The organism is Phocaeicola sp. GP0067 (assembly GCF_031119655.1).
GTDB classification, from domain to species: domain Bacteria; phylum Bacteroidota; class Bacteroidia; order Bacteroidales; family Bacteroidaceae; genus Phocaeicola; species Phocaeicola vulgatus.
This window is the reverse complement of the sequence record NZ_JAVHZY010000010.1, coordinates 1-57,671: the sequence shown is the minus strand read 5'-3', so window position 1 is coordinate 57,671 and position 57,671 is coordinate 1. Positions and strand designations below refer to the sequence as shown.

General features: G+C 42.0%; 45 protein-coding genes and 1 pseudogene (1 of these 46 running past the window's edge). 23 read left to right on the top strand and 23 right to left on the bottom strand.

What is annotated here, in order from left to right; translation table 11 throughout:
* The 3 genes from RE317_RS09910 to RE317_RS09900 all read right to left on the bottom strand — a co-directional run.
* Window positions 1-615, bottom strand: the start of a protein-coding gene (locus tag RE317_RS09910; protein WP_008667796.1) for a tetratricopeptide repeat protein. 1,242 nt of this gene lie to the left of the window's left edge; only the first 615 of its 1,857 coding nucleotides appear in the window; its start codon is at window positions 613-615; the stop codon falls past the left edge of the window.
* 229 nt (window positions 616-844) lie between these two features.
* The gene (locus RE317_RS09905) at window positions 845-1,474 is read right to left on the bottom strand and encodes an AAA family ATPase (protein ID WP_005845633.1); all 630 of its coding nucleotides are present in this window, start codon (window positions 1,472-1,474) and stop codon (window positions 845-847) included.
* A gap of 53 nt (window positions 1,475-1,527) precedes the next feature.
* Window positions 1,528-2,898 (bottom strand): MATE family efflux transporter, encoded by a 1,371-nt coding sequence (locus tag RE317_RS09900; protein WP_005845631.1) that lies wholly within the window; start codon window positions 2,896-2,898, stop codon window positions 1,528-1,530.
* A gap of 121 nt (window positions 2,899-3,019) precedes the next feature.
* Here RE317_RS09900 and RE317_RS09895 point away from each other — a divergent pair, with 121 nt between their 5' ends.
* From RE317_RS09895 to RE317_RS09865, 7 genes are all read left to right on the top strand, one after another.
* Window positions 3,020-4,393, top strand: a complete 1,374-nt coding sequence (locus RE317_RS09895; protein ID WP_005853060.1) for a S8 family serine peptidase — start codon at window positions 3,020-3,022, stop codon at window positions 4,391-4,393.
* Window positions 4,393-5,700, top strand: coding sequence for an exodeoxyribonuclease VII large subunit (gene xseA, locus RE317_RS09890; protein ID WP_005845625.1), 1,308 nt, complete (start codon window positions 4,393-4,395; stop codon window positions 5,698-5,700). The genes RE317_RS09895 and xseA overlap by 1 nt, the downstream gene beginning before the upstream one ends.
* Window positions 5,701-5,708: 8 nt before the next feature.
* Window positions 5,709-5,912 (top strand): exodeoxyribonuclease VII small subunit, encoded by a 204-nt coding sequence (gene xseB, locus RE317_RS09885; protein ID WP_005845622.1) that lies wholly within the window; start codon window positions 5,709-5,711, stop codon window positions 5,910-5,912.
* Window positions 5,913-6,092: 180 nt separating this feature from the next.
* Window positions 6,093-7,112: a branched-chain amino acid aminotransferase gene (locus RE317_RS09880; RefSeq protein WP_005845621.1), complete on the top strand. Its 1,020-nt coding sequence runs from the start codon at window positions 6,093-6,095 to the stop codon at window positions 7,110-7,112.
* Window positions 7,113-7,129: 17 nt separating this feature from the next.
* Window positions 7,130-7,756, top strand: coding sequence for a DUF975 family protein (locus tag RE317_RS09875; protein WP_005845619.1), 627 nt, complete (start codon window positions 7,130-7,132; stop codon window positions 7,754-7,756).
* 122 nt (window positions 7,757-7,878) lie between these two features.
* On the top strand, window positions 7,879-8,637 hold the full coding sequence (gene trmB / locus RE317_RS09870) for a tRNA (guanosine(46)-N7)-methyltransferase TrmB (protein WP_005845616.1): 759 nt from the start codon (window positions 7,879-7,881) through the stop codon (window positions 8,635-8,637).
* 10 nt (window positions 8,638-8,647) lie between these two features.
* Window positions 8,648-9,748: an Mrp/NBP35 family ATP-binding protein gene (locus RE317_RS09865; protein WP_005845614.1), complete on the top strand. Its 1,101-nt coding sequence runs from the start codon at window positions 8,648-8,650 to the stop codon at window positions 9,746-9,748.
* Between the two features lie 67 nt (window positions 9,749-9,815).
* Here RE317_RS09865 and RE317_RS09860 read toward each other — a convergent pair whose 3' ends face one another.
* The 8 genes from RE317_RS09860 to RE317_RS09825 all read right to left on the bottom strand — a co-directional run bounded on the left by RE317_RS09860 (window position 9,816) and on the right by RE317_RS09825 (window position 18,714).
* Window positions 9,816-11,666, bottom strand: a complete 1,851-nt coding sequence (locus RE317_RS09860; protein WP_008667799.1) for a M56 family metallopeptidase — start codon at window positions 11,664-11,666, stop codon at window positions 9,816-9,818.
* 22 nt (window positions 11,667-11,688) lie between these two features.
* Entirely contained in the window at window positions 11,689-12,054 is a 366-nt protein-coding gene (locus RE317_RS09855; RefSeq protein WP_005845609.1) for a BlaI/MecI/CopY family transcriptional regulator, read from the bottom strand.
* A 185-nt stretch (window positions 12,055-12,239) separates the two neighbouring features.
* Window positions 12,240-12,665 carry a copper resistance protein NlpE gene (locus tag RE317_RS09850; RefSeq protein ID WP_181987483.1) on the bottom strand — a complete coding sequence of 142 codons (426 nt, stop codon included), beginning with the start codon at window positions 12,663-12,665 and terminating at the stop codon, window positions 12,240-12,242.
* Window positions 12,666-12,703: 38 nt separating this feature from the next.
* Window positions 12,704-13,954, bottom strand: a complete 1,251-nt coding sequence (locus RE317_RS09845; protein WP_005853065.1) for an ABC transporter permease — start codon at window positions 13,952-13,954, stop codon at window positions 12,704-12,706.
* A gap of 14 nt (window positions 13,955-13,968) precedes the next feature.
* Entirely contained in the window at window positions 13,969-15,144 is a 1,176-nt protein-coding gene (locus tag RE317_RS09840) for an ABC transporter permease (protein ID WP_008667803.1), read from the bottom strand.
* A gap of 6 nt (window positions 15,145-15,150) precedes the next feature.
* Complete coding sequence (locus tag RE317_RS09835) at window positions 15,151-16,137, bottom strand: HlyD family secretion protein (RefSeq protein ID WP_005845601.1); 987 nt, start codon at window positions 16,135-16,137, stop codon at window positions 15,151-15,153.
* Between the two features lie 26 nt (window positions 16,138-16,163).
* The gene (locus RE317_RS09830; protein WP_008667805.1) at window positions 16,164-17,627 is read right to left on the bottom strand and encodes a TolC family protein; all 1,464 of its coding nucleotides are present in this window, start codon (window positions 17,625-17,627) and stop codon (window positions 16,164-16,166) included.
* A 214-nt stretch (window positions 17,628-17,841) separates the two neighbouring features.
* Window positions 17,842-18,714, bottom strand: coding sequence for a hypothetical protein (locus RE317_RS09825; RefSeq protein WP_005845594.1), 873 nt, complete (start codon window positions 18,712-18,714; stop codon window positions 17,842-17,844).
* Window positions 18,715-18,870: 156 nt separating this feature from the next.
* On the opposite strand from RE317_RS09825, the gene mdh reads away from it, so the two are divergent.
* Window positions 18,871-19,812: a malate dehydrogenase gene (gene mdh, locus RE317_RS09820; protein WP_005845592.1), complete on the top strand. Its 942-nt coding sequence runs from the start codon at window positions 18,871-18,873 to the stop codon at window positions 19,810-19,812.
* A gap of 97 nt (window positions 19,813-19,909) precedes the next feature.
* Here the strand turns inward: mdh and RE317_RS09815 are convergent, their stop codons facing one another.
* The 5 genes from RE317_RS09815 to gdhA all read right to left on the bottom strand — a co-directional run bounded on the left by RE317_RS09815 (window position 19,910) and on the right by gdhA (window position 25,416).
* Window positions 19,910-21,694 carry a GLUG motif-containing protein gene (locus RE317_RS09815; RefSeq protein ID WP_117833927.1) on the bottom strand — a complete coding sequence of 595 codons (1,785 nt, stop codon included), beginning with the start codon at window positions 21,692-21,694 and terminating at the stop codon, window positions 19,910-19,912.
* A gap of 27 nt (window positions 21,695-21,721) precedes the next feature.
* A complete protein-coding gene (locus tag RE317_RS09810) occupies window positions 21,722-22,234 on the bottom strand; it encodes a ParB/RepB/Spo0J family partition protein (protein ID WP_005845588.1) in 513 nt (170 codons plus the stop codon).
* A complete protein-coding gene (locus tag RE317_RS09805; RefSeq protein ID WP_005845587.1) occupies window positions 22,231-23,532 on the bottom strand; it encodes a DUF3440 domain-containing protein in 1,302 nt (433 codons plus the stop codon). Before RE317_RS09805 ends, RE317_RS09810 begins: the two co-directional genes overlap by 4 nt.
* A complete protein-coding gene (locus RE317_RS09800; RefSeq protein ID WP_005853072.1) occupies window positions 23,525-23,917 on the bottom strand; it encodes a hypothetical protein in 393 nt (130 codons plus the stop codon). The genes RE317_RS09805 and RE317_RS09800 overlap by 8 nt, the downstream gene beginning before the upstream one ends.
* Window positions 23,918-24,078: 161 nt before the next feature.
* A complete protein-coding gene (gene gdhA / locus RE317_RS09795) occupies window positions 24,079-25,416 on the bottom strand; it encodes an NADP-specific glutamate dehydrogenase (protein WP_117873604.1) in 1,338 nt (445 codons plus the stop codon).
* A 234-nt stretch (window positions 25,417-25,650) separates the two neighbouring features.
* Here gdhA and RE317_RS09790 point away from each other — a divergent pair, with 234 nt between their 5' ends.
* The 3 genes from RE317_RS09790 to RE317_RS09780 all read left to right on the top strand — a co-directional run bounded on the left by RE317_RS09790 (window position 25,651) and on the right by RE317_RS09780 (window position 30,414).
* Window positions 25,651-28,608 (top strand): PEP/pyruvate-binding domain-containing protein, encoded by a 2,958-nt coding sequence (locus RE317_RS09790; RefSeq protein WP_005853075.1) that lies wholly within the window; start codon window positions 25,651-25,653, stop codon window positions 28,606-28,608.
* A gap of 109 nt (window positions 28,609-28,717) precedes the next feature.
* Window positions 28,718-29,179, top strand: a complete 462-nt coding sequence (locus RE317_RS09785) for a calycin-like domain-containing protein (RefSeq protein ID WP_303266238.1) — start codon at window positions 28,718-28,720, stop codon at window positions 29,177-29,179.
* 83 nt (window positions 29,180-29,262) lie between these two features.
* Window positions 29,263-30,414, top strand: a complete 1,152-nt coding sequence (locus tag RE317_RS09780; RefSeq protein ID WP_115649094.1) for a DUF4925 domain-containing protein — start codon at window positions 29,263-29,265, stop codon at window positions 30,412-30,414.
* Window positions 30,415-31,286: 872 nt separating this feature from the next.
* On the opposite strand, the gene RE317_RS09775 is transcribed toward RE317_RS09780, so the two are convergent.
* From RE317_RS09775 to RE317_RS09755, 5 genes are all read right to left on the bottom strand, one after another.
* Window positions 31,287-32,069, bottom strand: coding sequence for a porin family protein (locus RE317_RS09775; protein ID WP_165854378.1), 783 nt, complete (start codon window positions 32,067-32,069; stop codon window positions 31,287-31,289).
* 25 nt (window positions 32,070-32,094) lie between these two features.
* Complete coding sequence (locus tag RE317_RS09770; protein WP_115649079.1) at window positions 32,095-33,240, bottom strand: PCMD domain-containing protein; 1,146 nt, start codon at window positions 33,238-33,240, stop codon at window positions 32,095-32,097.
* A gap of 225 nt (window positions 33,241-33,465) precedes the next feature.
* Complete coding sequence (locus tag RE317_RS09765) at window positions 33,466-34,800, bottom strand: NADP-specific glutamate dehydrogenase (RefSeq protein WP_005845574.1); 1,335 nt, start codon at window positions 34,798-34,800, stop codon at window positions 33,466-33,468.
* 155 nt (window positions 34,801-34,955) lie between these two features.
* Window positions 34,956-35,138, bottom strand: coding sequence for a hypothetical protein (locus RE317_RS09760; RefSeq protein WP_005845572.1), 183 nt, complete (start codon window positions 35,136-35,138; stop codon window positions 34,956-34,958).
* Window positions 35,139-35,266: 128 nt separating this feature from the next.
* A complete protein-coding gene (locus tag RE317_RS09755) occupies window positions 35,267-37,552 on the bottom strand; it encodes an NADP-dependent malic enzyme (protein ID WP_005845569.1) in 2,286 nt (761 codons plus the stop codon).
* 451 nt (window positions 37,553-38,003) lie between these two features.
* On the opposite strand from RE317_RS09755, the gene RE317_RS09750 reads away from it, so the two are divergent.
* From RE317_RS09750 to RE317_RS09695, 12 genes are all read left to right on the top strand, one after another.
* Window positions 38,004-39,215 carry an efflux RND transporter periplasmic adaptor subunit gene (locus tag RE317_RS09750; RefSeq protein WP_117873606.1) on the top strand — a complete coding sequence of 404 codons (1,212 nt, stop codon included), beginning with the start codon at window positions 38,004-38,006 and terminating at the stop codon, window positions 39,213-39,215.
* Between the two features lie 53 nt (window positions 39,216-39,268).
* On the top strand, window positions 39,269-42,487 hold the full coding sequence (locus tag RE317_RS09745) for an efflux RND transporter permease subunit (protein WP_005853091.1): 3,219 nt from the start codon (window positions 39,269-39,271) through the stop codon (window positions 42,485-42,487).
* Window positions 42,488-42,498: 11 nt separating this feature from the next.
* Window positions 42,499-43,884 carry an efflux transporter outer membrane subunit gene (locus RE317_RS09740; protein ID WP_008667826.1) on the top strand — a complete coding sequence of 462 codons (1,386 nt, stop codon included), beginning with the start codon at window positions 42,499-42,501 and terminating at the stop codon, window positions 43,882-43,884.
* A 23-nt stretch (window positions 43,885-43,907) separates the two neighbouring features.
* On the top strand, window positions 43,908-44,675 hold the full coding sequence (lpxA, locus tag RE317_RS09735; RefSeq protein WP_005853095.1) for an acyl-ACP--UDP-N-acetylglucosamine O-acyltransferase: 768 nt from the start codon (window positions 43,908-43,910) through the stop codon (window positions 44,673-44,675).
* A 29-nt stretch (window positions 44,676-44,704) separates the two neighbouring features.
* Window positions 44,705-45,358: a TetR/AcrR family transcriptional regulator gene (locus RE317_RS09730; protein ID WP_032947617.1), complete on the top strand. Its 654-nt coding sequence runs from the start codon at window positions 44,705-44,707 to the stop codon at window positions 45,356-45,358.
* Between the two features lie 36 nt (window positions 45,359-45,394).
* Complete coding sequence (locus RE317_RS09725; RefSeq protein ID WP_005845557.1) at window positions 45,395-46,720, top strand: TolC family protein; 1,326 nt, start codon at window positions 45,395-45,397, stop codon at window positions 46,718-46,720.
* 23 nt (window positions 46,721-46,743) lie between these two features.
* Entirely contained in the window at window positions 46,744-47,766 is a 1,023-nt protein-coding gene (locus RE317_RS09720; protein ID WP_117873608.1) for an efflux RND transporter periplasmic adaptor subunit, read from the top strand.
* Window positions 47,767-47,847: 81 nt separating this feature from the next.
* Window positions 47,848-51,018 carry an efflux RND transporter permease subunit gene (locus RE317_RS09715; RefSeq protein WP_005845553.1) on the top strand — a complete coding sequence of 1,057 codons (3,171 nt, stop codon included), beginning with the start codon at window positions 47,848-47,850 and terminating at the stop codon, window positions 51,016-51,018.
* Window positions 51,019-51,090: 72 nt separating this feature from the next.
* The gene (locus RE317_RS09710) at window positions 51,091-51,384 is read left to right on the top strand and encodes a PG0541 family transporter-associated protein (RefSeq protein WP_005845549.1); all 294 of its coding nucleotides are present in this window, start codon (window positions 51,091-51,093) and stop codon (window positions 51,382-51,384) included.
* Window positions 51,385-51,520: 136 nt separating this feature from the next.
* Window positions 51,521-52,888: an SGNH/GDSL hydrolase family protein gene (locus RE317_RS09705; RefSeq protein ID WP_011964672.1), complete on the top strand. Its 1,368-nt coding sequence runs from the start codon at window positions 51,521-51,523 to the stop codon at window positions 52,886-52,888.
* A complete protein-coding gene (locus RE317_RS09700) occupies window positions 52,875-53,837 on the top strand; it encodes an SGNH/GDSL hydrolase family protein (protein WP_032939080.1) in 963 nt (320 codons plus the stop codon). The genes RE317_RS09705 and RE317_RS09700 overlap by 14 nt, the downstream gene beginning before the upstream one ends.
* Window positions 53,815-55,296 carry an MBOAT family protein gene (locus RE317_RS09695; protein ID WP_005853110.1) on the top strand — a complete coding sequence of 494 codons (1,482 nt, stop codon included), beginning with the start codon at window positions 53,815-53,817 and terminating at the stop codon, window positions 55,294-55,296. The genes RE317_RS09700 and RE317_RS09695 overlap by 23 nt, the downstream gene beginning before the upstream one ends.
* 56 nt (window positions 55,297-55,352) lie before the next feature.
* Here the strand turns inward: RE317_RS09695 and RE317_RS09690 are convergent.
* Window positions 55,353-56,090: pseudogene (locus RE317_RS09690) on the bottom strand (acyltransferase).
* 32 nt (window positions 56,091-56,122) lie between these two features.
* Window positions 56,123-56,311: a hypothetical protein gene (locus RE317_RS09685; RefSeq protein WP_224205187.1), complete on the bottom strand. Its 189-nt coding sequence runs from the start codon at window positions 56,309-56,311 to the stop codon at window positions 56,123-56,125.
* Window positions 56,312-57,671 lie beyond the last annotated feature (1,360 nt).

Here is a 57,671-nt window from a genome sequence, read left to right as displayed (position 1 = left end):
ATATTGTTTTTTCTGTGAAAATGCTCTGGCGATATAGATGAAAGAGAAAGCTATGTATGTTTGGTTGTCGGATAGTTCGGCATTATGATGTGCTTTTTCAAAATATTCCATAGCATAATCATTTAGTTTTCGATACAGATACATTAGTCCTACCTCTGAATTGATAAGAAAGCCTAATTGATAATCATTTGTTTTCTCTATTTCAGTCGCTGCTTCTAGATAAAATGACAATGCATCTTCGGCATGATGACTTTCATGGCGCAAGATACCTTTATAATATAGCGCCAATGCCTTTCTTTGTGCATTATCATGTTTGGTGAAATAAGAGTAAGCGATATTTATTAAAGAATCGGATTGTTCAATTTGGTTTTTATATTGAGCTTGTGTCATCAATAATGCCCATGTGGCATATTGTTCATTTTCAGAAGGAATGTCAGGTTGTATGCCCTGTAATATATGCAGTGCGCTGTCGGGATATCTGTACATCATTGCTTCTGCCTTTGCCAATTCGGGTTGGAAGGCTGTGGGGTAGTTCTTGTTGTGTGTACAGGATATCAGACTGATAATTATGCTAATTATTAGCCCTGCATATTTGAAACTGCTCATAGTAATCATTTCTATATTATTGGCGATAGGAATCTTATGGGATATGTTGCGTAAGTGAATGAATTGGTTGATTTTATAGGAAAAGTTTGAAGATTGATATTTTCTGATTTATCCTGCCATGGTATAATATAAAGGGATGTGCCTGAATTATTTTAAATACGGAATAAAAAATCAGGCATGTCCCTTCATTATAGCTGGGGTAACCCTTTGAATTGTCTGTATACCATTTTTAAAGTAGTTAAAATCCTAACTTTAATTTTACAAACTGTTTGATGAATTGTACTGTTCCATCAATCCCCAATACGGACGAATCAATGCATAAGTGATAAGTTTCGGCAGCTCCCCACGTTTTGTAACTATAATAATTATAGTAAGCCGACCGTTTTTTATCTGCTTTTTCCATCAATTCTTCAGCGGCTTCTGTAGAAATATGATGGATATGCATCAATCTTTCGATGCGTGCTTCTTTGGAAGCAGAAACGAATATATTAACGCAACGGGGATGGTCACGCAAAATGTAGTCGGCACATCTGCCGACAAACAGACACGATTGTTTTTCAGCCAGTTCACGTATTACGTCGCTTTGTATTTTGAACAAAGCGTCATTGCTCAGACAACTGCCATAGGGAATGGCTCCGTCGCTGATAAAAGGAAAACGTGTTCCGAACAGACCGCCGATAATGCTTTGAGAAGCTTTTTCATCTGCTTTTTCAAAGAATTCCTTGCATAGGCCGCTCTCTTCCGAAGCTAGTTTGATTAATTCTTTATCGTAAAAGGCGATACCAAACTCTTGGGCCAGTTTTTCGCCTATCTCTTTTCCTCCACTGCCTAGTTGGCGTCCTAGGTTGATAACATAATGCTCGTTCATAGTCGTTGTCTATTGATTATGTGGGCAAATATAAGGAAACTAATTTTTAATTCTTAATTTTCAACTTTTAATTTGTTACCGTGGGTCTTAAAAATCTTGAACTGGCGGTAAAGCATGATTCCTGCGACAACACTTGCCGCCAAGTCTGATATTGGCATACTCCACCAAATTCCTGCTGATCCCCAGCAAAGAGGGAGCAGGATGATGCTGGGAAGCAAGAATAATAATTGTCGGGTTAATGACAGGAAGATGGCTTTACCGGCCATGCCGATACTTTGAAAAAAATTGGACGTTACCATCTGAAACCCGATAATGGGAAAAAATATGACTACAATGCGTAAGCCGGTAGCTGATAGCTGTATCAGTCCCTCATGAGTGGTAAAAGCGGATACGGCCAATTCGGGCATCAGTTCACCTACTAGAAAACCGGTTGTTGTAACAGCGGTGGCGCCATAAATGGTAAGTTTTAATACTTGGTTTACACGATGATATTGTTGGGCGCCAAAGTTATAACCGGCTATGGGTTGCATTCCTTGATTCAGCCCCATCACAATCATGACGAACAGGAAAACAATCCGGTTTACAATACCAAATGCGCCAATAGCCAGATCGCCATCATATTCTTTCAAACCTTTGTTAATGAAAATTACAATGAAGCATGCTGCCAGATTCATCAGGAACGGAGACATACCGATAGCGATGGTGTTTTTTACGATTGTACCGCGCAGTTTGTAAATGCCTCGGCGGAGATGAAGCAACTCGTTCTTGTTGGTGAAGGTCTTGAATTGCCACACCAGTGAGATGATTTGGGCCAGAATGGTGGCAATGGCGGCACCCTGGATACCCCAATGGAATAGATAGATAAAGATAGGGTCAAGGATGGTATTGATAATTACTGTGGTGATGGTGGCTGTCATTGCTTTTTGTGGATGCCCCGAAGCGCGTAGTAAGGCATTCAGTCCCAAATACATGTGGGTTATAACATTGCCCAGCAGGATAATGACCATGTAGTCTCGTGCATAGGAGATGGTATCCGGGCTTGCCCCGAAGAAGTAGAGAATAGGATCAAGGAAAAGCAAGGTTAATATACTGAATCCTATACCTATAATAAAGTTCAGCGTAACTACGTTACCCAAAATGTTTTGGGCGGTAGCATAATCTTTCTGTCCTAATTTTACGGAAACTAATGTGGAGGCACCCACACCGACCAGTGAACCGAATGCAGCCGCCAGATTCATCAGCGGGAAGGTGATAGCCAGTCCTGAAATAGCCAAAGGGCCTACACCGTGACCGATGAAGATGCTGTCTACCATATTGTATAGGGAAGATGCCGTCATAGCGATAATGGCGGGTATTGCATATTGTAAAAGTAATTTTCCGATTGGTTGTGTTCCCAATTCTGTGGGGGTTCCTGTTTTTGCCATACTTTATTTTCTGTCTTTTTACCTGTTTAACCTGAATTCGGCTGCAAAGGTACACAAAAAATGAGTGTGAGGGAAAAGTTTGTTTATCTTTGCATTTAAAAAAATAAACGGAATAGAATTAATGAATAGTCAAAAAGGAATAGTGGGCTGCTTGCTATTGGCATGCACCTTACAAATGTCGGCACAAGTAAAAACGTATAAGTATCGTGTAAACTTTCGCGATAAGGCGGAAACAACCTATGCATTGGACAAGCCTTCGGCTTATTTGTCCGAACGTGCTTTGGAGCGTCGCATGAAACAGGGATTGCCCGTTGATTCTACAGATATTCCTGTGTGCCGGAGCTATATAGATATGCTGGTCGGAAAAGGAGCACAGCTTGTATCCAAAAGTAAATGGAACAATACAGTGGTAGTGCAGGTATCCGACACGTCGGTTATTGATAAAGTGGCGGCATTGCCTTTTGTGACAGCTGTCCGGAAAGTGTGGACAGCTCCCGACAGTATTCCTGCCCGCAATGCCAACCGTAAAAAAGAGGTGACCAATAGGGTGACAAAGAGTAATAACTATTATGGGGATGCGTGGCGGCAGATTGCTGTTCATCACGGGGACAGTCTTCACGCTGCAGGTTTTCGTGGGAAGGGGATGCAGATAGCGGTCATTGATGCAGGTTTTTATAATGCTGATGAAATCAGTGTTTTCAAAGGAATGGACTTGTTGGGAACACGCGATTTTGTAAATTCTCACTCGGATATTTATGCCGAGAACTATCACGGCATGAAAGTGTTGTCTTGTATGGCTGCCAATAAGCCGAATGTATTGGTCGGCACGGCTCCCGAAGCTTCATATTGGCTTCTCCGTAGTGAGGATGATGATACGGAACAGCCTGTGGAAGAGGATTATTGGGCGGAAGCTTTGGAATTTGCCGATAGTGTGGGAGTGGATGTGGTTAACACTTCATTGGGATATTATGAGTTTGATGATACGACCATGAATTACCGGTACCGTGATTTGGACGGGCATTATTCATTGATGTCTCATTCCGCTTCTTTGGCTGCCGATAAAGGATTGGTGTTGGTATGCAGTGCCGGAAATTCGGGGCGTGGCACATGGAAAAAAATCACACCTCCGGGAGATGCGGAAAATGTTATTACAGTGGGGGCGGCGGACCGGAATCTGGTTAATGCTGATTTCTCTTCTGTAGGAAATACTACAGATGGCCGTGTAAAACCGGATGTGATGGCGGTGGGAGTTGCTTCGGCCGTAGCGGGTAATGATGGAACGGTTTCTCATGCCAATGGTACTTCTTTCGCATCGCCTACATTGTGCGGGTTGGTAGCCTGTTTCTGGCAGGCTTGTCCCTGGCTTACTGCCAAGCAGGTGGTGGAGGCAGTGCGGAATGCAGGAGACCGTAAAGAGTATCCGGATAATATTTACGGTTATGGTGTGCCTGATATCTGGAAAGCTTGTCAAATAGAATTAGAGAAGAAAAAATAATGGAAGAACATCCTCTTTCTTTATATGAACTGAATGCGTTGGTTAAGCGTAGCATTCATGCTTGTCTGCCCGATACTTATTGGGTTCAGGCAGAGCTGAGTGATGTACGTTCCAATTATTCCGGTCATTGCTATTTGGAATTTGTACAGAAAGAGCCACGGGGGAATAATCTGATAGCTAAGGCAAGGGGGACTATTTGGAGCAATGTCTACCGTCTGCTGAAGCCTTATTTTGAAGAGGAAACCGGGCAGGCTTTTGTTGCAGGTATTAAAGTGATGGTGAAAGTGGCTGTGGAGTTTCATGAATTGTATGGTTACTCGCTTACTGTGCAGGATATAGATCCTACTTATACATTGGGGGATATGGCGCGTCGCCGTCGCGAAATCTTGAAGCAATTGGAAGAAGAAGGTGTGCTGACTTTGAATAAGGAACTGGAGATTCCTTTGCTGGCGCAACGCATAGCCGTTATTTCCTCGGCTACGGCTGCCGGTTATGGTGATTTTTGTAATCAACTGGAACAGAATCCCTATGGTTTTGTCTTTTATCCGCGTTTGTTTCCTGCTATTATGCAGGGGGAACGGGTAGAACAATCTGTCATTACCGCATTGGATGCTATCCATGCCTGTCGTGATGATTGGGATGTCGTGGTTATTATCCGTGGCGGAGGCGCCACGTCCGACCTTTCGGGGTTCGATACATATGAGTTGGCGGCTAATTGTGCTCAGTTTCCTATACCTATTATAACCGGTATAGGGCATGAGCGTGACGATACGGTGTTGGACTGTGTTTCTCATACTCGTGTCAAGACACCTACTGCTGCTGCCGAGTATCTTATAAATCATTTGCACGACACTGCCAAGGTTCTTGAAGATTATGCATCGGCTGTACTTCATACTATCTCTACCCGTATGGAACGGGAAAATACCCGGCTGAACCGGATGGTAGAACGTATTCCCATGCAGACGCGGATGAGGCTGAAAGAGGAACATTATCGCCAGGAACGAATCATGAAACATTTGGAAGTAGGCCTGCAATCCCGTCTGACAAAAGAAACCCATTGTTTAAAAATGATGGAAACTCGGTTGGGCATCGTTTCACAGCGTCGTCTGGTAAAGGAAAAGCATCGGCTCCAACTTTTGGAGCAGGAATTGAAGGCGGCATCTCCCGAAAATTTGTTGAAAAGGGGATATAGTATCACGCTGAAAAATGGCAAGGCGGTGATCGATGCTTCTGTATTGCAGCCGGGTGATGAACTTACCACCCGTTTTGCCAAAGGAGAAATAAAGAGTATAGTAACTAAAAAATAAAACGAAGTATGGCAGCAAAGAAACAAACCTATGAACAGGCTATGAAACGTCTGGAAGAAATCGTATCACGCATAGACAGTAATGAGTTGGACATAGACAGTTTAGGTGTGAACCTGAAAGAGGCACAGGAATTAATCAAGTTTTGCCGGGATAAACTTTATAAAGCCGATGAGGAGATAAAGAAAATGTTGGATAATAATGTTTCAATGTGACAATATGCTAATGTGCCAATTGGCTGCGCTATATTCTGCATGGCATATTTGTACCTTAGCACATTGACATATTGGCAAATTATAAAAGCTATAAATAAAAAAGCTGTTTTGATTGGAATTTGCAAATATAAAACGTAATTTTGCTCTCATTCGTAAATAATAACATAATTAAGATACACTATGAAAGAGATTGATTGGGCAAATCTGTCCTTCGGCTATATGAAGACAGACTATAATGTACGTTGCTACTATCGTGACGGTGCATGGGGAGAGTTGGAACTTTGTTCGGAAGAAACGTTGAATATTCACATGGCCGCCACTTGTCTGCACTATGGGCAAGAAGCGTTTGAAGGGTTGAAGGCTTATCGTGGAAAAGACGGTAAAATCCGTATTTTCCGTCCTGAAGCCAATGCGGAACGTTTGCAAAGTACTTGTGACGGTATTCTGATGCCGGAACTTCCTACAGAAAAGTTTGTGGCCGCTATAAAGAAGGTGGTGAAAGCCAACGAGCGTTTCATTCCTCCATACGAAAGTGGTGCGGCTCTTTATATTCGTCCGTTACTGATTGGTACAGGTGCTCAGGTGGGGGTTCACCCTGCCAATGAATATCTGTTTGTGGTATTCGTAACTCCGGTAGGTCCTTATTTCAAAGGTGGTTTTTCTACTAATCCTTATGTTATTATCCGTGAGTTCGACCGTGCCGCACCTTATGGAACCGGACGCTTTAAGGTGGGCGGCAACTATGCTGCCAGCCTGCGTGCCAATAAGAAAGCCCATGATTTGGGATATTCCTGCGAGTTCTATCTAGACGCCAAGGAAAAGAAGTACATTGACGAGTGTGGTGCGGCTAATTTCTTCGGCATCAAAAATAATACTTACATTACACCAAAATCATCTTCTATTCTGCCTTCTATAACGAATAAGAGTTTGATGCAGCTGGCCGAGGATTTGGGTATAAAGGTAGAATGTCGTCCGGTTCCTGAAGAAGAACTGGAAACCTTCGAGGAAGCGGGGGCTTGCGGTACGGCGGCTGTTATCAGTCCTATCCAGCGTATTGATGATTTGGAAAACAAGAAATCGTACATTATCTCTAAAGATGGAAAGCCGGGTCCTGTTTGTACAAAATTGTATAACAAACTGCGTGCTATTCAGTATGGTGATGAACCTGATACACATAATTGGGTGACAATTTTAGACTAATAGAAAAATAGATTCTTATGAAAACAAATTCAGAATTGAAGAATCGGGCAATCGATGCGTTGACCGGTAATTGGGGACTGGGTGCGGTTATTACCTTGGTCTATGGACTGGTGATGAATGCCCCTACGCTGCCCTATCGTATTATGGAGTCGGTGGCTTCGTCTTCCTTTAGTCTCATCGCTTTGTTGCTTTTGCCATTGGGCTTCGGCTATACCGTCCTTTTTTTGGATGTGATTCGTGGAATAAAGCTGGATTTTGCCCGTCTTTTCGATGGGTTTAAAGACTATGGACGGATATTGGGTACAATGCTGCTGACTACAGTCTATACGTTCCTGTGGACGTTGCTGCTTGTCATTCCGGGCATCATGAAGTCCTATTCATATGCCATGACGCTCTTTATTCTGAAAGATTATCCGGAGTTGCAGTACGATGCTGCCATAGAGAAAAGTATGGCGATGATGTCCGGTCATAAGATGAAGATGTTCTTGTTGGATTTGAGCTTCATTGGTTGGGCTATTCTGTGTTGTTTTACTTTGGGGATCGGTTTCTTGTTCCTGGCTCCTTATGTAGAAGCATCACATGCTGCTTTCTATGAAGATCTGAAGAAAGAATTGGGAGAGTCCGTTGAGGCAATTTCTGAATAATATAGAAAATAGAAAGATAAGAAAAATAGACCTGCAAGTGAATTGCGGGTCTATTTTTTTTCTCTTTCACAGGATATTCCTACCTTTGCCTGTGGAAACAAATTAATGATAGACTAATTTTCATGGGAAAAGGAAAACTGGAGAAATTTGCTGATATGCGGGAGTATCCGCACGTGTTTGAATACCCTTATTCGGTGGCCGATAACGTTACGTTTGATATGAAGGGGAATTGGAACCGTGACTTTTTTAAGAACGATAATCCGATAGTTCTGGAACTGGGATGCGGACGAGGTGAATATACCGTAGGGCTGGGTCGTATGTATTCCGATAAAAATTTTATCGGTGTAGATATAAAAGGGGCCCGTATGTGGACCGGTGCGACGGAAGCGCTGAAAGATGGCATGACGAATGTGGCTTTTTTGCGTACCAATATCGAAATCATCGACCGTTTTTTTGCTCCGGGTGAGGTGAGTGAGATATGGCTGACTTTCTCTGATCCGCAGATGAAGAAAGCGACTAAACGTCTTACTTCCACATACTTTATGGAACGTTATCGTAAGTTTTTGAAGCCGGACGGACTGATTCATTTGAAGACCGACAGTAATTTTATGTTTACTTACACCCGCTATATGGTAGAGGAAAACAAATTGCCGGTAGAGTTTATGACCGAAGATTTGTATCATTCCGGTTTGGTGGATGACATACTAGGCATCCGTACCTATTATGAACAACAATGGTTGGATCGTGGTTTGAATATAAAATATATGAAGTTCCGTCTGCCGCAAGAGAAGGAGTTGCATGAACCCGATGTGGAAATAGAATTGGATGAGTATCGCAGTTACAACCGCAGTAAACGAAGCGGGTTGAAAACAAGTAAATAATAACAGAATGATGACTTTATATCCGAAATTGATTTTGGACGCCTTGGCAACAGTGCGTTATCCCGGAACGGGAAAGAATTTGGTGGAAGCGGAGATGGTTGCCGATAATCTTCGCATTGACGGTATGTCGGTAAGCTTTTCGTTGATTTTTGAGAAACCGACCGATCCGTTTATGAAATCTATGATAAAGGCTGCCGAAACAGCTATTCATACTTATGTTTCACCTGATGTACAGGTAGCTATTGCGACAGAGAGCCGTCAGGCGGCGCGTCCCGAACCGGGTAAGCTGCTTCCATTGGTAAAAAATGTCATTGCTGTTTCATCCGGAAAAGGCGGGGTGGGCAAGTCTACTGTGGCGGCCAATCTAGCTGTGGCCCTAGCTAAACTGGGATATAAAGTAGGTTTGCTGGATGCTGATATTTTCGGTCCTTCTGTGCCTAAAATGTTCCAGGTGGAAGATGCCCGTCCTTATGCTGAGCAGATTGACGGTCGTGATTTGATTGTGCCGATTGAAAAATATGGTATCAAGTTGCTTTCTATCGGTTTCTTTGTCGACCCTGATCAAGCTACTTTATGGCGTGGAGGGATGGCTAGTAATGCTTTGAAACAACTGATTGGAGATGCCGCATGGGGAGAACTGGATTATTTCATATTGGATACGCCTCCGGGCACCAGTGATATTCATCTGACTTTGGTGCAGACTTTGGCTATTACGGGAGCTGTAATCGTCAGTACACCTCAGCAGGTGGCTTTGGCTGATGCGCGCAAGGGAATCAATATGTATACCAATGATAAAGTAAATGTTCCTATTTTGGGATTGGTGGAGAATATGTCGTGGTTTACTCCTGCGGAACTTCCTGAAAATAAGTATTACCTTTTCGGAAAGGAGGGTTGCAAACAGCTGGCAGAGGAAATGAATGTGCCTTTGTTGGGACAAATTCCTATTGTGCAGAGTATCTGTGAAAATGGTGATAAAGGAACTCCGGCTGCTTTGAATGAGGACAGCATTACCGGGCGTGCATTTATAGAGTTAGCTGAAAATGTTGTGAAGCAGACTGAGAAGCGTAATGCGGAACAGGCACCGACACACATTGTGGAGATGAAGAAATGATTTAGGAATATATTTTTAAGATGAAAAGAGACTGTTCGGAACAGCCTCTTTTCTGTTTTTATGCTCTTTATTGCAGTTTGAAAGTTACAGGAACAGTGTATCTGCAACGTACTGCTTTGTCTTTTACAGTTGCCGGCTTCCATTTTGGCATGGATTTTACAACCCGTGCTGCTTCAGCATCCAGTTCGGGGGTAATGCTGCGTACTATGCTTACATGGTCTACCGAACCATCTTTTTCAATAACCATCTGTACGATTACTTTACCTTGTGCTCCTTCCTTTTGCGCTGTTACGGGATATTTTATGTTGCGTGCCAAATATTGCAAGCAGGCTATCATACCTCCGGGGAATTCAGGCATATTGTCTGCTATCTGGTATACGGGGTCTTCTCCGACAAGAAGTAATCTCACCAGTTCCGGATTTTCCATATCTTTGATGGGGCAGAGTTCTTTTACCGTGAATTTTCCTTCTTGATAACCTTTATGGTTAATGGCAATGGTTTCGCCTACTCCTACTGTTAACTGAGCTTCTCCGTGAGCGTTTGTCGTGGCTTTGGCATTTGTTGAAGAAGAAATAAGTTCTACTCCTGCAAGTTGTTGGTTATCATTATTGGATATTTGTAACTTGATCCGTATTTGTTTGCCGGCTTTGATGTAGGCGGCAATATCATCATCGGTATCGAAAATGGCAGTGACATTCGGTTTGTTTGCTGAAAGTAGAAGTGATTGGTGTTTGGAACTTTTAGGAGAGGAAACGTCTAGGGAAACATACTTGGGAGTCGTCATATCCACTTCTATGGTAGCCTTTCCTTCTGCATTGGTTTTGAAAGTTTTTACTTCATTACCCGGTTTGATTTGCAGAGTAATATTAGGCTGAGGCTTACCTTCACTATTGGTTACGGTAATAGTGAAAGTCACCAGACCTTGTACTGTTGTGTTGACAAAAGATGCCACTTCTTCCCTTTCGGGGCGTGGGGTGCTTTCTTCCGTGGAATAGATTAACCTTTCGGCTGTCCGTGCCACGGTTTCAATGTTGCTGACCAAGAGTAGAGCAGCAGTCAGCGGTGCAAACAAGGCATATTTGATATGCCCTGTGGTGCGGGTTCTTTTTTTGTTCATCATTTTAATTCTGTTTTTTAAGTGTGATAAGTTGAAATTATTATATAAACCGGTTTGTCTGTTTTGGTTGGCTAATCCCAAAAGGTGATATTGATATGCTTTCTTATTTGTGCCGGATTCCATTACTTTATGATCGGCAAGGTATTCCAAATTGAGTCTGATCTCTGTTTTCAGCAGCCATGCAAAAGGATTCATCCAGCAAATGATATTCACTATTTCACTGATAATGACATCTATGGAATGCCATTGGCGGACGTGGGTCTGTTCGTGCGTCAGGATTTCTTGTTTTTCATCTTCTTTCAGTCCGGGCAGATAGATGAAAATCCATTGCCAGAAAGAGAATGGATTGGCAGGTTCTGATAGACTGCGTATGGATATTTGGTCTACATTTATACTCTTGCTTTTTAAGACAAGGCGGAAAATACTGCTTAGTTGGATCATAAATCGTGCGGATAATAAAAGGATTCCAATCCAATAGACGAACTTTATTATATCAAGCAGGTCGGGTGTGGGAATAGCAACAGGAGCTGTGACTACTGTGGCAGTGGAAGTATTTGTTTCTGTCAGCATCATCAGTGCGTAGTAATCTGCCAGTTCATTGATGGCAGGTTGTTCTTTCACCCATGCTTGCATATCCATCAGCGGATAAAGAAAAGAGAGGGCAAGAAAACTCAGCAGTGCGATACGACGCCACTGGAAGAAAGTGTCGCGACAGCAGAACAGCTTGTAGAAAGCATAGAATAAGGCGATGCCTATATTTACTTTCAGCATGTAGATGAGTTCGGGTGCTGTAGTTATCATAGTATTTGTGAATTTAGCAGGATTATTTATCTTCTTCTTTCTCTATCAAGTTGATAATGTCTTTCAAGTCGGCTGCGGAGATTTTTTGCTCTTTGGCGAAGAAAGATACCATTTCCTTGTATGAGTCAGCAAAATAGTTCCGGACCACACCACTTACAAATGTGCGTTTGTATTCGCTTTGTTTAACCACTGGGGTGTATTGATAAGTGTTGCCGAATCGTTTGGCCGTAACGTACCCTTTTCTTTTCAGGTTGTTCACTATGGATGCCACCGTAGTATAAGGCGGCTTGGGTTCGGGAAATTTAGCAACTATGTCTTTCACGAAACATTCTCCCATGCTCCAAATATGAAGCATCACTTCTTCTTCTTGTATCGTTAGCTTTTCCATAAGAAAATGAATTGATTACGATGTTTTCGCAAATCTACGAAAAAATCGTAATAAGCAAAAGGAATGGGAGTTAATTAGTGTGAATACAGATTGTGGGCAGATAAAAAAACAAAGTGAAGAATCCGGCTGTGATAGATTGAAGCGGACCCTTCACTTTGGCATGAAAATGACAGATGAAGTAAAGTTTATTTTTTGTGTAGAATATAATGGTCTGCTAACTCTCCTGTTATTGCCTGTTTGTCTTGATTGAGAGCGATCAGGGTATTCTCACCGACTTTATAATATTGCTTATCCTCTCCATTAATTAAAGTCATGATATTACCTTCAACAGAGTAAGTTCCATATTCTTTGAAAGTAGCATCCTGCCGGTCAATATATTCTGATATCAACTCAAAAGTCTTGTCTTTTTTAATAGTCAGGGTCATGTTGATACCCGGACAGTCGGCAGCCGGAAAAGTTCCGGTGTAAGTACCGTCATAATCCAATGAGTTTTCTGCATTGTGCATATCCGTTGTTTCGGTGGAGGTTGCAGAATCGTTAGTGTTTTTGGAGTTGCTGTTACATGAAGTAATCAGCAGGCATACGCATGCCAGAATAAAAAGTTTTTTCATCATAAATAATTCATTTAGTTCTTAATTTATAAACAAATTCAGACGACATTTGTTCTGCGTCTTTTCTTAATCTCTTTTAATCTTTCGTATACATGTCTGCGGCTTAAGGTAATCTGACGACGGTATACGATGCAGGTGGTAAGGAAATAAACACCTGTTTGTATCCACAATACCCGGTACTCTGTCAGCACATCGGTCAGTGTGGCTCCCATATTGTTGATGCGTACAAAGCCGTTGATGCCGAAAGTGGAAGGGAACAGCCACGAAACCACCTCCCAGAATTTAGGAATGGCAGTACCTGGCCACGAAATGCCTGAGATAAATAGCAACGGTACTGAGGTAAATACATAAATCATCATACAGGCTTCCCGATGGTGAATAAAGATAGAACAAGTCATCGCGAAAAAGATGCATGCCAGTATATAGGGAAACATGAATGCCGCTAGGGTTCCGGCTTGAGCTATTTGTACCAGGCTGAACATTTTGGGAACAAGGCAGAGCATATAGGTAGCCATGACAGCATATATCATAAGGTAAGTCAGTGATTTGCCTAAAACAATGCGCAGCGTGCCATGATAATGGCGGCTCATGGGGATAAGGTCTCGAAAACGGTTGTTCTCACGAGCAGTTCCGGCAGATAGACCTACTCCTAGCAGTAAAGTTTGTTGGATAATCAGTATCAGTACGGCGGGTATCAGGAAGCTGGCAAAACCGTTCTGCGGATTGAAAATGGAAATATCCTCATACGCTATGGGAGACGTGCTCACTTCATCTTGTCGGATGGTTGTGTTGCCGGAGCGTTCTATCTTTATCTGTTTGTTCATTACCAGCGAGGCATTGGTGTTGGCTGTCAGCATGGCTTTGTAGTATAGCATACCGCTCATGTCACAGTAGATGGTGACATGGGTTTGAACTCCTTTAGTAATGTCGCGGCTGAAGCTTTCAGGAATATAGATGATGCCATACACTTTGCCGTTCTTCAATAAAGTTTTTGCTTCTTCCATATCACTGCAATGAGATACTATTTCCAAGTCGGCACCTGCATCTACCAGACGCAGGTATTCACGGCTGAGGCTGGAACGGTTGTTATCTACTACAGCAGCAGGGACTTCACGTACTGTTTCATTGGTATATATAAAGGTATAGAGAAGCGGATAGCCTAGTGGTACCAGAATGAAGAAGATAAGTACACCCTGATCCTTTACAACTGCTTTCAACTCTTGCCACCAGATGTAGAAAAGGTCCTTGGTTCCTTGTGAGATGATATCTTTGAGTTTATATGTTTTCATACCTGTTTGCCGTTTTAGGGAATATATACATAATGTAATAGTACTGTGCGCAGTCTTTTCAGTATAAAGAAAGGCAACAGCATGAATAACATCAACGCGACTACTGAATGCCATGCGTAAATCAGCGGATATCCGTTAAGTGCCAAATCTACATAAATCAGGAAGTAGTGGCGTAACGGGAATAGATTGGCCAGTGCCTGTAATACAGGATTCATTGCCATAACCGGAAAACTCATACCCGATATGGAGAAAGAAATCACCCCCCATAGGGAGGCGGTGCTCAGTGCCAAGCGGACTGTTGTAAACAATCCGAACAGAAATACTCCGAAAGCCTGTGAAGCCAGTACTAGTAACAGACCGGCAAACAGCATGGGCAGTATACCGCTATTACAGGGATAGTGCAGGAAACCGTATAGATAAACATTATAGAAGGTGGCCATGACAAAGAAAACTACAGTCTGGGGCAGCAATTTGCCGGTCAGGGCTACGGTGATGGAATTGTCTGCCATGCCCATCCATTCTTTTTGGGTGTTGGTTTTCATTTCACTTCCAATGGTATAGACGGTGGTCATAAAGATAAGCAGCATCAGGATACCCGGTATGATGGTGTTACTCAAATATACAGAGTAATTGAGCCATGGATTGTTTAATACATGAGAGTCGATGACTATGGGCTGCAGGAATGCCATGGCCTGGTCTTCTGTAGCTCCTTTGGCATATAAGGTGGCACGGCCGATGGCTCCACCCGCCAGCTCGGACATGGTGCGCTGGTCTTTATAGAGTAATGAACCTGCTACCAGATAGGAGTAGTTGGTATAAAAGGAAACCTTGGGTTGACGGCTTGCTAATGCCTTCTCGGTAGTTCCTTTTGGAATATAGTAGAAAGCATAGATCTTTCCTTGCTGCATGGCTTTGCGGGCATCCGCGAAACTGGGGTAATGTGCTATGATTTTAGTCTGCTGAAAAGCGTCCAGATTACGGATGATGCTGCGTGTGGTAGCTGTGTTGTCCAAATCGACCACACCTGCCGGCATATCCGTAGGGAGTCCGTTCCACATTAATGTAGTGAAGAAGAGATAACAGAACAAGGGAGCTATGATCATGCAGAACAGATATAGCGGTCTTGTGGCGATGCGGAACACTTCACGCCGGGCTATGCGGAATATACGGTTATGGACAGTATTGTTCATTGTTTGTTATTTCTCGATGATGGCACTCATTCCCGGACGCAATCCGTCTGTTCTCTCTACAGGAACAGCTTTCACCTCGAAGGTCTTCAGGTCGAATTGTCCCGTAGTCTTGGTTGCTTTCCAGGCAGCATATGTACCCAGATCTTTCATATAAGTAACCTTGAATTTTATTTCTTTGTCAAAGGCAGGAATAAATGCGCTAATCTCATTTCCTACGGTAAAGTCTTTTAGGAAATCTTCGCGTACATTAAATGTTACCCACATGTCATTCAAGCGGGCCACGTTCATAATGGGGGCACCGGTACCTACCAGTTCGCCTGCTTTGGGAAAAATTTCGGTCACTTCTCCATCAGCTGACGCGGTCAGTATCGTTTCGTCTATGTAGGAGGAAACTTCGGCTACAGCACCTTTGGCACGTTCTACTTGGGCTGCGGCTGCTGCTTTGTCTTCACGTTGTGCACCGTTCTTTGCCATTTCGTATTGGGAGCGTGCTGCTTTTTCTGTAGCGGTCATGGCATCAAATTGTGCTTTGGCTTCATCACGTTTTTGCGCGGACATTACGCCTTGTTCAAAGAGCCGGTTGACACGGTTGTATGACTTTTCAGCAATTTCTACTCCGGCTTTGGCTTTCTGCCACATTTCGTAGGCAGCTTGCAGTTGCTCTTGGCGGGTACCTCGTTGTGCTTTTTCATTCAAGGCTTGTGCTGCTTGTTCGGCAGCTTGTGCTTGAGAAAGTTTGGCTTTTACATCGGGGGCTTCAAGGATAGCCAGTGTGTCACCGGCTTTTACTTTGTCTCCTTCCTTTACACGAAATTCCAGAATGCGTCCCGGCACTTTGCTGGATACACGGTATTCGTCGGCTTCTGCTTGCCCCTGAATGATTTCCGGACCTTTACCCAGTGTAAAGAAACCTATCAGTGACACTATGACAATGACTGCTGTCAGTGAAATAAATGCCAGCAAAATATTGCTGTGTTGTGATCTTTCTGCCATATCTTTTCGTTTTTAATCTTTAATTTTTATTTAAGCACTCCCATTGATTTGCGCAAATAGACTTCAGTCAGTTTTACATCAATCTGAGCGTCTATTTTGTCCGACTGGGCAGATAACCAAGCGGTTTGCGCTTCCAATACGTTACTGGTAGGAATGACTCCTTCCATGAATCCCAGTTTGGCATAGCGCAGATTCTCGTCTGCTTTTTCCAGATTTTTTTCAGCCATACTCAGGCGTTTGGCTGCTTCATTTACTTTATAGCTGGCTTGGCTTACCTGCAATTCTACCTTTTCTTTTGCATCTGCCAGTTGGTAGCGGGCAATGTTTGCTTCCGCTTTGGCAGCTTTTACCTTATACATTCCTTCGCCCCAGTTCCATATTGGAATTTGTACCATAGCGCCAACAGCCCACATGCCGCGGAATTTGCGTTCAAAGCCGTTTACCAATGAGGGATTGGTTACCATGTAGTTGGCGGTCAGAGCCACTGTAGGAAGAAATCCCGCGCGGGTGATATTGACTTTTTGGTCATAAATTTTATTAGCTAGATCCAAACTTCGTAATTCTTCGCGATTTGCCAAAGCGGTGGCTACATTATCACCTACATGATATTCAAGGAGAGTTAAGCTTTCTACGTCTTCATCTGCTAAACGTATTTCATCATTTAAAGGCAGACCGCATAATTGGCATAGTACCATTTTAGATAGGCTTAATCCGTTGTCTATTTGTGTGAGCTTCATTTCGGCTTCATTCACTTTTACTTTTACACTTAGTCCGTCGGCTTTGGTGGCGACACCTTCGGTTATCATTTTATCTACATCACTGTCCAGTTGGCTGACCAGTTGCAGATAGCTTTGGGCTAGTTTTTTCTTGTTTATCAGTGAGATGACTTGCCAGTAAGCTTGGTCGGTACTCAAAATGATATCCTGCATACCGGTGGCGTGCTGTGATTCGGCCAGTTGTTCAGCGTATTTGGTGATTTTATTGTAGGCAACGATTTTTCCTCCCATGAAGATGGGTTGGGTAAGGGTCACAGCTCCTGCATACATATTGCGTGTGTCGGTGCGCAGCGCATCTACCAAACCTTGTCCTACCTTGTTCAGTGCATTTCCAATACCTGGGATGAGGGGAGCAAGTGGTTGCAGTATTTGTGCGAGTTCGGGATTGGAAGCTGCCAGTTGTTGGAAAGTTTCCTGTATGGAGCCTTGGGCGGTAGTCCCTATCTGACTGATAGCTCCCTTTTGTTCGTCACTTAATAAAGAGATTTCTTTCTGAGTGTGCATATAGGTTCCTATAGCCGCAATCTTAGGAAGATAATTGGTAAAAGCCGTTTTCTTTTCATAATGTGCAGCTGTTATCTTTTCAGCTGAAATGCGCAACTCTTTATTGTTGGATAATGCTAAAGCACGACAACTATCTAAGGTGAGTGTGCTTTGGGCTGAAATACTATCTAAAACACCGATAAATAGGATAAAAGCTGCAATCTTTTTCATTATAGTGTTCTTGTTTTGTTGTTTTTAAGTTGTTTATGCAACAAAAATAAGACAAATCTTCAAGAAAGCCATATTCTGGATGTTATTTTAAAATATTTTTATAATTCTGCAATCTGTATGTTTACTGCTTTTGCTTGGTGGAGAAAAAAACAGCCGGTTCGTTTCCAACCGGCTGTTTTTTTATTAAATATATTGAAGGAGAGAATGTTCCTTGTTATTTCATGCTGAAAGCTTGTTGTCCTATCATGGTTCCATCAGCGAAAATATAAACATGATAAGTTCCGGCAGGCAAATATTCCTCTACGTCCCAATATACGGTTACATTTTGTTCTTCTCCGGTGTATTCTATGTATTTCTTGATGGAATAAACCAAATTACGGTTTTCGTATGGGAATGTGTTTGAAGCGTTTTTGGTTAGTATGTCATTGTCTGGTTTGGCAATACGTATATATAAAGTACGTTCACCTGTTTTGGCGGTAATATTCTTGACAATGGTGAACGAGATGGCTATCTTTTTCACATCTTTTACTTTCTTGGCTGTTTTACCACGTTTATTTCTAGGCTCTACGCTAATTCCTGTGGCATCCAATTGGGCTGCCAAGGTGACCTTTTCATTCAGATTTTTTTTCTCTTGCGATAAATTATTGATTTGACGGGTTGCCTGCGTATATTTTTGTTTTACTTCTTGGTTTTCTTCAGCTAGTGCTTGGTTGAGTTTGTTCAGTGAATCTATTTGGATAACATAGGTGCGTAGTACGGCACGTACTGTTTTCAGTTCTTTCTTCAAACGCATGATCTCAGCTGCGTTACTGGTCTTTACTTGTCGTAATTCTTCTAGCAGCCGCTGTGTTTTCAGCTTCTCACTCTCCAGCTTTTCGCGCAAGGAATCATTGTTTATCTGTATCTGAAGTTCATCATATTGGGTGGCGAAAGTGGTATATTCGTTTTCCATTTCCAGTTTTTCCACAGCGAAGAGTTCGCTCATTTCCTTATTCTCTTTTGCTTGATGAAAAGCATAAAAAGAAACTCCGCCGATAATCACAACCAGCAGAATAATGACAATAATCAGTTTTTTGCTCTTATCCATAGTGTTACATTGAATTTTGGACAAAAGTACAATAATTTATGTAGACTGCTCGAAAAATATTATGGAAATTTTTCTTTAATTCGGAATATCATTGTAACTTTGCGGTGCTTTTAAGAAGGCGATTTTATTATCAACTTTAAACAAAATATAGAGATTATGTCAAAAGTAACCGTAGTAGGCGCAGGTAACGTAGGTGCTACATGTGCAAATGTTCTTGCTTTTAACGAAGTAGCAGACGAAGTAGTAATGCTGGACGTTAAAGAAGGCGTATCAGAAGGTAAGGCAATGGATATGATGCAGACAGCTCAGTTGTTGGGCTTCGACACAAACATTGTAGGTTGCACTAACGATTATGAAAAAACAGCTAACTCTGACGTTGTGGTTATCACTTCAGGTATTCCCCGTAAGCCGGGTATGACCCGTGAAGAACTGATCGGTGTTAATGCAGGCATCGTTAAGTCAGTTGCTCAGAATATCTTAAAGTACTCTCCTAATGCTATCATCGTAGTTATCTCTAACCCGATGGATACTATGACTTATTTGTCATTGAAAGCTTTGGGCTTGCCTAAGAATAGAATCATCGGTATGGGTGGTGCTTTGGATAGCTCACGTTTCAAATATTTCTTGTCTCAAGCCTTGGGGTGCAACGCTAATGAAGTGGAAGGTATGGTTATCGGTGGTCACGGTGATACTACTATGATTCCTTTGACTCGTTTTGCTACTTACAAAGGTATGCCTGTTTCTAACTTCTTGTCTGAAGAAAAATTGCAGGAAGTTGCTGCTGCTACTATGGTAGGCGGTGCTACTCTGACTAAGTTGCTGGGTACTTCTGCATGGTATGCTCCGGGTGCAGCTGGTGCATTTGTTGTTGAATCTATCATCCACAACCAGGGTAAGATGGTTCCTTGTTCAGTTTATTTGGAAGGTGAATACGGTGAATCAGATATTTGCTGTGGTGTGCCTGTAATCTTGGGTAAGAACGGTATTGAAAAGATCGTTGAATTGCCTTTGAACGAAGAAGAAAAAGCTAAATTTGCTGCAAGTGCTGCTGCTGTTCGCAAGACTAACGCTGCTTTGCATGAAGTAGGTGCTCTTTAATAAGAACAAGCTATAATTTTATATAAAAAGCCGTTTTTTCAGTGAAATGAGAAAGCGGCTTTTAATTTGTACAGAATCCCTGAAAAAGTAAGTTCACTTACTTTTTCAGGGATTCTGAAATGAAAACGGCAGGAAGATTTTCTCCTCCATCAGTCCATCGGGTAAAGGGGTAACCGGGATAAAGGGTAGGAGCTGTTTCATCTATCCATTGGTTGAGAAGCCGGTAGATGGGAATGTCTTCCTTATTCATAAAAGTACCTGTGTATTGGGCATTTTTAGACAACTGATTACCATCGTCATTTTTTCCGATAAAGGTTATTTTTGCATTATCATAGTAGTTGTGGATAAAGAAAGAGTTGGCAGCTATACCTGCGAATAATCCTTTGGTCGTAATTAGATCTATGTTATAGACATAACAATTTTCAATGTGCGCTCCATCCGAAGCTTTCCCGCATATTCCACCATTGTAACTCTCTCTGTTCTTTATTATGTTGTTGGCAGAATAGCAGTTTGCTATCAAACCTTGGGCCTGGCTGGAACCTGCTATTCCACCGGCTGGTCCTGCTTTTATTTTTGAATTTGCGTCATAAATGATTTGGGTGTTGGTAACATAGCAATTGGTGATTTCCCCTGTTGAAGTTCCTGCTATGCCTCCTGTATTGGCTGATTGGTTCGTTTTGGTTGGATTGGCTGCAATTTGGCACTCCTTAACGCAACAATTTAGTATTTTGCCTTTATTGCGTCCGACTAAAATACTTGTACCTTCTGCTGTGCTCTTGCTTTTTGATGTGATAGATACTTTGCTGGATTCTATATGGAGATTTTTAACTATGCCGGTGATATTGACGGCTCCGAATACACCTGTGGTGCCATTGCTGGAATTGATAGGTATATTGTAAAGGGTGTGATTTTGTCCGTCAAAGGTTTGGGAAAAGTAATAGTTGGTTTGGGCGTATCCTATTTGTTTTAACTCAGTACAATCCACATCTTTAAAATCAATGTCATTCAATAGATAATAAGTGGTTATTCCATTCATCGTTTCTCCGAAATCGTCCAATGTTTTTCCTTTGTATTGGGTAAATGTATTGCTATTGATAAGTTGACTGAATGCAATCCAATCTTCGGCAGTCATAATTCCCGGAGTTTTTTCAGATATTTTTAAGTGATAAGTATATTCTTTGTTACCGGTAAAAGACTTTGTTTCTAGTTGTGTTGTATATTTCTTTCCATTTGTTACCATATTTATGGCGATGACCATGTTTCCGACAGGAGGGACTATAAACGAATAATTTCCGGAAGGAGAAACTTGGGCAATAGTAGTCGTATGTGTTCCGTTATCCGCTAGAACTATTTCAGCGGATTTTGGGATAATAGAGGAAACAGCAGGACATGTTACCTCTATTTTCTGAAAATAGGTTTGTAAATTTCCCTCCAAATGCAGTGTCAGAAGAGAAAATAAATGTTTGAACTGTAAATGGATGGAATTTCCGGCCGGAAATTCATCCTTGACATACAGTATGTCTTCCAACGAATTGTTTTTATAAAGATTTTCTTGGACATAGTCCAAATCGGGATAGACAGGATATACTGCCGTAACATTTGTTTTTCCTGTTAGGTCACTCCAGCTAAATTCATTTTCTGCTTTCCATTGGTTGTCCATATAAGTCAGAATTCTGCTGTCTATTTGAAGACTGCCGGAAGCATTCAGCAGGATTTGATTGCCGGAGTTAAAAGTGGAAACAGGGGAGCTTTCTGTGAAAACTGCTTGGTATGTATTGCCTGTGAGTACTACCTCGATATCGGTCCCTGTATAAACAAGATTGTCGGTGCAGCTTTGCAAAGCCAGGACCGACAATCCTATTATTAATGAGTTATATTTCAACTGAATAATGTATTAATGAAAATTGCTTTATGGTTCAGGTATTGTGAATTCCCTGTCAGCAAAGAGTTCCATTAGGCCGGATATCTGTTTGAGTCGTAAAAGTTCGTCGGCATCCATGCCAATATTCTTTTTTATCCATTCGTCACTCATTCCGGCTTTGGTCAGTTCTGCCACGATATCTACCATCAGTTCAATGCTGTGAGTGCCGCGGGCGCGGTTGTGGCGGATAGTGCTTGCCATTCTGTTTGAAAGGTCTTTTTCTATAACGACCACGGGAAGTAAACCTTTTTCTCGTTCGAACACACGTTTTGAAGTTTTAAGCACACAATAACGATGATATCCGTCTACCAGTTCATATATATCTTCATCGGGAATATAATAACATACACAAGGCATAGTATAGCCATCTTCCCAAATGCTTAATTCCAGCAACTTCATTTCAGGAGCGGCTACGTGGTTTGGATTATAACTGTTGGCACGTACCTTTTCCACCGGTACTCTGTGCACGTGATACACAGGACTTTCGAATTCTTCTTTCATTTGATAATATTTTTATATTTCTGCATCACTCTGTCTCTTCTTAACTTTTCTTTTTTAGTTAGGGCAAATCCCATATATTTACATACATGGTCATTTTTCAGAATGCAAATACACATACGTTTATAAGTGGGGATTTCTTTAAACTCTGCGATGTCTATATCGTCTAGATAATCCATTTGGACAGGAAGTTTGTCTGTCTTGTAGTTTGTTTTCTTTTGTACGTAGAATTTTATGCCCAAATCAGTTAATTTACGTATGGTTGATAAATCCAGGCATCCTCCCTTGTATTTCCAGAACTCCCGGCTTACTCTTAGTTTTTCCAAGTAAGACTGTTTGGTTTCTTCGGGTAACGTATCTAACAGGAAATACATATACTCTTTCCATGTGTAGCCTTCTGGTAATTTGATGTTTTGCCATCCCATGGCACGGGTTCCACCATAGATTCCGGTAAAGTTTACTCCGTTTACTCGGCCTAACATTCTCCCCCAAGTATTGGGATCGATGGCTTTGTATAATTTCAAGGTTTCCTGTGCTGTGCTGAGGAACGGACTGGCTACACGTTGTCTGTCCAAAGGTACTCCGGCTTTATAATAAAGTTCGTACATTTGGTTGAATGGCCATTTGAAACGGGCGTATGCTGTCCATATATCTTCGGTAGTCCAGTCATAGATAGGGTAGGCATTGTATAAATCGTATCCTAGTCTGCGGGTCCACATCAGGTTGTGATAGCTGTTCAGGCGATTGTTACCGTGAATAGTTCTCCATCGGTCCAGGCTCTCTTGAGTTCGGATGCCGACCAGGCAGCAAGTGCGTACTGCATCATGCTTTTTATGGTACCACGATGCAAATGAAGTCTGGAAAGTGTAGTCCCACATTTCCTCATTGTAGAATGGGAAATCTTCTTTCTTATAACAGTTTTTAGGCATAGGCCTTACCCAGTGGGCGTGCATACTTTCGTCCCAAGGGCGCCAATAGGTTTGAAACATAGAAGCACAAGTCACTACTTTGAAAGGGACACAGACATGGTAGATTTCCAATATATCCTGATTTTCTCTGAACGTCTGTTCCACATATTCTGTAGTCATTTGATACTGTGCTTCATAGTCCATGTGGTATACTCCGATTTTCCTGTCCAGATTATGCTCTCTGATATATTGAATACATAAGTTGAGCAAGACACCGCTATCTTTTCCTCCAGAAAAAGAAACATAGATATTATCAAATTCGTTGAATAAGAATTTGAGTCTCTTTTGAACGAGTTGATAAACATTTTCCCCTTTAGTTCTTTTATTATTCATTTTTGTTCGTGTTGTAAATCATTTTAATATAATTAGTCCAACGGTGTTCGGTTTGAAAACCACAGTTGGAAAAAATAGCTTCGTGTTTGGTTTGAACAATTGCATATAAATTGTTTTTAGGCTTTACTGCTCCCAACAATTCAACCAGCACTTCCTGATCATCGTTATGGACATAGTAGTTGTTAATGACATAACCGCCACTTTTCTGCTCTACAGGGACAAAACCGGTTACGTCATTATCTTCGACGGCAATGTACCATTGAAAACGTTCGGTCGTTTTGAAGGGATAATTGTTATTAGCCCTTAGGACTTTAGGATTCATAGCCAATGGTCCAATTAAATTAAATAATTGAGGTTCAAGGCCATCTAGTTGTAATATTTCCATAACTTAATTTTTACATACGTTTACTTGAAGCTACAAATGTATAAAAAAGATTGGATATACCATAAAAAAACGCTGCCATACCTTCACAGGCGGGCAGCGCAAGCTACAATACAAAATACAAATACAACTAAACGAGATATTTTTATGCTAATAGAATGCCTTTAAACAATTCCTTGAGCCATCATGGCATGGGCTACCTTCATAAAGCCTGCAATATTTGCTCCTTTCACATAGTTGATATATCCATCAGGTTCAGTACCATATTTCACACATTGTTCATGAATACCATACATAATTTGATGTAACTTATCATCTACTTCTTGTGCACTCCAACTCATATGCATTGCATTTTGGCTCATTTCCAAACCTGAAGTAGCTACACCTCCGGCATTTACGGCTTTACCCGGTGCATACATTAGTTTATTTTCAATAAACGCATCAATTGATTCCGGGGTACAACCCATATTAGAAATTTCTCCAATGCAAAGAACGGAATTTTTTATTAAATTACAAGCATCTTCGCCATTTAATTCGTTTTGAGTCGCACACGGAAGCGCAATATCTACTTTAACTTCCCACGGACGACGTCCGGCAACGAATGTTGAGTTAGGATATTTCTCTGCGTATGGAGCTACGATATCATTGCCTGACGCACGTAATTCCAACATGTAATCAATTTTATCACCACTTACACCGTCCGGATCATAGATATAGCCGTCGGGTCCGGAGATTGTGACTACTTTTGCACCTAATTCAGTTGCTTTAGTCACGGCCCCCCAAGCTACATTACCGAAACCGGAAACAGCTACCGTTTTGCCTTTAATATCAATTCCTTTTGCTTTCAGCATTTGGTTTACGAAGTAAAGACCACCAAAACCGGTTGCTTCAGGACGAATCAACGAACCTCCAAATTCCAAGCCTTTGCCAGTGAAGGTACCTGTAAATTCACGGGTTAACTTTTTATACATACCGAACATGTATCCTACTTCACGGCCACCTACACCGATGTCACCGGCAGGAACATCCATATCAGGACCTACGTGGCGCCACAATTCAAGCATGAATGCTTGGCAGAAACGCATGATCTCAGCATCGCTCTTACCACGTGGTGAGAAATCGGAACCACCTTTACCACCGCCCATAGGCAATGTGGTCAGTGCATTTTTGAATGTTTGCTCAAATCCTAAGAATTTCAAAATGGAGAGGTTTACAGAAGCATGAAAACGGATACCGCCTTTGTACGGGCCGATCGCATTATTGAATTGAACGCGGTAACCTAAGTTTACCTGTACTTTTCCTTTATCATCTACCCAAGGCACCTTAAATGTAAAGATACGGTCGGGCTCTACCAATCTCTCAATCAAGGACGCTTTCTCAAATTCCGGATGTTGATTGTATATATCCTCAATAGAAAGCAGGACTTCTTTTACAGCCTGCAAGTACTCTGATTCACCAGGGTGTTTTGCCTCCAGGGAGGTCATGATTTGATTAATATCCATAACTATTATGCATTTAAGGTTTTGACAAAATGAAAATCATTTCTGATGCAAAGGTATGTTTTTTGGTGAATTGGCAAAATATTTTTGGCTAAATTTTAGTTTGGTGGTGATAAAAAGTTAATCGTTGTGGTAAGACCTCTCTACCCAAAAGTTCTTTTTTATTGCGAATAAGTTGCATAAAACAATATTATTGACGTATTTTGCTATTACATTATCCATGTAAATCAAATAACCATGCTCAGCAAGTTAAAATTAAATCAGTTGTATTTCAAGGATACTTCGTTTGTAAACCTCATGACCAAACGGATTTTTAATGTTCTTTTGGTAGCAAATCCGTATGATGCTTTTATGTTGGAGGATGACGGGCGTATAGATGAGAAGATATTTAATGAATATATGAACCTCAGTCTTCGCTATCCGCCACGTTTTACACAAGTTTCTACTGAGGAAGCTGCCTGGAAGCAATTGGAGAACACTACATTTGATCTGGTGATTTGTATGCCCGGATCTGATAACAGTGATACATTTGAGATTGCACGCAGCATAAAAGAACAATACCCTCATATTCCGCTGGTGGTACTGACCCCGTTCTCGCATGGTATTACGGCACGTATGGAGCATGAGGATCTGAGCATCTTTGAATATGTGTTCTGCTGGTTGGGGAATACGGACCTGTTAGTGTCTATCATCAAGCTGATAGAAGATAAGATGAATTTGGAACATGATATTAAAGAGGTGGGAGTGCAGATGATTTTATTGGTGGAAGATTCCATCCGGTTCTATTCTTCCGTGTTGCCTAACTTATATAAATTTGTGTTGAAGCAAAGTCAGGAATTTGCCACAGAGGCTTTGAATGCTCACCAGCGTACATTGCGTATGAGGGGACGTCCCAAAATTGTATTGGCACGTACTTACGAGGAGGCGATGGATTTATATAATAAATATCAGAATAATGTATTAGGTGTGATTACGGATGCACGTTACCCGCGTGGTGGTGTGGTGGATCCAATGGCAGGTATTAAGTTGCTGGCGGAGGTACGTTCCAGGGATCCGTTTGTTCCTCTTATTTTACAGTCGGCTGAGGTAGACAACAAGGTGTATGCTTCCCGGTATGGTGCTAGCTTTGTGGATAAGAATTCCAAGAAGATGAATATAGACTTGCGTGAAATTGTGTCTGATGATTTTGGTTTCGGGGATTTCATTTTCCGTAATCCCGATACATTGGAAGAAGTGGCCCGTGTTCATAATTTGAAGGAATTACAGAATGTTATTTTTGCTATTCCTAAAGAATCTCTCCTTTACCATATCAGTCGTAATCACGTATCCCGCTGGCTGTATTCTCGTGCCATGTTTCCACCTGCCGAGTTCTTAAAGCAGATAACTTGGGATTCTTTGCAGGATATTGATGCTCATCGCCGTATAATCTTTGAGGCTATTGTGAAGTACCGTAAGATGAAGAATCAAGGTGTGGTGGCTGTGTTCCAACGTGATCGTTTTGACCGTTATTCTAATTTTGCCCGTATCGGTGAGGGGTCATTGGGGGGAAAAGGACGTGGTCTGGCTTTTATTGACAATATGGTAAAGCGCCACGTGGAATTTGATGAGTTTGAAAATGCGACGGTGGTCATTCCTAAAACGGTGGTGCTTTGTACGGATATCTTTGATGAATTCATGGATACCAATAGCCTATATCAAGTAGCATTGAGTGATGCGGATGATGACACGATATTGAAAGCTTTTCTTCGTGCCAAGTTGCCCGACCGTCTGGTGGAAGATTTCTTTGCTTTCTTTGATGTGGTGAAATCGCCTATAGCCATCCGTTCTTCCAGTTTGCTGGAAGATTCTCATTATCAGCCTTTTGCTGGGATATATTCTACTTATATGATTCCTTATTTAGATGATAAATATGAGATGCTCCGTATGTTGAGCGATGCCATAAAAGGGGTGTATGCTTCTGTTTTTTTCAGAGACAGCAAGGCGTATATGCAGGCAACCAGCAATGTGATAGACCAAGAGAAGATGGCTGTTATTTTACAACAGGTGGTCGGCACACAGTATGGTGACCGTTTCTATCCTTCTATTTCGGGGGTGGCACGTTCGCTCAACTATTACCCCATAGGAGATGAAAAAGCCGAAGAGGGAACTGTAAGTCTTGCTTTGGGGTTGGGTAAATATATTGTAGACGGAGGTCTGACTCTGAGGGTGTGTCCTTATCATCCTAACCAAGTGTTGCAGACCAGTGAGATGGAAATAGCTCTTCGTGAAACGCAGACTCAGTTTTATGCGCTTGATTTGAAGAATACGGGGCATAACTTTTCTTTGGATGACGGCTTTAATTTGTTGAAGCTTCCGGTGAAAGAAGCTGATAATGATGGAGCCTTAACTTTCATTGCTTCCACGTATGATCCGTATGATATGATTATCCGTGACGGAATTTATCCGGGAGGCCGGAAGGTGATAACATTTGCCAATGTGTTGCAACACGATGTATTTCCTTTGCCCCGTATTTTGCAGTTGGTACAGGAATACGGGCAAAGTGAGATGAGGCGTCCTGTTGAGATAGAGTTTGCTGTGACATTGAACCAGCAAAAGAAGAATGGTACTTTCTATTTATTGCAGATTCGTCCGATGGTCGATGTGAAAGCCAATCTTGAGGAGGATTTGAACCTTATTAAGGATGAGGATGTTCTTTTAAAGAGTAATAATTCACTGGGGCATGGCATTATGGAGGACATTCAGGATGTGATTTATGTGAAGACAGATGGTTATACTGCTTCCAATAATCCGACCATTGCTTATGAAATAGAAAAGATGAACCGTAAATTCTTGGATGAAGGGAAACATTATATATTGGTAGGTCCGGGACGCTGGGGAAGCAGCGATTCGTGGCTGGGCATTCCTGTGAAGTGGCCCCATATTTCGGCTGCACGTGTCATTGTGGAGGCGGGGCTGACTAATTATCGTGTGGACCCTAGTCAGGGAACTCACTTCTTTCAGAATCTGACTTCTTTCGGAGTCGGTTATTTCACAATTAATGCCTATATGAAGGATGGTATCTATAACCAAGAGGTACTGGATACCCGGCCGGCTATTGAAGAAACCAGGTTCATTCGTCATGTGCGGTTTGATAAACCATTGATAGTGAAGATGGATGGAAAGAAGAAGCTGGGGGTAGTGATGTTGCCGGAATAATGTTCTAAATTACGTAAAATGTGTCCTAAATTTCGATAAAAATAGTTATACGCTTAACTTTTTATTATATTTGCACGATTTTTCGAGTATAAATTAAATTAACTAAACAATGAAAAAGAATCTTTTTTATTATTTGTTCGCAGTGATTTGTTCTGTGGCATTGTTCACATCGTGTAGTGATGATGATGATGCCGTGAAGGGGTTAACTATTGATAATGTAGTAGGTACTTTTACAGGCGATTTGAGCGTGTTACAGCAACCTATCCCTAACACTTCCATTACTGTGATTAAAGTGGACGCTAATACGGTGAAAGTAGCACTGAAAGATTTTAAATTCGGAGAATTGGTTATAGGTGATATTACTGCTAATTGCAAGGCTACGTTAGACAAAGAAGGTGATGACTTTGATCTGAACGGGCAAACTACTTTGACTGTTGCTGCTTTGGGAAACGTTGAATTGCCTATTGTTATCGAAGGCGAGGTGGATGCCAAAGAATTGGACATTGATATTAATATTACCAATGTACCGCTACTTAATACATTGAAAGTGGAATTAGAAGGTACTAAATAATTAATATATAACGCATGGAAAGGCAGGGGCTTGTGCGCAGTTCCTGCTTTTTTTAAGTATCAATCTTAATAACGATTAAAACAATGAAAAAGAATCTGTTTTATTATTTGTTCGCTGTGATTTGTTCAGTAAGCCTATTCACTTCATGTAGCGACGATGATGATGAAAAAGTAGTATGTCCGGTAGGTGAAACGACATTTACAGACAAAAGCGGTTTGCAGTTGACTTATAGCAGTGCGCCTATGTTAGGCAAAATGGTGCAATTTGTTCCGCAGGGTAACAAGGCGGTACTGACCCTATCTGGTGCTCCGTTGGATTTATCGGGTTTGCAAAGAGATGCGATGTCTGCTCCGAGCGGCTTGACTACCGCAGGTGTCGTTCCCGGTGAGCTAACTACTACTTTGAATGTAGATTTAAAGATAGAGGGTGATAAAGTTTCTTTTGAAGGAACGGATAAAAAGGAAGGTCGTGTCCTTACTTATAAGGGAGAGGCTACTCCAAGCGGTATGAAATTGGATGTGAATGTGACGATGCCGACAATGGGACTGGCAGGTACTTCATGGAATCTGGCATCATTGGATAAAGAAGAGCCGACAGCTCCATTGCATATTGTATGGAAGGAGAATCATGATGAGGTGGAAATGGAAGGGATTTTGAAACTGATGATCTCTATGATTCCGGTTGAGAATTCAACTATTCCTCAGTTGCTTGACGGCGTTTTGAAGAAGGTGACTTTTTTGCCGGATGGCAATATTCAAGCAGAGTATAAGGATAATCCGACAGATGAGGCATTCAAGACTTCTCCGCTGAATCTAGCTATGTATTCTATGGACGGTGATAATAAAATCCGTGTATATCTGAATGTGAATCAGATTATGGCTGTTGCAGATACCAAAAGTCCGCGCACGTCAATAGAAGAGGCTTTGCCGGCTTTGAAGCAGATTATTCTTCCTATGTTGGCTGAGGGTGTTCCTGTGTTTTATAGAGAGAAGGAAAACGGTAATGTAGCGTTCTATCTGGGATACGATGTATTCCAACCATTGTTGGCTATTGCGGGCGAATTGGTGAAAGATGAGGCGTTGAAAGCAGCTTTGGTGGAATTGGTAAAAGAGAATGCGGGTCCGTTAGGAGGACTTGCTGCTGCATTTGTGAAACAGATTTTGGATAAACTCCCTGATATCATAGCGGTAACTGAAGATGTGCAGATAGGCATTGACTTGATTTCTGCAAAATAAGAGAATAAAAAATAATATTACTTGCTGCCGGTTCCGAAAGAATTTGCAGCAAGGTTTACGGAAAGATGTAGCATGTTACGTTGTAAGAGGCTATATCTTTCTGTGCTTTTTAAAGCTATCACTTTCCCTGTCTTTTGGATTTGTTGTTTTTCGGATGAAATTCAAACGAGAATACTCATGAGTTTTATCCACTTTTTGGATGTTTCGTGATGGTATCATCCAGAAATTCTTTCGGCATGATTTGGTTGCTGTGCGTAATTCCATATGCTGTTTTGTTAATAATTGTTTTTTATTAATCACAACAATGCGTTGACTATTAATTAAGGCGTATATATGTTATCGTTTCTCTAGAAATGGTTTGTCAGTTTCTCTTCGTCAGTGAAGGTTAAGGAAACTATCGGTTGATACTGCAAACATTTCCCTGTTTATTCTCTGCCAGTACCAAATAGTTTTTCAAGTGTTTTCATTTAGTGCGGCATTCTGTTACATCTGTTGCTTTACGTGTGTGACTATGCAGTGTTACCTGTGTGAAGACGCGTAGCCATGTATGTGAAACGATTGCTTCACCTATGTGAAGCAATAAAAATAAATGTTTGCATGATGGGAAACAGTGGTTGAAATAGATATATCTCGCTAGATGGAGTATGAACCGGAAATTTATGAGGTTTAGGTCGGTAATAGGAAAAAGCAAGCGGTTAGTGGAATTTTGGAATGTTTTTTTACAGCAAAGTGTTGGCTTCTAGTTGTTTATAGTGATTGGGCTACAGAGCATTTGCTGGAATTTATTTTTTACTGAATGTGCCGGGCCCGTTTTGTGAACAAGCCTAGCACGTTCGGGAATATACTTCTTTGTGGGGTTATTTCAGAAAAGGTCAGAATGCGTATCCGAATCCCACATTTAGATAAACAGTGTACATATCAAAGCTGATAGTTTCGAAGTCTTTTTTGAATATTTCGTTTGCTCCCCAGTTCAGATCGGCATATACTTTCAAGTGCTTGAAGGCTTTCCAGTCTGCTCCTAATTGTACCCCCCATTGGAAGCGGCGCAGGTCATCCGAAAAGTCATAGGTGGCTATAGCTCCGTTCCTGAAATTGATTTTGTCTCCGGTAGGATTGTTTTCGCGCAGATAGCCTTCGTACACATGACCGCTGAAATCCTTTCCTGTAAGATAAGAAAAGTAAGTACCAGCTTTTAGTGTGAAGCGTGGGTTCAGTTTGTAGGCGGCCAGTACGGGCATGGTGAGGTAGGAATTCTGTACTTTGGTACGTACTCCTCCAGTCCAGTTGCCTTTTAGGCGGTTACCGTCACTGCCTATGATTTCCATACCATAGTTTTTTACAGTTGCTTTGGTGCGCATTCCTTTGTTTTCCAAGCGGATGCCGGTAATGATTCCCCATCGTTGCTTTACTCCTAACCATTTGGTCATGTTACCTTCGATACTAACGCTCAGAGTGGGGGTATAGCTGTCAATGCTGCGTATTTCTTCTGGGAAAGGTTGGGGAAGTGTTCCTCCGATGTTAAATCCGGCTCTTATTTCATATTCCCATCCATGCAGGGCGGCATTAATTAAGGTACGGTTGCGGTTGCTCTGTGCTGCTATGGACAGGCTGAACAGTAGAGCAGTTAGTGTCAATATATAATTTTTTATTTTCATATCTTTTTATTTAATGAGATTTTTGTTACTTGCATATCAGTTCCATGTCGTCTATCAGCAGGGTGCTGCCGGGCGCTCCTTTGAAGAGATCGCCTTCCTTGCTAGATGCCATAACAATAGCTATGTTATATTTTCCGTCTGCCAGTTTTATAGGGTCTACTGCTTTACCGTAGCGGAGATAGTCAAAAGTCAGTTCAAAACGAGTCCATTCGTCCGTTTCGCGCGCATCCTCACTGGTAATAGCTGCCGAGGCTACCATGTTGGGATGTTCATAATTGTTGGCAGCGATGTGTCCGTCCAACATCTGTATGCCGTTGGTCTTTTCGTAGAATAAGGCATAGAGGTTGAATGTGTCTTTTCGGTCGGTGTATTTTCCGTTTTCGTAGAACTGCTCTCCAGCTTTGTATTTATAATAGCCGATCAGTTTCACGGGCTCTTTATAGAAAGTAACCCCGAATTGTGTGGCGGATAGTGCGTCGCTTAATGCGTTACCCACATCAAAGTATCCCATAAACAGATTGCCCGATGCAATGGGCATTCCCACCATGTTTCCCAAGTCGCCGGTGACACGGGTGGTCAGTTGCACGCAATTTCCGTTTCGTCCGTTGGAATTCAAGATAGTAGGAAAATTGTCCGGTTGGTATTTGCCGCTAGCAGTCAGGGCAAAGCCTTGGTTCCCACTACTCCATTCCAGAGTGGAATATCCGGTCGATGCTTCATAGAACAGGTAGTATGTATTTTTATTGTAAGTAGCCTGCCGCACGTTTTCGAAATGATAGGAAGTGGGAATGCTTTCTGCTTTTGGAAATTGTATACTGACAGAGTAGGTGCGATGCCATTGACCATCTTCCGAAGTTACCTCGTAGCGTACCGGACGGGTGAAGTTCTGTGTGCTTCCATTGGCTGGTGTGATAGTGGCTCCGGGTGTTAGCTCGAAAGTGGGGGCCAATTGGGTGAGATCGGTTCCGTTGTGCACCTCCAGACGGAGGGGATAGGCGTTGATTTCTCCGTCGAAGGGGGCATTATAGTTGATGATGGCATCTGTCAGTATACCTTCGGGCAGGGTACAGTTCAGAATGTCAGCTTCGGCATTAGGGGCTTCATTCTTGATGCACGAAGTGCAAAGAATCATTCCGGTTGCCGCACAGGCTAGTAAGTCTTTTAGTTTCATGAATTTATAGTTTAATAATTTTGTTGAAATGAAAATATGTGTAATGAATGACAAAGTTACTGCTTTTTGTTGAAAAATTCTGTGTTTTTATTCAAAAAGAGGATTATCATTTTTGTATTTGGTTATTTGTGAAGAACTTTGATGTTTATAGCACAAAGAAGGACGTGGAAATTATTTCCCGCGTCCTTCTCTACAATATGATATAATATAAAGGAATGGTTTTTATTAAACAATACCTTGAGCCATCATAGCTTTGGCTACCTTCATGAATCCTGCTACATTAGCACCTTTCACATAGTTTACATAACCATCGGCTTCAGTACCGTATTGTACACAAGCCTCATGAATATTTTTCATGATACTTTTCAATTTTTCGTCTACTTCTTCTTGACTCCAGCCCAGTTTGATAGAATTTTGAGTCATTTCCAATCCAGATACAGATACGCCGCCTGCATTGGCTGCTTTGCCCGGGGCATACAGGATTTTGGCTTCTTGGAATACGCGGATAGCTTCAGGGGTAGAAGGCATGTTTGCACCTTCGCTGACAGCTATGACACCATTGGCAACCAATTGTTTGGCTTCATCACCGTTCAATTCGTTCTGAGTGGCAGAGGGTAATGCGATATCACCTTTCTCACCCCAAGGACGAGCACCTGCTACATATTTGCAGCCATATTTTTCTGCATATTCACGGATACGTCCACGGTATAAATTTTTCAGTTCCATGATGAAATCCAATTTTTCGCGGTCTATTCCATCCGGATCATAGATGTAACCATCTGAATCGGACATGGTAACTACTTTACCACCCAACTCGATTACTTTTTCTACCGTGTATTGAGCTACGTTACCTGAACCTGAAACCAAACAAGTTTTTCCCTTCAGGTCTGTGCCTTTGGTTTTCAGCATTTCCATCAAGAAATAGATGTTACCATATCCGGTTGCTTCAGGGCGAATCAGAGAACCACCGAATTCGCGGCCCTTACCGGTCAGTACACCGGAGAATTCATGAGAGAGTTTCTTGTACATGCCGAACATGAAACCTACTTCACGACCACCTACACCGATATCACCTGCAGGTACGTCAGTCTCAGGACCGATATGGCGCCATAATTCCAACATGAATGCCTGGCAGAAACGCATTACTTCGGCGTTTGATTTGCCACGCGGAGAGAAGTCGGAACCTCCTTTGCCACCACCCATCGGAAGAGTAGTTAGTGAATTTTTGAATGTCTGCTCGAAGGCAAGGAATTTCAAAATTCCCAAGTTTACAGAAGAGTGAAAACGGATACCACCTTTGTAAGGACCAATGGCATTATTATGTTGTACGCGGTAACCCATATTTGTCTGGATGTTACCTTTGTCATCCATCCACGTTACACGGAATTGATACACACGATCAGGAATACACAAACGTTCAATCAGGTTCACCTTGTCAAATTCGGGATGTTTGTTGTATTCTTCTTCGATTGTACTTAGCACTTCCTCTACCGCTTGATGATATTCAGGCTCATTGGGGAATCTTCTTTTCAAATCTTCTAATACCTTAGCTGCATTCATAATCTACTTCTTTTTATAATTGTTAATTAATTCTTCTTGTTTCTTTTGATGGTGCAAAAATATAGATAAGAATTGAAATATGCAACAAATTATAAAGAAAATGCGTATAAAAATATCAATATGTACAAAATGTAAGCTAAAAAGCGGATAAAAGATTATTTTCCTCTTTCCTTGAGATATTTTAATAGTGGAATAAAGACTAAAGCTCCCGAAATGATAATGGATAGTATTAAAGGCCCGTCAATATGTTCGCTCCCTGTTAGAATAATATAGCAAATGGCAATCCATAAAAGGGCTAAGGTTACGATTTGTGGGAGGGAAAGCGGTTTTCTTCTCATAGTATTGCTTTAATGAATTGAATATATTTCACCACAAATAGCCTTGATTTACACAGATAGAATTTGCTGGTACTAACAAGCATGATTAATAATCTGTGTAAATCTATGCAATCTGTGGTGAAAGTTATTTATTTTTCTTTCTTTTTCTTGTCAACGATGGCATCAATAACCGCAACCGCAGTGATGTTTACAATATCGCGTACAGAAGCTTCACAATCAGTGAAATGAATAGGTTTGTTCAATCCCATTTGTATCGGGCCGATTACCTCGGTTTCACTCATAGACTGAATGAGCTGGTAAGTAGCATTGGCAGAACTTAGGTTCGGGAATACTAACGTGTTTACTTCTTTACCTTTCAAACGTGTGAAGGGATATTTCTCATCACGTAATTTAGTGTTCAGTGCAAAATTGACTTGCATTTCACCATCTATAGCCAGTTCCGGATATTCTTTCTGCATATAGTCCACCGCATCATGTACTTTAGCCGGGCTTCCTTCTGTATCTGAACCGAAGTTGGAGTAAGACAGCATGGCCATTGTCGGAGTGTGATTAAAGAACTCTACCGTTTTCTTCGACAATTTAGCGATGTCAATCAGTGTGTCGGTGTCCGGGTGACGGTTAATCAGGGTATCGGCTACAAAATAAGTACCTTTCTTTGAATTCAAGATATGCATTGTACCGAAATGTTTGTATTCCGGTTGGATACCGATAACTTCTTTCGCTACCTTGATTGTGTTGGAATATTTGGTATATAGACCGGTGATGAATGCATCGGCCTCTCCGGTTTCAACCATCATCATACCAAAATAGTTGCGCTCGAACATTTTGTCGTTGGATTCCTGAAGGTTGGCTCCTTGGCGTGCGCGTTTTTCCGAAAGGATGCGGGCATAACGCTCACGACGTTCAGCTTCACGGTCATGACGGAGGTTGATGATTTCAATTCCTTCCAAGCTCAGATCCAGTTCTTTTGCCAGTTTTTCAATGCGTTCGTCATTACCTAATAGGATAGGATGACAGATTCCTTCGGCTTTGGCTTCTACGGCAGCTTTTAACATGGTAGGATGGATACCTTCGGCAAATACCACCCGCTGTGGGTCGCGACGGGCTGTTTCGTAAAGTTGACGGGTCAATTTGCTTTCTTGTCCCATCAATTCGCGCAGCCGGGTCTTGTAGGCTTCCCAGTCGGTGATGTTTTTGCGTGCCACTCCTGATTCCATTGCTGCTTTTGCCACAGCCATGGAAACTTCGGTAATCAAACGAGGGTCAACCGGTTTCGGAATGAAATAATCAGGACCGAAAGTAAAATTATTCACATGATAGGCTTCGTTCACTACGTCGGGAACAGGTTGTTTTGCCAAATCGGCGATAGCATGCACGGCAGCCAGCTTCATTTCTTCATTGATAGCTTTGGCCTGAGTATCCAGAGCTCCGCGGAAAATATAAGGGAAACCGATTACGTTATTGATCTGGTTAGGATAGTCTGAACGTCCGGTAGACATCAGTACATCGGGGCGGGATGCCATGGCGTCTTCGTAAGAGATTTCCGGAGTCGGATTGGCTAATGCGAATACGATAGGATGATCTGCCATACTGCGGACCATATCCTGAGTCAGCACATTACCTTTTGATAGTCCTAAAAATACGTCTGCACCTTTAATGGCTTCTTCCAGTGTATGTACATCGCGACGGTCAGTAGCAAAAAATTTCTTACTTTCTGTCAAGTTAGGACGGTCACTGGTTATCACGCCTTTGCTGTCTAGCATTAAAATGTTTTCTTTCCGTGCTCCTAATGCTACATACAGTTTTGTACAGGAAGTGGCGGAGGCTCCGGCACCGTTTACTACGATTCTTACATTTTCAATTTTCTTTCCGGCAACTTCCAATGCATTTAATAAGCCGGCGGATGAAATGATGGCTGTACCGTGTTGGTCGTCATGCATTACTGGAATATCCAGTTCTTCTTTCAGCCGGTTTTCTATCTCGAAACATTCGGGAGCCTTGATGTCTTCCAGGTTGATACCTCCGAAAGTGGGAGCGATGGCTTTTACTGCCTGAATAAATTTTTCGGGGTCTTTCTCATTCACTTCAATGTCAAAAACATCAATACCTGCATAGATTTTGAAAAGTAATCCTTTACCTTCCATGACAGGTTTTCCGCTCAATGCACCTATGTCGCCTAGTCCTAGAACGGCTGTACCATTGGAAATAACGGCTACTAAGTTGCCTTTCGCAGTATAGTCGTATGCAGTTTGCGGGTCTTTCTCTATTTCCAGACAAGGCTCAGCTACTCCGGGAGAGTAAGCCAGTGACAGGTCTGTTTGTGTGCTGTACGGTTTTGTCGGTACAACTTCAATTTTTCCGGGCTTGCCTTGCGAGTGGTATAGCAAAGCAGCTTCTTTGGTAATCTTGACCATAATCTTTTTCCTTATAATTAGATATCGTTTTAAATTGGTGGCAAAAATATAAATAAAATTATAATTTGAAGCCTAAATACTGTAAAATGATGTCGAATTGATGATTTTTTAAGTGTTGATTTTGACCAATGTGAAAATCAGATTTCATTCTTTCGTATTTTGCTGGACAAAGATAGCGAAAAAATAGTTTCATTCATGTCCGTATCATGTATGAGTTGTAATATGGTTTGCTTGTTTAGATCTGGAAACAGATTGAATATATATAGAATATATTTTACATAATTAATATCCTTCTATATGCGCACGTTATTTATAGTTAAAGCTAATGGGCTAAGCGAACAAATGCCGGAAAAATGACTAATTTTGCGGCAGTAAAAACTAATTGGGTTTAAAAAGTTTTCTATAAACATCTGTTAATTCGACAAATAAGTAAAGTTCAATAATATTAGTTATGAAAATGACAGTAAATAGTATGAAATGTATTTCATGGAGCCGCCTCGCGATATTTACGGCGGCAATGACCATTTTAAGCAGTTGTGGAGGCGGTCAGAGCGGTATGAAGTTGGGTGATGACGAATTTACCGTCGTGGCTGTACAGTCTACAGCCAGCCAGCAGTCTACTTCTTATCCCGCAACTATCAAAGGTGTTCAGGATATCGAGGTGCGTCCTCAGGTTTCCGGCTTTATCGTAAAGCTTTGTGTGGACGAAGGTGCAACGGTAAAGAAAGGCCAGGCGCTCTTTCAGATCGATCCTACACAGTATGCGGCTGCCGAACGTCAGGCAAAAGCTGCTGTAGAGATGGCAAAATCGAATGTCAATACGCTATCTTTGAACGAACAACAGAAGAAAAATTTGTATGATAAGAAAATTATCAGCGATTTTGAGTATCAAAGCGCAGTAGACCAATTGCTTTCTGCAAAAGCCAGTTTGGCACAGGCTGAGGCTCAGTTGACCAGCGCTCGTCAGAATTTGGGCTTCTGTACAGTGACCAGCCCTTCAGATGGAGTGGTGGGTACATTCCCGTATCGTATTGGTAGTTTGGTGAGCCCTTCGGTAACACAACCGTTGACTACCGTGAGTGAAATCGGTGAAATGTATGTGTATTTCTCTATGACTGAAAAGCAGTTGTTGGGTTTGACAAGAGCCGGTGGCACACTGAAAGAACAACTGGAGAAGATGCCGGCTGTAAAATTGGAATTGGCTGACGGTACAATGTATACTGAAGAAGGTAAGATTGACGCTGTAAGTGGTGTTATTGACCAGACTACCGGTTCGGTAAGTATGCGTGCCGTTTTCCCGAACAAACAGCTTGTATTGCGTAGTGGTGGTATGGCTAATGTAATTTTCCCTTATACTATGGAGGATATTATTTTGATTCCTCAGTCGGCTACACAGGAAATTCAGGATAAAAAGTTTGTTTATGTGCTTCAGTCGGATAATACATTGAAGCATACTGAGATCAAAGTGTCGAATTTGAGTGACGGTAAGAATTATATTGTTACCAGTGGTTTGAAGCCCGGCGATAAAATTGTAGTTGAAGGTGTACAGACGTTGAAGGACGGACAGACAATTACTCCGATTACTCCGGAACAGAAAGAGGCGAAATATCAACAACACCTGAAAGACCAGAAGGAAGGGAATATTGCCACGGCCTTTAAATAATCAGTATAAAATAAACAGATTAACTTCGTTTATATAAATAAGGTATATAGAGAATGAAACTAGATAGATTTATTAACCGTCCGGTGCTATCAACGGTAATCTCCGTCTTGATAGTTATTCTGGGTATCATCGGACTTGCTACATTGCCGGTTACGCAATATCCGGATATTGCACCTCCTACGGTGCAGGTACGTGCCACCTATACCGGTGCGAACTCCACAGCTGTATTGAATTCGGTCATCGCGCCGTTGGAAGACCAGATAAACGGTGTGGAGAACATGATGTATATCCAGTCATCAGCATCCAATAACGGTGCTGCCGATATTAACGTTTACTTTAATCAGGGAACAGATCCGGATATGGCGGCTGTTAATGTGCAGAACCGTGTTTCTATGGCACAAGGATTGCTGCCTGCTGAAGTAACCAAGGTGGGTGTGACTACTCAGAAACGCCAGAACTCCATGTTGATGGTCTTTTCATTGTATGATGAAACCGACTCGTATAATATTGAGTTCATTGAAAACTATGCTAATATTAACTTGATTCCTGAAATCAAGCGTGTAAAGGGGGTAGGTGATGCTAATGTGTTGGGACAGGATTATTCTATGCGTATCTGGTTGAAACCGGATGTGATGGCGCAGTACAAACTGGTTCCTACTGATGTTTCGGCAGCATTGGCCGAACAGAATATTGAGGCGGCTCCGGGACAGTTCGGTGAACGTGGTAATCAGACTTTCCAATACACGATCCGTTATAAAGGACGTTTGCAGCAAACGACTGAATTTGAAGATATTGTTATCAAGGCCTTGCCGGATGGTAATGTACTTCGTTTGGGAGATGTGGCCGATATAGAATTAGGTCGTCTGGCTTATACATTCAATAATATGGTAAATGGTCACAAGGCTGTATCTTGTATCGTCTATCAGATGGCAGGTTCTAATGCTACCGAAACTATTTCCGATTTGGAGAAAGTGCTTGCAAAGGCACAGGAATCACTGCCGACAGGTTTGAATATCAATATCGCCCAAAATGCCAATGACTTCTTGTTCGCTTCTATCCATGAAGTAATCAAGACGTTGATAGAGGCATTTATCTTGGTGTTTATTGTGGTATATATCTTCTTGCAGGATATGCGTTCAACGCTGATTCCGGCTATTGCCATTCCGGTGGCGTTGGTGGCTACTTTCTTTGTACTGAAACTGATTGGCTTCAGTGTGAACCTGCTGACTCTTTCGGCGATGGTGCTTGCCATTGCGATTGTGGTCGATGATGCCATTGTCGTCGTCGAGGGGGTTCATGCCAAGTTGGATCAGGGATACAAGTCTTCCCGTGAGGCTTCTATTGATGCCATGAGTGAACTGGGTGGAGCTATCGTTTCTATTACGTTAGTCATGATGTCTGTGTTTATTCCGGTAAGTTTCATGGGAGGTACTGCCGGTACATTCTACCGTCAGTTTGGTATCACCATGGCGATCTCTATCGGTTTTTCAGCTTTGAATGCATTGACTTTGTCACCGGCACTGTGCGCAATTTTCTTGAAACCGCATGATGAGGGACATGGAGCAAAGAAGATGACCCGTGTAGAACGTTTCCATACAGCCTTTAATGCGGCTTATGATTCTATATTGAAGAAGTACAAGAAGCATGTAGTATTCTTTATCCATAAGAAATGGTTGTCATTCGGGCTGGTTGCCGCTTCTATCATTTTGTTGGTATTCTTTATGAAGGTTACTCCGACGGGTATGGTGCCCAATGAAGATACCGGTACCATTATGGGTGCGGTGACACTGCCTCCCGGTACTTCACAGGAACGTGCAATGGAAATCTTAAACCGTGTAGACAGCTTGGTGGCTGCCGAACCGGCTGTAGATTCCCGTACGGTGATTTCCGGTTTCGGCTTTATTGGTGGTCAGGGACCTTCTTACGGTTCTATCATTATTAAGCTGAAAGATTGGGAAGAACGCTCCATGATGCAGAATTCGGATATTGTGGTAGGTACGTTGTTTATGCGTGCGCAGAAGATCATCAAGGATGCGCAGGTATTGTTCTTTGCTCCTCCTATGATTCCGGGTTATTCGGCATCCAGTGATATCGAGTTGAATATGCAGGATAAGACCGGTGGAGACTTGAATCATTTTTATGATGTAGTTTTGGACTATATGGATGCGTTGAAGGCACGCCCTGAAATTAATTCGGCCCAGACTACCTTCAATCCGAGTTTCCCCCAATATATGTTGGATATTGATGCTGCTGCTTGTAAGAAGGCAGGAATCAGTCCTAGTGATATTCTGACTACCATGCAGGGATATTTCGGTGGTTTGTATGCTTCTAACTTCAACCGTTTCGGTAAGATGTATCGTGTTATGATTCAGGCGGAACCCGAAGCGACCAAGAATCTGGAATCCTTGAATAGTATCAAGATACGTAATGGGAATGAGATGGCTCCTATTTCCCAGTTCGTTTCTGTCAAGAAAGTATATGGACCGGATGTTATCGGCCGTTTCAACCTTTATACGTCTATCAAAGTGATGGTGGCTCCTGCCAGTGGCTATACTTCCGGACAGGCTTTGCAGGCTATTGCGGAAGTTGCTAAAGAGAATTTGCCTACCGGTTACGGTTATGAGTTGGGAGGTATGGCTCGTGAAGAGGCATCTACCAGTGGCAGTTCCACAGGTATCATCTTCATTCTGTGTTTTGTATTCGTTTATTTGTTGCTGAGTGCACAGTATGAAAGTTACATTCTGCCGTTGTCCGTATTGCTTTCAGTACCGTTCGGTCTGTTGGGTAGCTTCCTGTTTGTAAACGGATTTGCAGCATTGGGAAATATTCCGGCTTTGAAGATGATTTTAGGAACCATGTCAAATGATATTTATATGCAGATTGCATTGATCATGTTGATGGGATTGTTGGCGAAGAATGCCATTCTGATTGTAGAGTTTGCTTTGGATCGCCGTAAGCAGGGAATGAGTATTTCCTGGGCTGCGGTTTTGGGTGCGGCAGCCCGTTTGCGACCGATCTTAATGACCTCATTGGCCATGATTGTAGGTTTGATTCCGTTGATGTTGGCTATGGGAGTTGGTGCTCATGGTAACCGTACTTTGGGAGCTTCGGCTATTGGTGGTATGTTGATTGGTATGATCTTCCAGATCTTTATCGTACCCGTATTGTTTGTGGTATTCCAATGGTTACAAGAGAAATTCAAACCGATTGAATGGGAAAGTGTGGACAATACAGAGGTTGAACCCGAAATTGAACAATACACCCGTAAATGAACAGAAGAACAATGAAAAAGATAATAGGATTATGTTGCGCGACGTTTTTATTAAGCGGTTGCCACATCTATAAATCATACGATCGTCCCGAGTCGATAGATGCCACTGGCATCTATCGTGACCCGGTTGCCGCCAACGATACATTGGCTGCTAACGATACAACCAATATGGGTAACTTGTCATGGAAGGAAATTTTCCGTGATCCGAAATTGCAGATGCTGATTGAAGAGGGATTGGCAAACAATGTAGATATGCAGGCTGCTATCCTGCGTGTAAAGGAGGCCAAGGCGTTATTGACATCAGCTCGTTTGTCTTATCTCCCTTCTTTGGCCCTTGCTCCACAAGGTTCGTTGACTAGTGTGGACAAAAGTACTCCTGTTAAGAACTATACTTTACCTGCTTCTGCAAGCTGGGAAGTTGATTTGTTCGGCAAATTGCTGAATGCCCATCGTGGCCAGAAAGCTTCTTATTTGCAAAGTAAGGCCTATCAGCAGGCAGTGCGTTCACAGTTGATTGGTGGTATAGCCAATGCTTATTATTCTTTATTGATGCTAGACCGTCAAGTCAGTGTGACCGAACAGAATGTGGCGTTAATGAAAGAAACAGTGCGCACTATGGAAGCTATGAAGGAAGCCGGTATGACTACCGAAGCTGCTGTGGCACAGAGTAAAGGGGCTTATCACCAGACGGAGGCTTCATTGGCTGACTTGAAACGCCAGGTGCGTGAAACTGAGAATTCTATCTCCGTATTGTTGGCAAAGGCTCCTCAGAACATAGACCGTGGAACATTGGAGGAACAAGTGATGCCGGCAGATTTGGCGGTGGGAGTTCCTTTACAGTTGCTTGAGAACCGGCCCGATGTAAAAGCGGCAGAATTGGCATTAGCCGACGCTTATTATACTACCAATCAGGCGCGTTCCGCTTTTTATCCCAGTGTTAATATTACAGGTACTCTGGGATGGACTAATGGTTCCAATGGTACAGTGATTTCTAATCCTGCCGTTATGCTTTGGAATGCTATCGGCTCATTGACGCAACCCATTTTCCAGCGTGGAAAATTGATTGCCAACTTGAAAGTATCGAAAGCGGAAGAACAGATTGCCAAGATGAATTATCAGCAGACTATTCTGGAAGCTGGTAAGGAAGTAAGTGATGCTTTGTTCCTGTATGATACGGCAGACAAAAAGTTGAGCGAGCACCAGGCACAGGTTTCTGAAATGCAAAAAGCGGTGGAGATGAACAATGATTTGTTTCAGGCGGGAAAGGCCACTTATCTGGAAATCATTACTGCACAACAGTCATTGCTGAGTGCCCAGTTGAACGAAGTATCCGATACTTTCCAGCGTATGCAGGCTGTTATCAATCTGTACAGCGCATTGGGCGGTGGACGTGAATAATTAACCTTAAAAATAATATGAATATGATTAGTCCGTTAGCTTATGTAGACCCGTCTGCAAAAATCGGGAAAAACGTAACTATTCACCCGTTTGCCTACATTGATAAGAATGTGGAGATAGGTGATGATAATGTAATTATGCCCAACGCCAGCATTATGAGCGGCGCACGCATCGGTAACGGAAATACCATTTATAACGGAGCTGTAATTGCTGCTACTCCGCAAGATTTTAAATATACGGGTGATGATACCATTGCCCGTATAGGTAATAATAATACCATCCGTGAGAATGCGGTTATTATTCGTGCCACTTTCGCCGGAGATGAGACTGTGGTAGGAAGCGGTAACTTTATTATGCAGGGAGCACGTATCTCACATGATGTGACCATCGGTAATAACTGTATTATTGGTAACGGTTCGCAGGTGTCAGGTTGTTGTGTAGTCGAGGATTATGCTATTCTTACTTCCAATGTACTGATGCAGGGAAAGACTCGTTTGGGGACTTATGCCGCCGTACAGGGCGGGTGTCGTTTTACCAAGGATATTCCTCCTTATTGTGTGGCAGCCCATGAGCCTACGGCTTTTTACAGCATCAATACCACCGTGTTGCAACATGAAGGTTTTTCGGAAACGGTTATTAAACATATAGCGCATGCTTTCCGTATATTGTATAAAGTGAATACATCTACAGAGGATGCATTGCGTCGTATTGAAGAACAGGTTCCGTCTAGTCCTGAAATTGTACATCTGATAGAGTTTGTCAGAAGTTCTAAGTTGGGTATTATAAAATAAATGTATCTTTGTCTCCCTTTATGTTAAGAATGAATAGCGTCAGGAAAAAAAGAACGGATAAAACGGTAGTGAAGGAACACATTGTTTTGGCAGCAGCGAAATCATTTGCCCAGAAAGGTGTCAAAACAGTGAGAATGGATGATATTGCTGCCGGATTATCTATATCTAAACGTACGCTTTATGAATTGTTCCATGACAAAGAGGATTTATTACTTGATGTCATGAAGTTACATCGGGAGGAGATGCAGGAATATATGACTCAAGTGGCTTCCAAAGCAGAAAATGTTTTGGAAGTCCTCTTGAAGTTTTTTCAAAGAAGTGCCCAGGAATTTCAGAATACAAACAGGAAATTCTTTGAGGATATTGAGAAATATCCCAAGGTAATGCGTTACATTGACGAAAGCCGGAAGGAGAATTTGGATTCGGCTATGGAATTTTATCGCAAAGGAGTGGAACAAGGCATTTTTAGAAATGATGTAAATTATAATATTGTACGCGCTATGGTATGTGAGCAGATGGATTTGTTGTTGCATTCGGAAATATGCAAGTCCTATTCGCTTGGTGAAATTTATGAAACAGTTGTATTTATGCATATGCGTGGCATTTCCACTGAAAAGGGGTTGAAGATTGTGGATAATTTTTTATTGAATTTAAAAGGAAACGAACATAATAAGTATGGTTAGAAATTAAATAAGTCACTAAATAAAGAATAATAGTTAATGAAATTTTATTGCAAACCTACGTTAACCTTGTTTTTGCTGCTTTATGTAGCAATACAAAGTGCACAAGCACAAGACACATTGAGGATTACCTTACAGGACGCAGTCCGGATAGCATTGAGCGACAATCCCACCATTAAAGTCGCCGGTCAGGAAATCCTGTTAAAGAAAGAAGCCCGCCGGGAAGCTTATGCCGGTCTTTTCCCAGAAGCCAGTTTGGTGGGCAGTTATTCACGAGCCATAAAAAAGCAGTCATTCGCCATGATGGGAGAGGTGATTGAAGTCGGTACAGATAATACTTATAGTGGTGGTCTGTCTGTCAGTCTGCCTGTCTTTGCTCCGGCTCTTTACAAAAGTATCAGTTTGACAAGTACAGATGTGAACCTGGCGGTAGAGAAATCACGTGCTTCACGTCTGGATATGGTAAATCAAGTGACCAAGGCATTTTTTCAGTTGCTTTTGGCACAGGACAGTTATGAAGTGCTGCTTAAAAGTTATAAGCAGAGTGAAGATAATTATAATGTGGTGAAAGCTAAATATGAACAGGGGACTGTCAGTGAATATGATAAGATTAGTGCGGATGTGCAGATGCGCAGCTTGAAACCTACCGTGGTGTCTGCCCGTAACGGAGTGAATTTGGCAAATTTGCAGTTGAAGGTCTTGATGGGAATGGAGTCTGATGTAAAGGTAGCGGTTGAAGGCAATCTGAAGGATTATGAAATGTCTATGTTTACTCGTCAGGCAATGCCTCGTCCAGACAATTTGACAAATAACAGTACGTTGAAGCAATTGGAACTGAATGCATTGCAATTAAAGCAGACGCTGAAGTTGCAGTATACCAACTTTATGCCGACCCTTTCTGCCAGTTTCCAATATATGTATACTTCAATGAATGATAATTTCAAGTTCAAGGAATACGATTGGAGGCCCTATTCTACTATCGGCCTGAATCTAAGCATTCCTTTGTTCAAAGGAAGTAATTTTACTCAATTGAAACAGACCCGTATCCAGATGAAACAACTGGAAGAGAACCGTATCAATACAGAGCGGCAACTCACTATGCAAGCTACCGGTTATTTGGATAATATGGCCGCTAGTACGGAACAGGTGGTAAGTAATAAAGAAGCTGTCTTTCAGGCGGAGAAAGGGCGTACTATTGCCGAAAAAAGATATGAAGTTGGAAAAGGAACTATCTTGGAATTGAATAGTTCGGAAGTGGCTTTAACAGAGGCCCAACTGACTTATAACCAGTCCATCTATGACTATCTGGTAGCTAAAGCTGATTTGGATTTAGTCTTAGGCATTGATGAAGTAACGGAACAATAACACATTAACATAAAGATAACAGTATGAGAAAATATTTTCAATTCGCAGCTTGGCTGGTGGTAACTATGCTGGGGGCATGTTCAGGTGGAACGGAGAGTAAGGAAGCTGCTGATACCGCTATGGAGGACAAACCGGTAGTCCGGCTTGCTTCCGTAACTTCCCGCGATGTAGATCAGATAGAGGAATATACTGCCACTGTTGAAGCGGAAGCGAAAAATAATATAGCTCCGACCTCTCCCGGGCGTATAGACCGTATTTTTGTTGAAGTGGGAAACCATGTATCCAAAGGACAGAAATTAGTACAGATGGATGCGGCAAATCTGAAACAAATGAAATTGCAATTAGAAAATGAAGAAACGGAATTCAGACGTATGGATGAACTGTACAAAGTGGGTGGAGCTTCCAAATCTGAATGGGATGCAGCAAAAACAGCTTTAGATGTACGTCGTACTTCCTATAATAATTTGTTGGAGAATACGCAGTTGTTAAGCCCTATTCATGGAGTGGTTACAGCACGTAATTTTGATAACGGTGATTTATATTCTTCCGCTTCCACTCCTGTGTTGGTCATTGAACAGATCACTCCGGTTAAACTGTTGATCAATGTATCCGAACCTTATTTCCCGAAAGTGACTAAAGGTATGATCGTAAAGGTGAAATTTGATGTGTATGGTGATGAGGAATTCGAAGGGAAAGTTAGTTTGGTGTATCCTACTATTGATGCTGCTACTCATACTTTTCCTGTAGAGGTAAAATTGGCTAATACCCGTCAGCGTATACGTCCGGGAATGTTTGGCCGTGTGACTGTGAGCTTTGGTACATTGCGGCATGTGGTGGTTCCTGATCAGGCTATTGTGAAACGTGCCGGTTCGGGCGACCGTTATGTATATGTCTACAAAGACGGTAAGGTTTCTTATAATAAAGTAGAATTGGGACGTCGGATGGGAACCGAATATGAATTGATTTCCGGGGTGGAGGATAATTCGCAGGTGGTGGTTGCCGGTCAGACCCGTTTGGCCGATGGTGTGGAAGTGGCAGTAAATTAAAAATTGAGAATTAGTTGATAATACTCCATATTTATTTACCTATATATGATTTTTTAGTTCTTAATTTTTAATTTAACAAACATGAGTTTATACGAAGGAGCGGTTAAAAAACCGATTATGACCTCGTTATGCTTTTTGGCCGTAGCGATCTTTGGTCTGTTCTCATTGTCGAAACTTCCGGTAGACTTGTATCCCGATATTGATACCAATACCATTATGGTTATGACATCTTATCAGGGTGCCAGTGCTTCCGATATAGAGAACAACGTAACCCGTCCGTTGGAAAATACGTTGAACTCGGTTAGTAATTTGAAACATATTACATCCAAGTCTTCAGAAAATATATCAGTTATCACTTTGGAATTCGAATATGGCTATGATATTGATGTGTTGACTAATGATGTGCGTGATAAATTGGATATGGTGAGTTCGGAGCTTCCCGATGAAGTCAATACTCCGATTATCTTTAAGTTCAGTACGGATATGATTCCTATCCTGCTGTTGTCCGTTCAGGCAGAAGAAAGTCAGCCGGCTCTGTATAAGATATTGGATGATAATGTAGTAAATCCTTTGGCTCGTGTTCCCGGTGTGGGAACGGTGTCCATTGCCGGTGCGCCGAAGCGTGAGGTGAATATTTATTGTGATCCCAACAAACTGGAAGCATATGATCTGACGATTGAGACCATCAGTTCCATTGTCGGGGCTGAAAATAAGAATACTCCGGGTGGAACTTTCGATGTGGGCAGTAATACCTATTCCTTGCGTGTGGAAGGAGAATTCAAGGACCCGAAAGAAATGGAGAATATCGTAGTGGGTATACGCAATGGTGCTTCGGTGTATTTGCGTGACGTGGCAACGGTAGTCGATTCTGTAGAAGAACGTGCTCAGGAAACCTATAATAACGGGGTGCAGGGAGCCATGATTGTTGTACAGAAACAATCGGGAGCAAACTCAGTGAACATTTCCCGGAAAGTAATGGAGCAGTTGCCTAAGTTACAGAAGTCACTGCCCAGTGATGTGAAACTGGGGGTTATTGTGAACACTTCGGATAATATTTTGAATACCATCGACAGTTTGACGGAAACTATTATGTATGCCATTCTGTTTGTGGTCTTGGTGGTATTTGTTTTCTTAGGTCGTTGGCGTGCTACGGTGATTATCTGTATCACTATCCCCATGTCATTGATTGCCTCCTTTATTTATTTGGCTATCACGGATGGGGGATCTCTGAATATTATTTCTTTGTCGTGCCTTTCTATTGCGATTGGTAATGTGGTGGATGACGCTATTGTTGTTTTGGAAAACGTAACGACCCATATCGAGCGTGGCTCCGAGCCGAAACAGGCAGCTATCCATGGAACAAATGAGGTGGCAATTTCTGTTATCGCATCCACATTGACCATGATTGCGGTATTCTTCCCGTTGACGATGGTCAGTGGTATGTCGGGAGTTTTGTTCCGTCAGTTGGGCTGGATGATGTGTGTCATTATGACTATTTCTACTATCTCGGCTCTGTCATTTACTCCGATGATGTGTGCGCAGATGCTTCGCTTGCAAAAAAAACAAAGTAAGTGGTTTGTCACATTCTACAAACCGATAGAACGTGCGTTGGATGGATTGGATAACTGGTATCAGAAACGTTTGAACTGGGCTGTCCGTCACCGCAAGACCATTATTGCCGGTTGTTTCGGGTTCTTTCTGCTGAGCCTGATTTGTGCGAAAGGAATTGGTACAGAGTTTTTTCCGTCACAAGACAACAGTCGTATTTCTGTTCAATTACAATTGCCTATCGGAGCTCGCGTAGAGCGTGCCCAGGCATTGGCCCAGGAGCTGACCGAAAGGTGGCTGAAGAAATATGAAGGGGTGATGCGTATCTGTAACTATACTGTGGGACAGGCTGATGCGGATAATACTTGGGCTTCTATTCAGGATAATGGTAGCCATATCATTTCATTCAATATCAACCTTTATAATCCCGATCAGCGTTCTGTTACGTTGGCAGAAGTCTGCGATGGTATGCGTGAGGATCTGAAAGCCTATCCCGAACTGGATAAAGCCCAGGTTATCTTGGGTGGTAGCAGTGGAGGCATGGGTGGACAGGCCACTGCCGATTTTGAAATCTATGGATATGATTTTACAGAAACAGATAAGGCAGCCGCTGAATTGAAAGAAGCTTTATTGAAAGTGAACGGTGTGTCTGAGGTGAATATCAGCCGTCAGGATTATCAGCCGGAATATCAGGTGGATTTTGATCGTGAAAAACTGGCTTTACATGGTTTGAATCTTTCTACAGCAGCTTTGTATCTGCGTAACCGTGTTAATGGTGCTTTATCTTCTTACTATCGGGAAGATGGTGACGAATATGATATCAAGGTGCGTTATGCTCCCCAGTTCCGTACCAGTATTGAAAGTTTGGAGAATATTCTGATTTATACCAATGAAGGTAAAGCGATTCGGGTGAAAGATATCGGCACGGTAGTGGAGCGTTCAGCTCCTCCTACTATTGAACGTAAAGACCGTGAACGTATTGTAACAGTATCTGCTGTGATTTCAGGTGCGCCTTTAGGTAGTGTGGTGGCAGCGGGTGAGTCTATTATTGATAAGATGGATTTACCTGGCGGTATCAGTATCCAGGTGGCAGGGTCTTATGAGGATCAGCAGGATTCATTCAGCGATCTGGGAACTTTGGCTGTTTTGATTATTATATTGGTATTTATTGTAATGGCTGCCCAGTTTGAGTCTCTGACCTATCCGTTTATCATTATGTTCTCTATTCCGTTTGCATTCAGTGGGGTATTGATGGCATTGTATGGAACGGGGACTACATTGAATGTCATGAGTTTGTTGGGAGGTATCATGTTGATTGGTATCGTAGTGAAGAATGGTATCGTGCTTATTGATTACATTACCTTATGTCGTGAGCGGGGTATGTCTGTTATTCATTCGGTCGTTGTTTCGGGCCGTAGTCGTTTACGTCCGGTTTTAATGACCACTTTGACCACTATTCTGGGCATGGTGCCGATGGCGATAGGAGGAGGGGAAGGTTCTGAAATGTGGCAGCCTTTAGGGGTGTCCGTAATCGGTGGTTTGACTGTATCTACCGTGCTCACCTTGATTTTGGTTCCGGTGCTCTACTGTTCATTTGCGGGTACAGGTATCAAGCGTAACCGTAAGAAGATGAAAGCTTCCCGTGAACTGAATGACTATTATCAAGCACATAAGACGGAGATGACCAAAGGCAAAAAAGAATAATTAATATAGTTGTTATCCGGATTGAAATGAATAGGAGACCGGATGACAGAACTTAAAATAAAAAATGGAATAATGAAATCAGTTTTCATCACTTTCGACCAAGCTTTTTACGAACGTATTCTGGCGTTGTTGGACCGTCAGAATTGTCGTGGATTCAGTTATTGGCAGCAGTTGCAGGGGCGCGGCTCTGTAAAAGGAGAACCGCATTATGGCAGTCACGCGTGGCCCAGTATGTGCTCGGCCATTATGACAGTGGTAGATGATACTAAAGTGGAGCCTTTATTGGACGCTTTGCATAAAATGGATAAGGAAACCGAACAATTGGGATTACGTGCTTTTGTGTGGAACATAGAAAAGACGATTTGAATCTGTCTTTTCATCATTAAAGAAAAAGACTGTTGCCCTCTTTCTGGCGCAGTCTTTTTTCTTTTTTTAGCCTCTATCATGAAGTACTCCGTCTAAAAAATCACTACTTTTGCGGTTAATTTACAAATATAGCAATATGAAAAACTATATACCGGCCACTTTTCTTCTCACTCTTATTGTAGTAGGAGTGTTAATGGGGCTGTATTTCCTCCCCTCCATGTCGGTGGGCGGCAAACCGTTGCGCAAGGTGGACCTGCTGGCTGATATCCGTCCGGATGTGGAAGAAGAAGTATGTGATTCCGACACCATTGTCCTTCCTCCTCCTGTAAAACCTATTTTTGTGGATACATGTAAAACGGGTATTACCTGTATTGAGGATTATTCGGATTCCACCATGCGGGGAATGAAACATTTTTATGAGGCACTTTCCAAAGTGAAAACCATGAAACGCCCTGTGCGTATCGCTTACTTCGGTGATTCTTTTATAGAAGCTGATATTTTTACTGCCGATTTGCGCGAAATGCTTCAACAAGAATTTGGTGGTTGCGGAGTGGGATATGTTCCTGTAACCTCTTCCATCAGCGGTTACCGTCCTACGGTACGCCATACTTTTGGGGGATGGAGCAGTCATTCATCCAATGACTCCGTTGGTTTTGATAAAATGCAGCAAGATATTTCCGGACATTATTTTTTTCCTCGTGAAGGTGCTTATGTACAGTTGAAAGGACAGAGTAAATACGCTTCCCGACTGGATACCTGTGAGGTTTCTACTTTTTATTTCCTGAATAAAGGTTTTGCCGCTGTCCGTTCTAAAGTGAATAATGCTGCGGAAGGAGAGTTGCATGAGGAAGTAGGAACAGGAGGTGTGCAGGCTGTTTCGGTGAGAGGAAGGATAGGACAAGTACGGTGGAGTGTGGAACAAGCTGATTCTGTTACTTTCTATGGAGTGGCTATGGACGGCAGGCAGGGAATATCTTTGGATAATTTTAGCGTACGTGGTAGCAGTGGGCTTCATTTACGTAGTATTCCTTTACATACGCTTTGCGATTTCCAACGTCTTCGTCCATACGATTTGATTGTGGTCCAATATGGTTTGAATGTGGCTACGGAACGGGGAGTAAAATACGATGGCTATAAGAAAGGGATGCTTTCGGTGATAGAACATTTGAAGACAGCTTTTCCTGAAACCAGCATTTTACTGGTCAGTGTGGGTGACCGTGAATATAAAAACGAGAATGGAGATCTCCGCACCATGCCCGGAGTCAAGAATCTTATCCGTTATCAACAGTCCATTGCGGCTGATAGCCATATCGCTTTTTGGAATATGTATGAGGCAATGGGAGGTCAAGGAAGCATTGTCGATATGATCGGGCAAAAAATGGCGAATCTTGATTATACCCATATCAATTTTAAGGGAGGCAAGCATTTGGCAGGTATCTTATTTGAAACATTGATGTATGGCAAAGAGCAATATGAAAGACGGAAAGCCTATGAGGAGGAATAACAGATTTCCTGGTCTGTCCGGTATAGCAATGGTATTGTTCCTGTTCTTGCTGTTTCCATGTCTTTATGCTCAGGATGCTATTCCGGCATTGTCCCGGCCGTTGGAGCCGCTTCGCATACCCGGTGAAACAAAGGAAATGCATCGGGGCATGCGGCTGATAACAGTACATGATTCACTTCCGGCGAGTTTTACTCATTCTTTGGATAATGTGATAGAAGATGAGAACCGTTCGCTTTCTCCTTTCTTTCAAAAGTTGAATGATATGACAGGACCGGTACGGATAGTCCATATAGGTGATTCTCATGTGCGGGGGCATCTTTATCCATTAATAACCCGTCGTCGTCTGGAACATGATTTTGGTGCTGAGGCTGTTTATCCTGATGTTATTTCATATCGTACCGGTGGGTTGGCACATGAAACGGGCGAACCGGGTATTGTTTATCATATGATTGGCATTAATGGAGCTACTTCTGTTACTTTTTCTGATGATGAAAAAATAAAAGAAATAGCTTCTTTGCATCCCGATCTGATTATTGTTTCTTTTGGAACCAATGAGGCACATAGCCGCCGTTATCTGGCTCAGGCTCACAAAATGCAGATAGGCAGACTGTTGGGTATGTTGAAAGCAGCCTGTCCTGAAGCGGCTTTTTTACTGACTACACCTCCCGGAGCATACGTGGGACGTCGTCGTGCACGTACCATTAATCCGAGAACCGTAACGGCGGCGCGTATTATAAAGGAGTATGCACAAGAGAATAAAATGGCAGTTTGGGATATGTATAATATAGTAGGAGGAAAGACAGATGCTTGTCGTAACTGGACGAAGCACCACATGCTTCGTGCGGATGGCATTCATTTCACTCCCGATGGATATCGTTTACAAGGTAATTTATTACATCAGGCACTGATTAAAGCGTATAATGAATATGTGGCAACTGGATTGGAGTAAACTGGCTGAGGTATTGACTTATAATGCCAAGCAACCGATGATTTTTAGCAGCGGCTTGTTTTTGTTTCTGTTTTTAGGCTTTAGCCTGATTTATATGTTATTGCAGAAGAAGGATACGGCACGCATCCTGTTTGTAACGCTGTTTTCTTATTATTTTTATTATAAGAGTAGCGGTTTTTATTTTTTCTTGCTGGGGGTGGTGACAGTGACGGATTTCTTGCTGGCAGGGCGTATGGCGAATACCGAAACTCAATGGAAACGGAGGGTTTTGCTGCTGGCAAGTCTGGGAATAAATTTAGGATTGCTCTGTTATTTCAAGTACACCAATTTCTTTTATCAGATACTGGCTCCTTTGTGGAATGGGAAATTCCAGCCGTTGGATATTTTCTTGCCGGTGGGAATATCGTTCTTCACTTTCCAGTCTTTAAGTTATACCATAGATGTTTACCGTCGTGAGCTGGTTCCTTTGAACAGGTTGCTGGATTATACATTTTATGTGTCTTTTTTTCCGCAGCTGGTAGCGGGGCCTATTGTACGTGCCCGCGATTTTATTCCTCAAATCAGGCAACCGCTGTTTGTTTCCTCGGAGATGTTTGGCACTGGTGTTTTCTTTATCATCAGCGGATTATTCAAGAAAGCTGTAATCTCCGATTATATCAGTGTAAATTTTGTGGAACGTATTTTTGATAATCCGGCTCTTTATTCCGGGGTTGAGAATTTGTTTGGTGTATATGGGTATGCTTTACAGATTTATTGTGACTTTTCCGGATATAGTGATATGGCTATCGGGTTTGCTTTGCTGTTGGGTTTCCGTTTCCCTATGAACTTTAATTCGCCTTATAAAGCCGATAGTATAACCGATTTCTGGCATCGTTGGCATATCTCTCTTTCTACATGGTTGCGAGATTACCTTTATATCTCATTGGGGGGAAACCGCAAGGGGAAGGTCCGTACTTATATTAATTTGTGCCTTACTATGTTGTTAGGTGGTTTGTGGCATGGTGCATCTTGGAATTTTGTGATATGGGGGGGATTTCATGGAATAGCACTGGCTGCACAGAAATTCTGGCGTAACTTGCTGCATAAGCCTAAGACGGCTGGCAGTAAGGGCATTCGTAAATTTTTTGCAGTTCTTGTTACTTTCAATTTTGTTTGTTTCTGCTGGATATTTTTCCGTAATACGACTTTTGAAGCTTCGGTTGTTATGTTGAAGCAGATATGTACAGCTTTCCATCCCGAGGTATTCATGCAGCTGATAGAAGGTTATTGGAAAGTGTTTGTTTTGATGGGAATAGGGTATTTGCTGCATTTTGCTCCTGATAGTTGGCAGAATGCGTGTTGTCGTGGAGTGGTAAAATTACCTTTATTGGGAAAGGCATTATTGTTGGTAGTACTGATTTATTTGGTTATCCAGATAAAGAGCAGTGATATTCAGCCGTTTATTTATTTCCAGTTCTAACGGAATAGTTATCAAATCGGGGGTCTGACTAGCTATCTTTTCAGACACCCTAAATACTATTCTAGTAAGTATTTATTAATGCATCTACGATCCCAATTTATACCTCTCTTTACAATTTTTGCAGGGATGCCTGCTAATATTATATTCGGTTCGTTGAATACTTTGGTTACAATACTTCCCCAACCCACAATACTGTTATCGGGTATTTTTGTATTTTTACCAATCTTTACATCTTTCCCTACCCATGCATGCTTGCCTATTTCTATACTTTGAGCAAAATTAATCGGTTCTCTCTTTAAATTTGTTATAGTATGTGCGTCGGTACACCAAATATCAATGCCCCAGCTTAATTGACTGTCTTCTCCTATGCTAACATTTGATTTATCTTCTTGTAAATATAAAGTAACTCCATTGATAACTACACGATTACCTATATCAACTCTACAATTATTGGCAACTCTTGAAACACCAGTTCCCAAACCGGGCAACTGGCCGATGATGAGTTTTAGTCCACTCATCCCTAGTATGTTGGAATAGTGTAAAATGATTGTTCCTAAATTAACCGTGTTATCGTTTCCCTTGATAATCAATAGAAAACCTTCGTTAAGAAGTAGTTTTTCAACATTCTATTCTGAATCGAAATGCATGGAAACATGATTGTTGTTTCCTGTAATTATGATATGGGATTGATGGATGATTTGATTGAATTGTTCATGATGGGAGGATATACAATCTATTTTCTTATGTGGTAAAATAATTGTAATTTCATTGCCTTGACCGTTGATGTTTTTCATCTCATCCTAATTTGATGGATTGTACAATTTTTTTATTTTATATTTGAAGAGTATTCTTGTATTATCGCGTTGGTTAGTTTAGAGAATATTTCCGGAGACAGTAAATAAAAAGGAGTGTCTTCTTTTTCTTTTTCAAAGCGTATAAATAGATGTTTGATGTCTCGAACTTCCGGATATTCATAAGCTTCTATTCTTTCTATATGTATTCCTTCTTGTTTCAATTGTTTTAATATGTGTTTCCATTGCTGCTTGGATAGGAACCGGCATACATCATATAAGGAGAGGGGTGTTCCGTCCGAAGCTGTTATGATAGTAGAAGTTATATTCATTTTGATGATTTGATGAGGACAAATATAGCAATAAAAAATTATATAGTTTATGGGGGCATTGACTAAATGCCAGAATATTATTTATTTTCAGTTCTCTTTATGATATAAAGTGGGGATGAAACTTGCAAACTTGCAAAACTTGCAGCACTTCCACACCCACACACGTGCGCGTACATTATAATGTGGAAAAATGAGAGAACATAAGGAGAATGTGACAAGCAAGGGTGGAGGAGGACAAACGGACGATGCAGGGGAGAGCTGAAATGGAGGAAAGCATGACGGAGCACAGAAAGTGGAGCGGGGAAAAGGGAGAGATGTGACAGGATCTTTGGTGGAAAGAGGAGGGGCCGTATAAGAAGAAAAAAGGAAAGCGGAAGACAGAAACCGGAATCGGACAGACACAGGTGGCAAAGGGATGACTGCCCGAATCTTCAGCAGGTACTTGTATAGGCCGGGCCTTCCGCCAATCATGCTGGTACAGCTTGTACAATCCTGGGGAGAACAAGCTGTCGGCATGAGGAATAACGTGTTATCAATCTAAATGGAACACGTTACTAACGTGCAGGCCTGTATGTTAGTAACGTATAGGGCCACACGTTACTAACTTTACGGAACACATGTTACTAACCTTTCGGAACATATGAACTGTATGAAGACGCACGGCATGGCATCCTGTTCCGAGGCACTGTCCTGCCAGAAGACCTGCCAGCTGCTGTTCTTCAGCCGGCACTGGCTGTAGTAATGGTCTTTTAAAGAAATTTCCTCATCAAGACGCATATATTTCGCAAAAGAGAAAAAACGTGAACAAGAAAACAGGAGGAGATCAGATCATTCACAGATCACAATAAAGAAATAGAGTGGAATTCTGGAACATATTATTTTGTTGCATTATAATGTACGCGCACGTGTGTGGGTGTGGAGATGCTGCAAGTTTTGCAAGTTTGCAAGTTTGCCTTCCGTTTTTCCGTCTTTTCTTGTTTTCCGTCTGCTGTTTTCGTATGGGCCCCTTCCTTTTTTCCGTCCTTATACGCGCGTGCGAATATTATAATGTGTGTGTCTTTTTCCTCCGGTGTCCTCCGTTATAAAAACATGCTTTGTAACACATCTGTTATTCAGAGTATTACAAAAAAGTTTCAGGAAATCCGTATAATTTTTCCTTCGTATGTTTGCTGGTAATCGTTAAAAGGTCTACCTTTGCATCCGCAATCGAGAGAGATGCGGCACTTCAGACAGTGTGTGACTGACTTGGTGA

Bases quoted from the DNA above. Each gene is read 5' to 3' on its own strand.
- RE317_RS09900 (WP_005845631.1), bottom strand. From the start codon at position 2,898: ATGGCAAAAACAGGAACCCCCACAGAATTGGGAACACAACCAATCGGA.
- RE317_RS09760 (WP_005845572.1), bottom strand. From the start codon at position 35,138: ATGAGAAGAAAACCGCTTTCCCTCCCACAAATCGTAACCTTAGCCCTT.
- RE317_RS09755 (WP_005845569.1), bottom strand. From the start codon at position 37,552: ATGGTCAAGATTACCAAAGAAGCTGCTTTGCTATACCACTCGCAAGGC.
- xseB (WP_005845622.1), top strand. From the start codon at position 5,709: ATGGCAGCAAAGAAACAAACCTATGAACAGGCTATGAAACGTCTGGAA.
- RE317_RS09895 (WP_005853060.1), top strand. From the start codon at position 3,020: ATGAATAGTCAAAAAGGAATAGTGGGCTGCTTGCTATTGGCATGCACC.
- RE317_RS09840 (WP_008667803.1), bottom strand. From the start codon at position 15,144: ATGAACAATACTGTCCATAACCGTATATTCCGCATAGCCCGGCGTGAA.
- RE317_RS09855 (WP_005845609.1), bottom strand. From the start codon at position 12,054: ATGGAAAAGCTAACGATACAAGAAGAAGAAGTGATGCTTCATATTTGG.
- RE317_RS09700 (WP_032939080.1), top strand. From the start codon at position 52,875: ATGAGGAGGAATAACAGATTTCCTGGTCTGTCCGGTATAGCAATGGTA.
- RE317_RS09775 (WP_165854378.1), bottom strand. From the start codon at position 32,069: ATGAAAATAAAAAATTATATATTGACACTAACTGCTCTACTGTTCAGC.
- RE317_RS09825 (WP_005845594.1), bottom strand. From the start codon at position 18,714: ATGGATAAGAGCAAAAAACTGATTATTGTCATTATTCTGCTGGTTGTG.
- RE317_RS09710 (WP_005845549.1), top strand. From the start codon at position 51,091: ATGAAATCAGTTTTCATCACTTTCGACCAAGCTTTTTACGAACGTATT.
- gdhA (WP_117873604.1), bottom strand. From the start codon at position 25,416: ATGGATATTAATCAAATCATGACCTCCCTGGAGGCAAAACACCCTGGT.
- RE317_RS09720 (WP_117873608.1), top strand. From the start codon at position 46,744: ATGAGAAAATATTTTCAATTCGCAGCTTGGCTGGTGGTAACTATGCTG.
- RE317_RS09805 (WP_005845587.1), bottom strand. From the start codon at position 23,532: ATGAATAATAAAAGAACTAAAGGGGAAAATGTTTATCAACTCGTTCAA.
- RE317_RS09780 (WP_115649094.1), top strand. From the start codon at position 29,263: ATGAAAAAGAATCTGTTTTATTATTTGTTCGCTGTGATTTGTTCAGTA.
- RE317_RS09765 (WP_005845574.1), bottom strand. From the start codon at position 34,800: ATGAATGCAGCTAAGGTATTAGAAGATTTGAAAAGAAGATTCCCCAAT.
- RE317_RS09850 (WP_181987483.1), bottom strand. From the start codon at position 12,665: ATGAAAAAACTTTTTATTCTGGCATGCGTATGCCTGCTGATTACTTCA.
- RE317_RS09905 (WP_005845633.1), bottom strand. From the start codon at position 1,474: ATGAACGAGCATTATGTTATCAACCTAGGACGCCAACTAGGCAGTGGA.
- RE317_RS09835 (WP_005845601.1), bottom strand. From the start codon at position 16,137: ATGGCAGAAAGATCACAACACAGCAATATTTTGCTGGCATTTATTTCA.
- RE317_RS09830 (WP_008667805.1), bottom strand. From the start codon at position 17,627: ATGAAAAAGATTGCAGCTTTTATCCTATTTATCGGTGTTTTAGATAGT.
- RE317_RS09810 (WP_005845588.1), bottom strand. From the start codon at position 22,234: ATGAAAGAAGAATTCGAAAGTCCTGTGTATCACGTGCACAGAGTACCG.
- RE317_RS09730 (WP_032947617.1), top strand. From the start codon at position 44,705: ATGAATAGCGTCAGGAAAAAAAGAACGGATAAAACGGTAGTGAAGGAA.
- RE317_RS09770 (WP_115649079.1), bottom strand. From the start codon at position 33,240: ATGAAACTAAAAGACTTACTAGCCTGTGCGGCAACCGGAATGATTCTT.
- RE317_RS09725 (WP_005845557.1), top strand. From the start codon at position 45,395: ATGAAATTTTATTGCAAACCTACGTTAACCTTGTTTTTGCTGCTTTAT.
- RE317_RS09860 (WP_008667799.1), bottom strand. From the start codon at position 11,666: ATGATAACTACAGCACCCGAACTCATCTACATGCTGAAAGTAAATATA.
- RE317_RS09695 (WP_005853110.1), top strand. From the start codon at position 53,815: ATGTGGCAACTGGATTGGAGTAAACTGGCTGAGGTATTGACTTATAAT.
- xseA (WP_005845625.1), top strand. From the start codon at position 4,393: ATGGAAGAACATCCTCTTTCTTTATATGAACTGAATGCGTTGGTTAAG.
- RE317_RS09705 (WP_011964672.1), top strand. From the start codon at position 51,521: ATGAAAAACTATATACCGGCCACTTTTCTTCTCACTCTTATTGTAGTA.
- RE317_RS09845 (WP_005853065.1), bottom strand. From the start codon at position 13,954: ATGAAAACATATAAACTCAAAGATATCATCTCACAAGGAACCAAGGAC.
- RE317_RS09785 (WP_303266238.1), top strand. From the start codon at position 28,718: ATGAAAAAGAATCTTTTTTATTATTTGTTCGCAGTGATTTGTTCTGTG.
- mdh (WP_005845592.1), top strand. From the start codon at position 18,871: ATGTCAAAAGTAACCGTAGTAGGCGCAGGTAACGTAGGTGCTACATGT.
- RE317_RS09875 (WP_005845619.1), top strand. From the start codon at position 7,130: ATGAAAACAAATTCAGAATTGAAGAATCGGGCAATCGATGCGTTGACC.
- RE317_RS09715 (WP_005845553.1), top strand. From the start codon at position 47,848: ATGAGTTTATACGAAGGAGCGGTTAAAAAACCGATTATGACCTCGTTA.
- RE317_RS09880 (WP_005845621.1), top strand. From the start codon at position 6,093: ATGAAAGAGATTGATTGGGCAAATCTGTCCTTCGGCTATATGAAGACA.
- RE317_RS09745 (WP_005853091.1), top strand. From the start codon at position 39,269: ATGAAACTAGATAGATTTATTAACCGTCCGGTGCTATCAACGGTAATC.
- RE317_RS09800 (WP_005853072.1), bottom strand. From the start codon at position 23,917: ATGGAAATATTACAACTAGATGGCCTTGAACCTCAATTATTTAATTTA.
- RE317_RS09865 (WP_005845614.1), top strand. From the start codon at position 8,648: ATGACTTTATATCCGAAATTGATTTTGGACGCCTTGGCAACAGTGCGT.
- lpxA (WP_005853095.1), top strand. From the start codon at position 43,908: ATGATTAGTCCGTTAGCTTATGTAGACCCGTCTGCAAAAATCGGGAAA.
- RE317_RS09790 (WP_005853075.1), top strand. From the start codon at position 25,651: ATGCTCAGCAAGTTAAAATTAAATCAGTTGTATTTCAAGGATACTTCG.
- trmB (WP_005845616.1), top strand. From the start codon at position 7,879: ATGGGAAAAGGAAAACTGGAGAAATTTGCTGATATGCGGGAGTATCCG.
- RE317_RS09740 (WP_008667826.1), top strand. From the start codon at position 42,499: ATGAAAAAGATAATAGGATTATGTTGCGCGACGTTTTTATTAAGCGGT.
- RE317_RS09750 (WP_117873606.1), top strand. From the start codon at position 38,004: ATGAAAATGACAGTAAATAGTATGAAATGTATTTCATGGAGCCGCCTC.